The 57,671-nt window shown below is 47.0% G+C and carries 55 protein-coding genes, 1 tRNA gene and 1 pseudogene (1 of these 57 running past the window's edge); 38 read left to right on the top strand and 19 right to left on the bottom strand.

What is annotated here, in order from left to right; genetic code table 11:
* From N2K84_RS12220 to N2K84_RS12160, 13 genes are all read left to right on the top strand, one after another.
* Positions 1 to 1,440 carry the 3' portion of a hypothetical protein gene (locus N2K84_RS12220; protein WP_282592102.1) on the top strand. The gene continues 363 nt to the left of window position 1, outside the view, so only the last 1,440 of its 1,803 coding nucleotides appear in the window; its start codon lies beyond the left edge, outside the window; the stop codon is at positions 1,438 to 1,440.
* Positions 1,441 to 1,754: 314 nt separating this feature from the next.
* Positions 1,755 to 2,336: a BT4734/BF3469 family protein gene (locus N2K84_RS12215; protein ID WP_282592101.1), complete on the top strand. Its 582-nt coding sequence runs from the start codon at positions 1,755 to 1,757 to the stop codon at positions 2,334 to 2,336.
* A complete protein-coding gene (locus N2K84_RS12210) occupies positions 2,326 to 2,730 on the top strand; it encodes a PriCT-2 domain-containing protein (protein ID WP_282592100.1) in 405 nt (134 codons plus the stop codon). Before N2K84_RS12215 ends, N2K84_RS12210 begins: the two co-directional genes overlap by 11 nt.
* Before the next feature lie 27 nt (positions 2,731 to 2,757).
* Complete coding sequence (locus N2K84_RS12205) at positions 2,758 to 3,042, top strand: hypothetical protein (protein WP_282592099.1); 285 nt, start codon at positions 2,758 to 2,760, stop codon at positions 3,040 to 3,042.
* Positions 3,043 to 3,061: 19 nt separating this feature from the next.
* Entirely contained in the window at positions 3,062 to 3,367 is a 306-nt protein-coding gene (locus N2K84_RS12200) for a hypothetical protein (RefSeq protein ID WP_282592098.1), read from the top strand.
* A gap of 12 nt (positions 3,368 to 3,379) precedes the next feature.
* Positions 3,380 to 3,619 (top strand): hypothetical protein, encoded by a 240-nt coding sequence (locus tag N2K84_RS12195; RefSeq protein WP_282592097.1) that lies wholly within the window; start codon positions 3,380 to 3,382, stop codon positions 3,617 to 3,619.
* Between the two features lie 19 nt (positions 3,620 to 3,638).
* Positions 3,639 to 4,043 carry a hypothetical protein gene (locus tag N2K84_RS12190; RefSeq protein WP_282592096.1) on the top strand — a complete coding sequence of 135 codons (405 nt, stop codon included), beginning with the start codon at positions 3,639 to 3,641 and terminating at the stop codon, positions 4,041 to 4,043.
* Positions 4,044 to 4,069: 26 nt separating this feature from the next.
* Positions 4,070 to 4,414 carry a hypothetical protein gene (locus tag N2K84_RS12185; RefSeq protein ID WP_282592095.1) on the top strand — a complete coding sequence of 115 codons (345 nt, stop codon included), beginning with the start codon at positions 4,070 to 4,072 and terminating at the stop codon, positions 4,412 to 4,414.
* 260 nt (positions 4,415 to 4,674) lie between these two features.
* Positions 4,675 to 4,842: a ribbon-helix-helix protein, CopG family gene (locus tag N2K84_RS12180; protein WP_282592094.1), complete on the top strand. Its 168-nt coding sequence runs from the start codon at positions 4,675 to 4,677 to the stop codon at positions 4,840 to 4,842.
* A 188-nt stretch (positions 4,843 to 5,030) separates the two neighbouring features.
* Complete coding sequence (locus N2K84_RS12175) at positions 5,031 to 5,255, top strand: hypothetical protein (protein ID WP_282592093.1); 225 nt, start codon at positions 5,031 to 5,033, stop codon at positions 5,253 to 5,255.
* Between the two features lie 10 nt (positions 5,256 to 5,265).
* Positions 5,266 to 5,724: a hypothetical protein gene (locus N2K84_RS12170; RefSeq protein ID WP_282592092.1), complete on the top strand. Its 459-nt coding sequence runs from the start codon at positions 5,266 to 5,268 to the stop codon at positions 5,722 to 5,724.
* A gap of 1 nt (position 5,725) precedes the next feature.
* Positions 5,726 to 8,164 (top strand): phage tail tape measure protein, encoded by a 2,439-nt coding sequence (locus N2K84_RS12165; protein ID WP_282592091.1) that lies wholly within the window; start codon positions 5,726 to 5,728, stop codon positions 8,162 to 8,164.
* 18 nt (positions 8,165 to 8,182) lie between these two features.
* Positions 8,183 to 8,923, top strand: coding sequence for a hypothetical protein (locus tag N2K84_RS12160; protein WP_282592090.1), 741 nt, complete (start codon positions 8,183 to 8,185; stop codon positions 8,921 to 8,923).
* A gap of 75 nt (positions 8,924 to 8,998) precedes the next feature.
* Here N2K84_RS12160 and N2K84_RS12155 read toward each other — a convergent pair.
* The 3 genes from N2K84_RS12155 to N2K84_RS12145 form a co-directional block, all read right to left on the bottom strand.
* Positions 8,999 to 9,082: transfer RNA gene (locus tag N2K84_RS12155), tRNA-Leu, on the bottom strand.
* Positions 9,083 to 9,194: 112 nt separating this feature from the next.
* Positions 9,195 to 9,665 carry a hypothetical protein gene (locus N2K84_RS12150; protein WP_282592089.1) on the bottom strand — a complete coding sequence of 157 codons (471 nt, stop codon included), beginning with the start codon at positions 9,663 to 9,665 and terminating at the stop codon, positions 9,195 to 9,197.
* A 46-nt stretch (positions 9,666 to 9,711) separates the two neighbouring features.
* Positions 9,712 to 11,082 carry an MFS transporter gene (locus N2K84_RS12145; protein WP_282592088.1) on the bottom strand — a complete coding sequence of 457 codons (1,371 nt, stop codon included), beginning with the start codon at positions 11,080 to 11,082 and terminating at the stop codon, positions 9,712 to 9,714.
* A gap of 151 nt (positions 11,083 to 11,233) precedes the next feature.
* On the opposite strand from N2K84_RS12145, the gene N2K84_RS12140 reads away from it, so the two are divergent.
* The 5 genes from N2K84_RS12140 to N2K84_RS12120 are packed head-to-tail and all read left to right on the top strand — an operon-like array spanning position 11,234 to position 18,599.
* On the top strand, positions 11,234 to 11,854 hold the full coding sequence (locus tag N2K84_RS12140; RefSeq protein WP_282592087.1) for an RNA polymerase sigma-70 factor: 621 nt from the start codon (positions 11,234 to 11,236) through the stop codon (positions 11,852 to 11,854).
* 6 nt (positions 11,855 to 11,860) lie between these two features.
* Entirely contained in the window at positions 11,861 to 12,862 is a 1,002-nt protein-coding gene (locus N2K84_RS12135; RefSeq protein WP_282592086.1) for a FecR family protein, read from the top strand.
* Between the two features lie 23 nt (positions 12,863 to 12,885).
* Positions 12,886 to 14,457, top strand: a complete 1,572-nt coding sequence (locus N2K84_RS12130) for an aspartyl protease family protein (protein ID WP_282592085.1) — start codon at positions 12,886 to 12,888, stop codon at positions 14,455 to 14,457.
* On the top strand, positions 14,457 to 16,019 hold the full coding sequence (locus N2K84_RS12125) for a carboxypeptidase-like regulatory domain-containing protein (RefSeq protein ID WP_282592084.1): 1,563 nt from the start codon (positions 14,457 to 14,459) through the stop codon (positions 16,017 to 16,019). The genes N2K84_RS12130 and N2K84_RS12125 overlap by 1 nt, the downstream gene beginning before the upstream one ends.
* Positions 16,020 to 16,037: 18 nt before the next feature.
* The gene (locus N2K84_RS12120; protein ID WP_282592083.1) at positions 16,038 to 18,599 is read left to right on the top strand and encodes an MG2 domain-containing protein; all 2,562 of its coding nucleotides are present in this window, start codon (positions 16,038 to 16,040) and stop codon (positions 18,597 to 18,599) included.
* Between the two features lie 39 nt (positions 18,600 to 18,638).
* Here N2K84_RS12120 and lplA read toward each other — a convergent pair whose 3' ends face one another.
* Both lplA and N2K84_RS12110 read right to left on the bottom strand, forming a co-directional pair.
* A complete protein-coding gene (gene lplA, locus N2K84_RS12115; protein ID WP_282592082.1) occupies positions 18,639 to 19,622 on the bottom strand; it encodes a lipoate--protein ligase in 984 nt (327 codons plus the stop codon).
* Positions 19,623 to 19,635: 13 nt separating this feature from the next.
* On the bottom strand, positions 19,636 to 22,026 hold the full coding sequence (locus N2K84_RS12110; protein WP_282592081.1) for a TonB-dependent receptor: 2,391 nt from the start codon (positions 22,024 to 22,026) through the stop codon (positions 19,636 to 19,638).
* 170 nt (positions 22,027 to 22,196) lie between these two features.
* Here N2K84_RS12110 and dtd point away from each other — a divergent pair, with 170 nt between their 5' ends.
* The 11 genes from dtd (at position 22,197) to N2K84_RS12055 (ending at position 32,945) form a co-directional block, all read left to right on the top strand.
* The gene (gene dtd / locus N2K84_RS12105; RefSeq protein ID WP_282592080.1) at positions 22,197 to 22,652 is read left to right on the top strand and encodes a D-aminoacyl-tRNA deacylase; all 456 of its coding nucleotides are present in this window, start codon (positions 22,197 to 22,199) and stop codon (positions 22,650 to 22,652) included.
* Between the two features lie 61 nt (positions 22,653 to 22,713).
* Positions 22,714 to 23,064, top strand: a complete 351-nt coding sequence (locus tag N2K84_RS12100; RefSeq protein WP_282592079.1) for a nucleotide pyrophosphohydrolase — start codon at positions 22,714 to 22,716, stop codon at positions 23,062 to 23,064.
* A 6-nt stretch (positions 23,065 to 23,070) separates the two neighbouring features.
* Complete coding sequence (gene deoC / locus N2K84_RS12095) at positions 23,071 to 23,898, top strand: deoxyribose-phosphate aldolase (RefSeq protein ID WP_282592078.1); 828 nt, start codon at positions 23,071 to 23,073, stop codon at positions 23,896 to 23,898.
* Positions 23,899 to 24,026: 128 nt separating this feature from the next.
* The gene (locus N2K84_RS12090; protein ID WP_282592077.1) at positions 24,027 to 24,860 is read left to right on the top strand and encodes a hypothetical protein; all 834 of its coding nucleotides are present in this window, start codon (positions 24,027 to 24,029) and stop codon (positions 24,858 to 24,860) included.
* A 416-nt stretch (positions 24,861 to 25,276) separates the two neighbouring features.
* Positions 25,277 to 25,897, top strand: coding sequence for a hypothetical protein (locus N2K84_RS12085; protein ID WP_282592076.1), 621 nt, complete (start codon positions 25,277 to 25,279; stop codon positions 25,895 to 25,897).
* Positions 25,897 to 26,700 carry a DUF2764 family protein gene (locus tag N2K84_RS12080; RefSeq protein ID WP_282592075.1) on the top strand — a complete coding sequence of 268 codons (804 nt, stop codon included), beginning with the start codon at positions 25,897 to 25,899 and terminating at the stop codon, positions 26,698 to 26,700. Before N2K84_RS12085 ends, N2K84_RS12080 begins: the two co-directional genes overlap by 1 nt.
* A 60-nt stretch (positions 26,701 to 26,760) precedes the next feature.
* Positions 26,761 to 28,536: a V-type ATP synthase subunit A gene (locus tag N2K84_RS12075; protein WP_282592074.1), complete on the top strand. Its 1,776-nt coding sequence runs from the start codon at positions 26,761 to 26,763 to the stop codon at positions 28,534 to 28,536.
* A 148-nt stretch (positions 28,537 to 28,684) separates the two neighbouring features.
* On the top strand, positions 28,685 to 30,016 hold the full coding sequence (locus tag N2K84_RS12070) for a V-type ATP synthase subunit B (protein WP_282592073.1): 1,332 nt from the start codon (positions 28,685 to 28,687) through the stop codon (positions 30,014 to 30,016).
* Between the two features lie 54 nt (positions 30,017 to 30,070).
* The gene (locus N2K84_RS12065) at positions 30,071 to 30,670 is read left to right on the top strand and encodes a V-type ATP synthase subunit D (protein WP_282592072.1); all 600 of its coding nucleotides are present in this window, start codon (positions 30,071 to 30,073) and stop codon (positions 30,668 to 30,670) included.
* A complete protein-coding gene (locus N2K84_RS12060) occupies positions 30,667 to 32,478 on the top strand; it encodes a V-type ATP synthase subunit I (RefSeq protein WP_282592071.1) in 1,812 nt (603 codons plus the stop codon). The genes N2K84_RS12065 and N2K84_RS12060 overlap by 4 nt, the downstream gene beginning before the upstream one ends.
* A gap of 11 nt (positions 32,479 to 32,489) precedes the next feature.
* A complete protein-coding gene (locus N2K84_RS12055; RefSeq protein WP_282592070.1) occupies positions 32,490 to 32,945 on the top strand; it encodes a V-type ATP synthase subunit K in 456 nt (151 codons plus the stop codon).
* Positions 32,946 to 33,105: 160 nt separating this feature from the next.
* On the opposite strand, the gene N2K84_RS12050 is transcribed toward N2K84_RS12055, so the two are convergent.
* Complete coding sequence (locus N2K84_RS12050; protein ID WP_282592069.1) at positions 33,106 to 34,080, bottom strand: polyprenyl synthetase family protein; 975 nt, start codon at positions 34,078 to 34,080, stop codon at positions 33,106 to 33,108.
* A 267-nt stretch (positions 34,081 to 34,347) separates the two neighbouring features.
* Between N2K84_RS12050 and N2K84_RS12045 the strand changes: the two genes are divergently transcribed.
* The 3 genes from N2K84_RS12045 to N2K84_RS12035 all read left to right on the top strand — a co-directional run bounded on the left by N2K84_RS12045 (position 34,348) and on the right by N2K84_RS12035 (position 37,881).
* Positions 34,348 to 34,653, top strand: coding sequence for an ArsR/SmtB family transcription factor (locus N2K84_RS12045; RefSeq protein WP_282592068.1), 306 nt, complete (start codon positions 34,348 to 34,350; stop codon positions 34,651 to 34,653).
* A gap of 154 nt (positions 34,654 to 34,807) precedes the next feature.
* Positions 34,808 to 37,603, top strand: a complete 2,796-nt coding sequence (polA, locus tag N2K84_RS12040; protein WP_282592067.1) for a DNA polymerase I — start codon at positions 34,808 to 34,810, stop codon at positions 37,601 to 37,603.
* Positions 37,604 to 37,626: 23 nt separating this feature from the next.
* Positions 37,627 to 37,881, top strand: a complete 255-nt coding sequence (locus tag N2K84_RS12035) for a hypothetical protein (RefSeq protein WP_282592066.1) — start codon at positions 37,627 to 37,629, stop codon at positions 37,879 to 37,881.
* A gap of 31 nt (positions 37,882 to 37,912) precedes the next feature.
* Here N2K84_RS12035 and N2K84_RS12030 read toward each other — a convergent pair whose 3' ends face one another.
* The 6 genes from N2K84_RS12030 to N2K84_RS12005 form a co-directional block, all read right to left on the bottom strand.
* Entirely contained in the window at positions 37,913 to 38,095 is a 183-nt protein-coding gene (locus N2K84_RS12030) for a YgaP family membrane protein (RefSeq protein WP_282592065.1), read from the bottom strand.
* A 19-nt stretch (positions 38,096 to 38,114) separates the two neighbouring features.
* Positions 38,115 to 38,426 (bottom strand): hypothetical protein, encoded by a 312-nt coding sequence (locus N2K84_RS12025; RefSeq protein WP_282592064.1) that lies wholly within the window; start codon positions 38,424 to 38,426, stop codon positions 38,115 to 38,117.
* Positions 38,423 to 41,638, bottom strand: a complete 3,216-nt coding sequence (locus N2K84_RS12020) for an efflux RND transporter permease subunit (protein WP_282592063.1) — start codon at positions 41,636 to 41,638, stop codon at positions 38,423 to 38,425. Before N2K84_RS12020 ends, N2K84_RS12025 begins: the two co-directional genes overlap by 4 nt.
* A gap of 11 nt (positions 41,639 to 41,649) precedes the next feature.
* Positions 41,650 to 42,741, bottom strand: a complete 1,092-nt coding sequence (locus tag N2K84_RS12015; RefSeq protein WP_282592062.1) for an efflux RND transporter periplasmic adaptor subunit — start codon at positions 42,739 to 42,741, stop codon at positions 41,650 to 41,652.
* A 14-nt stretch (positions 42,742 to 42,755) separates the two neighbouring features.
* Positions 42,756 to 44,087, bottom strand: a complete 1,332-nt coding sequence (locus N2K84_RS12010) for a TolC family protein (protein ID WP_282592061.1) — start codon at positions 44,085 to 44,087, stop codon at positions 42,756 to 42,758.
* A 290-nt stretch (positions 44,088 to 44,377) separates the two neighbouring features.
* Complete coding sequence (locus N2K84_RS12005) at positions 44,378 to 45,280, bottom strand: tRNA-dihydrouridine synthase family protein (protein WP_282592060.1); 903 nt, start codon at positions 45,278 to 45,280, stop codon at positions 44,378 to 44,380.
* A gap of 70 nt (positions 45,281 to 45,350) precedes the next feature.
* Between N2K84_RS12005 and N2K84_RS12000 the strand changes: the two genes are divergently transcribed.
* The 3 genes from N2K84_RS12000 to rnpA all read left to right on the top strand — a co-directional run bounded on the left by N2K84_RS12000 (position 45,351) and on the right by rnpA (position 47,574).
* Complete coding sequence (locus tag N2K84_RS12000; RefSeq protein ID WP_282592059.1) at positions 45,351 to 46,346, top strand: DUF4271 domain-containing protein; 996 nt, start codon at positions 45,351 to 45,353, stop codon at positions 46,344 to 46,346.
* Positions 46,347 to 46,377: 31 nt separating this feature from the next.
* On the top strand, positions 46,378 to 47,127 hold the full coding sequence (locus tag N2K84_RS11995) for a uroporphyrinogen-III synthase (protein WP_282592058.1): 750 nt from the start codon (positions 46,378 to 46,380) through the stop codon (positions 47,125 to 47,127).
* A 66-nt stretch (positions 47,128 to 47,193) separates the two neighbouring features.
* Entirely contained in the window at positions 47,194 to 47,574 is a 381-nt protein-coding gene (gene rnpA, locus N2K84_RS11990; protein ID WP_282592057.1) for a ribonuclease P protein component, read from the top strand.
* Positions 47,575 to 47,622: 48 nt separating this feature from the next.
* Here rnpA and N2K84_RS11985 read toward each other — a convergent pair whose 3' ends face one another.
* Positions 47,623 to 48,714, bottom strand: coding sequence for a chorismate mutase (locus N2K84_RS11985; protein WP_282592056.1), 1,092 nt, complete (start codon positions 48,712 to 48,714; stop codon positions 47,623 to 47,625).
* A gap of 1 nt (position 48,715) precedes the next feature.
* Positions 48,716 to 49,609 carry a prephenate dehydrogenase gene (locus N2K84_RS11980; RefSeq protein WP_282592055.1) on the bottom strand — a complete coding sequence of 298 codons (894 nt, stop codon included), beginning with the start codon at positions 49,607 to 49,609 and terminating at the stop codon, positions 48,716 to 48,718.
* Positions 49,610 to 50,039: 430 nt separating this feature from the next.
* On the opposite strand from N2K84_RS11980, the gene N2K84_RS11975 reads away from it, so the two are divergent.
* The 3 genes from N2K84_RS11975 to N2K84_RS11965 all read left to right on the top strand — a co-directional run bounded on the left by N2K84_RS11975 (position 50,040) and on the right by N2K84_RS11965 (position 54,430).
* A complete protein-coding gene (locus N2K84_RS11975) occupies positions 50,040 to 51,494 on the top strand; it encodes a glycoside hydrolase family 32 protein (protein ID WP_282592054.1) in 1,455 nt (484 codons plus the stop codon).
* Positions 51,495 to 51,596: 102 nt separating this feature from the next.
* Complete coding sequence (gene rnr, locus N2K84_RS11970) at positions 51,597 to 53,741, top strand: ribonuclease R (protein ID WP_282592053.1); 2,145 nt, start codon at positions 51,597 to 51,599, stop codon at positions 53,739 to 53,741.
* Between the two features lie 83 nt (positions 53,742 to 53,824).
* Positions 53,825 to 54,430, top strand: coding sequence for a TetR/AcrR family transcriptional regulator (locus tag N2K84_RS11965; RefSeq protein ID WP_282592052.1), 606 nt, complete (start codon positions 53,825 to 53,827; stop codon positions 54,428 to 54,430).
* 331 nt (positions 54,431 to 54,761) lie between these two features.
* On the opposite strand, the gene N2K84_RS11960 is transcribed toward N2K84_RS11965, so the two are convergent.
* From N2K84_RS11960 to N2K84_RS11940, 5 genes and pseudogenes are all read right to left on the bottom strand, one after another.
* Entirely contained in the window at positions 54,762 to 55,427 is a 666-nt protein-coding gene (locus N2K84_RS11960) for a hypothetical protein (RefSeq protein ID WP_282592051.1), read from the bottom strand.
* 156 nt (positions 55,428 to 55,583) lie between these two features.
* The gene (locus N2K84_RS11955) at positions 55,584 to 55,967 is read right to left on the bottom strand and encodes a DUF2752 domain-containing protein (protein WP_282592050.1); all 384 of its coding nucleotides are present in this window, start codon (positions 55,965 to 55,967) and stop codon (positions 55,584 to 55,586) included.
* Complete coding sequence (locus tag N2K84_RS11950) at positions 55,957 to 56,430, bottom strand: CD225/dispanin family protein (RefSeq protein ID WP_282592049.1); 474 nt, start codon at positions 56,428 to 56,430, stop codon at positions 55,957 to 55,959. Before N2K84_RS11950 ends, N2K84_RS11955 begins: the two co-directional genes overlap by 11 nt.
* A 17-nt stretch (positions 56,431 to 56,447) precedes the next feature.
* Positions 56,448 to 56,957 (bottom strand): DUF4339 domain-containing protein, encoded by a 510-nt coding sequence (locus tag N2K84_RS11945; RefSeq protein WP_282592048.1) that lies wholly within the window; start codon positions 56,955 to 56,957, stop codon positions 56,448 to 56,450.
* Between the two features lie 441 nt (positions 56,958 to 57,398).
* A pseudogene (locus N2K84_RS11940) lies at positions 57,399 to 57,671 on the bottom strand (hypothetical protein); the annotation flags it as partial.

The following is a 57,671-nucleotide window of genomic DNA, read 5'->3' as shown; positions in this document are numbered from 1 at the left end:
GAAGTCCAGGCCCATATCATTGAAACAATGGGATGGAACCCCGAACATCAGGTTTATGCCTTTAGCAACGCTATTTTTACCACGTCGGGAAAGCTTTTAAATGCGGATGAAGTAGGGGTAATTACATGCCCTGATTCTGGTAACCGCTATTATTTACCAGCTTTCGGACAAGCTCACATCAATAATCCCGATTACGAAGGCGAACGTAAATTCGTATTTTTAAATTCCGAAATCGATTTTGAAAATTGGGCTATTCTTTATTATAAAGCGTTCGAGACCAACGGAGGAATCGCGATTCTATTTTTGATCCTTTCATTATTCTGGGAGATTGTTTTTGATAAGGTTGGGTTTTTTCCTTTTCTCTTTCTATTTGGGGCTTATGGCACCGGAAAAACCTCAATGACAGAGTACCTTTTACGTGTTTTTGGTGGCGATTTTATTGGCATCCCTTTGAATAATGCTACCCAGGTAGCTCTTTCCCGAACAATAGCGAGCCGGAATAATACCATATTTTATTTGAAGGAATACACACCTGAAACTGACGAAGCGAACCAGGATCTTATCCTCACGGCTTACGATGGATCGGGCCGGGTAACCGGAGTGAAAAGTAACGATAACCGCACCCGGATTGCATCAGTAAAATCGGCTATCGTTTTTGATGGCAACCACCTGCCAAACCAAAAAACGGCAGTACTAAGCCGAATGATCCTGCTGCATTTTGAGAACAACAAGTTTTCTGCTCAACAGCGGGAAGCCTTCAATGAGTTGCACCGCCTCCAGGAGCAGGGATGGGGGAGAGTGATAACAGATATCCTACGCCACCGGGAGTTTTTTGCCAAAAATTTCAGAAAAACGTTTGATGAAAACATCAGGGAATTGCGGGAAAGCCTGAAAGCCGACTTTGCCGAACGGACATTGAAGCATGTGGCACTGATCCTGACTCCGGCCAGGTTGTTATACAAAAAACTACCTTTCCCCTTTTCCTTCAATGATATCACCAGGGCAGTTGTTGAAAACGCAAAAGAGCAGAATATATTACTTCGGCAAACAGACGAGGTAACCATATTTTGGCAAGCATTTGCCTATAACATACGCAATGGCAACCTGGTCCAGTTCATTCATGATTTACCTGTCAGCGACCCGAAAAAAAGCCACTATCGGCTAAAAAGAGACGAAACCGGAGAATCGGTTCTGCAGATTAAACTTCAATTAGTTTACCCGGAATATGTCCGGTACTGTAAAAACAACAATCAGAAGTTTTTGGATTCAAACAGCCTTAGAATGCTATTGACCTCTAAATCTTATTCCCCATTTATCCCGAACACACAAAAAGGCAGAGGTGGAGCTTACACCGATTCTCATTTTGGATCTTGCTATCAGTTTCGATTGAATTTAACAGAAAACGAATATTCAATCAACGAAATAGAATTGAATCTGTAAATGTGGTAAATACTGTAAATCTAAAAGTGTAAACAAATGAATGACAATAGATTAGATATTTACAATCCATTTACATCATTTACACATGTAGTAATAAACATAAAAAAGCATTGTAAATGTTGTAAATGTGCAAAAAACGACCCTAAAATATTGATTTCATGCTTAATAGGCCGTATTGTCAGTAATAAGGACATTTACAATGGGTGTTTCTGTAAATTACTGATTATCTATACCATGCGTTATTCTATTTACAGCATTTACAACATTTACACCCAAGCATATACACAAATCTCCGCCTTAAAAAAATTAGCACTATGACAGCCCGGAAGACACCCATGTTCAGCTTTTTCAAGGCCCCGATAACCAACAAATCACCCTACCGGCAGATCACCCTGCGGGATGCCTACCTGTATATTTCATCCGACTATGCCAAAGACAGGACACTCCGGCTTCGTCCAATTGAAGACAAAGAAGCAAACCGGAAGTTTAAATCTGCCAGCTTTGATTTTGTAACATTCAGCGGATCATTCACCAGGCGCAACGAGGCCGAACTTATTGAGCACTCCGGTTACCTGGTGCTGGACTTCGATCACCTGGAGGATGTTCAGGCGGTGAAAGCACAATTATTAAAGGACCCGTATTTTGAGACCCAGCTACTTTTTGTTTCGCCCAATGGCAACGGCCTAAAATGGGTTATCGAGATCAATGTTACAGGCCAGTACACGCACGGTGAGTATTTCGATGCGGTTAGCAATTATATACGCAGTACACACGGGATTGGGGTTGACAAGTCAGGCCGTGACGTTTGCCGGGTTTGTTTCCTGGGATGGGACCCGGATGCCTATGTGCATCCCCGGTTTCTTTTCATTAAAAAAAAGCACCAATATGACCTTTGATCCCGAAATATGGCTAATTGTCCGGAAGCCGTTCAACCCGGCTGACTGGTTGCCCGCTGCCAAAAGGAAAAAACAGTCCCGGCCAGTTGAAAGCGGAAAAAGCAAAACCGGGATCGGGCATGATATTGAAGTTATTGTCCGCCGGATTGAAGCTTACCAATTGGATTTGACCTGCAATTACAGCGATTGGCTCACCCTGGGTTTTGCCCTGGCCGATGAGTTTGGCGAAACAGGCCGCGACTGGTTCCACCGGATCAGCCGGTTTCATCCCGATTACGACCCGGAAAAGTGCGACAAACAGTTTGACCATTGCCGGGCAAACCGCCGGTACGGAATAACAATAAAGACTTTTTTCTACCTGGCCCAGTCTGCCGGGATAAATATAAAAGTATAAGATTATTAACAAGTAAAATTTAGAATTATGAAAACACAAGACGTAATCAAAATCGGAGAGAATTTTAAAATTGGCGAAGCAGTGATCACCCCGGCCATTCTTTTAGAATTAGAAACGTTACAAAGCGATGACAATTATATGCTCAAATCTGACCGCGCAGTAATTGCAGACAGCATCGCTAAAATACTAATGGACATGAACGAAAACGGGACACCAGAAACAATAGTTCTCATTAGCGACTTAGCCTCGATCTACAACAAATTGAAATATTTGAAAAGACCAACTGATTTAACAGCAACAGAGGAATTGTAATAACCAAAAAATTAAAATCATGGAAAAGAAAATTACACTTGAAGAAAACCAAACCATTGAGATCAATGGAGCAGTGTTAACGCCCAGGCTGATTGAACAGATCAAGGAGTTACAACGGAACGAAAACGAATCAATTGAATGCTTTCGGGAATATATGGCCGATGCGATATGTTTCATCGCGCGAGAGACTGTTGATTACAGTGGAATCGACAAGAAAGAAAGGACAGAAATTCTCAACACCCTCTCCTGTAACCTATCCTATTGCCGGGACTATCTTATTGAATTGCGGCGCCCGTACAATTTTAATTTATCAACAAAACAATAAAAATCAATTATTATGCAACCATCTGATTTGCTTAAAGACAGAATTCTCAAACAAAGGATTCAAGCCCTGAACGAAGTTAAAAACTACCTGATCCTGAACTCCACGGGCAACGGATCAGGGCACGACCTGGAAGCTCTCGAAAACTTGATCCATCTTGTTGATCTCGAAACCGACCTGAAAGAATTATTGGAAAATCTGCCGTTTATCACGGTTGATCTGGACGGCATATTCAGGACAGGAAAAGACGAATAAACCGGGAGAAATAATCAACATGAGAAAGTATTACGCAAAAGTTAAGCTGAATTATAGCAACCATCAGCAACCAATTAACCAGGCAAAATACACTTGCACCGCTAGTGGCAGGCAGCAAGCGATCCAGCAAATTGAACAACGGCTTAATGAGTTGCCACCTTATGTGAGTTATCAGATTATCACACTGTCTGAGAACCCGTTTGAATTATTCAACTACCGGGCTATGCTTCGTGGTGAATACCACAACGGAAAGATGTCGCCTGTTCCAATAATCGTCAAAGCAGAGAGCGCAACCGAGGCAAGCAATTTAGCCAAAGAGGTAGCCAGCAGGATCAAAGAAATAAAATCTTTCGAGATTGGACCTCCGCATTTAGTGAGTGAAAGCGAACCAGAAAACGCTAGTTTGTTTTCTAAAATGTTCTGAATATAAAAAATCCAAATTTACAAACTATGACTAAGATCGAATACGCACAACAAGCCATTAAACACCTGGCAAACATCATAACAGGATTCGAGTCCACGAAATGGCTTGGAGATATGGACCTGACACTTTTCCCCGAGCTGTCCGATAATGACGCGAATAAAATACTTGAACTAAGGGTCGTAATGGATGATTTAATTGAGTATTATGGAACCCTATCAATGAGCCTCGTTTCCTTTCTGGAGAGTAATGGGGTAGATCCTTACCCTCTTGATTCTGAATGGTGGGAACTGAAAGCAAACCGAGAGTGGGCAAAACGTTGGGGAATAAAGCGAGCTCCCTGGTATATCCGGATATTTGATAAAAGCAAATAAATCCACATCAACTATTTTTTTCACTGGCCAGGCCAGTGAAAGCAAATCCAGCCCTTTCCTGCTCTTTTTGGCTGGTGGAATCCCGGTCTGTCAACTGCCGGGATTTCTTTTTGTTTACATATCGCATAAGCTGTATTACTATGCTATCAATTCTCTTTCAAATTTACCTTTATTCCTAATAACCAGACGTATACAATCTGTCCTTTCATTTGTTACCTCCTCTTTTTACCTTCGGTTTATTATCAAAAAATAAAATGAAAATGGATCACTCATTGTCCTGTCTGGTTTCGGCTCGCCTAACCATAGAAGATTCGCGCTACCTGGAGTATATGTGTGCCAAGCGGCAAATGTCCCGGAGTGAGTTTGTCCGGCAGCTTATAATTCACGAGATAAAAAAAGAAGAAATAAAGGCAGAACATGAGCAGTGACCCGCTGTCATATTTCCTGCGTTTCTGCTCTTTGATCTGCCCAAAAAGACAGGGCGAGCTCGGGGGGGCCTCTAAAACGGATAGGTCTTTGGGCGTTTTAACGCCCCTCTGTGTTTCAATTATATTGCACATTGTCAGCGATATTCAGCGATATATTGATTTCTGAACTAATTTTTAAACTGGATAAAATGATTTTAAACATCGAAACAAAAAAAGAGCAGCCTCACCTCCGATTCGGACTAGGTGATAAAGTTTTTCTAAAGTCGGATGAGAAACGAAAAACTGCAATGACCATTACCCGCTACGCGCTTTTGTGGGATGATGATGAGTCTGACGACTATTTCGTGTCCTGGTTGAACAGCCAGGGGAAACCGGAACAAATGAGCGTTCCTGATGCAGCGTTAACCAAATAAAACAAAGGATATGGACAACAAGGTTATTCAAATACAAAATAAGCTAGTCGAACAGTGGACACCGAAAGTGATCCGTGGACTGAAATCCAATGCAACCTCGATGTTTCCCCGCGGGAAAAGTTTCGTGCTTCGAAATAAAGGCCAAAACACCAACGTAATAAAAGGAGTCGAAGATGCCCGTAAAAAAGGAATAAAAAGCTTTGTTACTCGAACAACCAAGAACGAACCCAACCTGAGTGATTCAGTGCGATCAAAGCTGTTTCGTCATTACGGTGAGGAGATTGACGGTGTTAGCTTCACTTTTGCCCGTCATGGCATTTTCGTATTGAAAGGCAAAGGCCCAGGGACTAGACAGCCAAAGGATTGGGTATTTCCTGTCCTGGACCGACACTTGCCGGAACTGGCCGATAAAATCGGAGAAATTAATGCAGATGCTATTTTAAGATCAACAGTCGAAAAATTGAAATAAGATGTCAACAAAGATTGAAAAACGCGGGGTTTACCTATTTATTGACGGTAAAGAGATCAAAAATGATATTAAATCCATCGAAAAAGAGTTCTTCAAAGCGCGCGGTGAGCTGAAAAAAATGGAAGTTGGATCAGCTGAGTATAACAAGCAGATGCAAAAGGTCGGTCAGCTAAAGTCAATGATGGACGTGCATAATAAAACCATCAGAGACACAGCAAAACAATGGAATAAAAACACGGATGCCGCCGAAAAAAACAACGGCGTTATGTCTAAGCTTTTGACCTCTGCCAAGGGTTTATTGCCTGCCTTTGGCTGGGGTGCGTTAATTGCAGGAGCGGTTAAAGGCGCAAAAGCCCTGTTTAACTTGTATGTCGAGACAGCCAAAGCCCGCCGCGAGGCTGAAAAACTGACCGGACTTTCGGGGCAACCATTGGCCGACTTTACAGCCAGGGTGCAGGCTACTGCCGACACATTCAACCGGGATTTCAATGAAGTGCTGGTTGGCGTTAACAGCTTCGCCCAAACGATGGGCATCTCCTTGGACGAAGCTTTGTCAAAAGTGAATGACGGCTTTTTGACCGGTGCGGATAATTCCGGTGAGTTTCTGGACATTCTAAAAGAGTATGGCCCCCAGCTGAAAGCCGCCGGGCTGTCTGCCGACGAATCTATTGCGCTGATCAGCCAACAGGTTAAGACTGGCATATACAGCGATAAAGGGATTGACACGATCAAAGAAGGCACTTTGCGCCTCCGCGAGATGACAACAGCTACCAGGAACGCACTGGACGGTATTGGCCTCAGTTCGTCAAACATCCAGGAGCAGTTACGGAACGGAACCATCAGCATTTTTGATTCTATTCGGATGGTTAGCAACCGGCTGGCAGAACTACCCCCGCAAAGCGCACAAGTTGGGACTGCCATTGCCGATATCTTTGGCGGCCCCGGTGAGGATGCCGGTCTGCAATTTATTACCATGCTTGGGACTGCTGAGTTGAGCCTGGACAAACTGAAAGCGGGGGCGGGCGAGAATGCCCAAGCACAGGAGAGGCTTCTGGAAGCCAACACCAGGTTGAAGCAAGCCTGGAGCGAACTGATGGGAACCGGGACCGGCACACTGGATGCCATCAAGGCTTTCTCCATCGACTTGCTGGCAACCGGTATTTCGGGACTAGCCCAAGGCATTGCCGGAATTCGGGATTGGTTTATCACGCTGTATAACGAAAGCCTACCGGTCCGTGCTGGCATCCAGTACATGCTGGCCATGTGGGAAAGTGGCTTTACCTTGGTTAAAACAGCTTTGGCCGGATTCTGGGAGCAACTCAAACTTGGAGGAAAGCTGGTAAAGGCCGTCCTTACTTTTGACCTATCCGGCATTAAAGAAGCCTTCCAGGATTACGGTGCCAACATGAAAGAGACGGTTGTAGGGAATGCGAAAAAAATTGCCGAAAGCTGGAAGGATGCCTGGAATGAAACCATGAACGGGCAGATTCAACCGGTGAAACAGTATGTTGAAGTATCAACAATTATCAAAAAGCCCGGCGAAAATACGACACCGGACACATCGACAGGCACACCGACAGGCGGGATCAGTTCTCCGGAAGATGAATTGGAGATTCCTGGTATGATTGAAAACATAGATCCCCGTGTTGAGTTGGAGGATGCTTTTACTGAAGCGGTTCTCGAAAGTAGCAAACTACGTCAACATGCTATGGATGCCGAAGCTGAAGCCGCCAGAATGAGGACTGAGGGCGAGATCCAATTACAGCAAAGAAAAAAGGAAGCATATTTATCCTCACTTGATACGATTATTTCTGTTTTTGGCGAAGAAACCAAGATTGGAAAAGCCGCATTAATTGCTAAACAAGCTTATGCCATTGCCGAGACCGTTATTAATATTGCCAAAGGTACCGGAGAAACCGCCGCTAGCGTACCATTCCCATTTAATATACCGATGATTATTGGTTTTGCTGCCCAGGTTGCAACATTGATTTCAACAATTAAAAGTGCGACTAGTAAGGTTTCTGGATATGCTGTTGGTGGATTTACTAACGGGGATCGTATTTATCGCGCCGGGGAAGCCGGTCAGGAATGGATTGCCCCCAACCGAATGCTGAACAACCCGGTTACTGGTCCGGTAATTCAGTGGCTGGAGGATTTCAGGAAAAAGCCCTACACCATCAATCCGGGTGTAATTGAAGCGGTAAGCCCTTCCAACAGGATGCCTGCTTTCAAACCTGCCGGTTCAGCGATCGCCCAAACCAATAGCCCCCAGGTGATCGTCCAATCAGACCCCAGGCTAACCGCACTCATCGACAAACTGAACAGGAAGTTGGAAGAAGGGATACACGCTAAAGCCACCATCAATAAGTATGGATCGGGCAGCTTGGATGAGGCAATAAAGGAAATCGAAAATTTTAAAAACAAAGTTTACAGAAAATAACCCCAAAATTTTAGAAAGATGGAACAAAAAAAAAATGTACGCAGACCTATTGGTTTGCCCGATGTTAAGAGTCAGGATCAAATCCGGAACATTTACCAAAAAGCCGTTGATGAAATCAATAACATCGAAGTAGAGCTACGGCTACTAGTCACCAACGACCAAGTAACAGCCCTTTATTCTGACCTGTTGTTTGAGTTGCTGAGATCGAAAGAACCGGAGAGCTGGTTGATTTCGAAGTATGTGGAGGCAAAGAACATCAACATCCCACACCTCCGAACAGACAAACTGAAAGAGCTGGGACTGTTCGATCTGCCGGATTACAGTGAGATTCTGGATAGCCATTCTTCCCTGTACCGATTGCTTGAGAAAGCAGCTGAATTACGCTTTATTTATCCTCTTCGTAAATTGATTGTCCAGGAAGATGACGGCGACTTTTTCACCCTGACAGATGATTTTGAAAGGGAGCTGATTGAGGCAACAACCAGGTTTACACAGAATGAAATCCAAAATAAAATACTTGAAGCATTGGAGACATTTGCTAAAAGCCTGAATGAGATGGATACACTGGGGATTTTTAATATCAAAAAAAATGGAATAAACATGATCTCGACCGAGCTTGGGCTTCTCTTCAACACCAACCGAAAAGAGGATATTAACCTGGTTTCGGTAAATCCGCGAGCTTTTCAAAATCGGCTACTGAGACGCTTTCATGAAGGACCGATGTATGAAATATCAAAACCAGGCAGTTTTTGGGATTAAATAAAATTCTCTCTTGAATCCTCTCCGGAAAAACACAAAGCCCGCTATCAATCAAACTGATAGCGGGCTTTTCCGTACCCGGGGCGGGAATCGAACCCGCACGATATTGCTATCACTGGATTTTGAGTCCAGCGCGTCTACCAATTCCGCCACCCGGGCCTGAATTAGCGATGCAAAAATAATGGAAAAATCGTTAGCTCAAAGCAAAACCGCCAAAAAGTTTCTCATTTCCATGCACGCAAATCCTATCCTCCCACGTATCTCATTCGTTCTAAAAGATATACCTCACAGAGATGGCTGCACCATCGCCCCAAAAACCGGTATGCCCGATCACGTTTAGCATGGGCTTCCAATCGAGCCCGATGTTTATGGGTATTTCCGAGAAGTTATACTCAATGCCCAAAATGCCATCAATACCAATCACGGTATAGTTTCCATGGTCATCGAAACGGGAAGAGTAATCGCCGTCCCAAAAACCTATGTGGGCACCAACACCGTAATACCAGTTCAAACCCGGTGTCTGAAAAGCCCGGTTGTGGATTTCATACAAGCCGGCAATTTCGAGCCCGTGCCAGCGCGAAGAAAGCAATCCTTCAACAGCACGGTTGCTATCCAGAAAATGTTTGATGGTAAGTCCGCTAAAAAATCCACCGCGCAAACCGATCCCGGTATTATAGTCCTGCGCTTTCATTTGAAAAGTGACCAATATGGCCAGTAGTAAGGTAAACGTTAATTTCTTCATGACTTTTCCTACTTTTAATTCATTCCTAAAAACGAACGAGCCCCAATTATTGTATGGAAGCATCTGCTTTTTTTACGATTATTCCGTAGATGACCAGTGCCAACGCCGAAACAGCAGCGATACCGATAAAATAATACCAGATGTAATGGGCATTTGCCGAGGCTATTGCCCAAGCTTCGTGGTTCTCGAATAAACGTGGATCTGGACAATACCTTTCGAGCAAGATACCTGATAAACCAAAGCCAACAATCGAAGAAATAAACGAATGTAAATGACTGAACCCTAGATACATTCCCTCTTCACCCTTAGGTGCCTGCAAGGAGAAGAATTCCAGGTACCGGGGAGAAATAAATGTTTCGGCGAACCCTTGAAAAGCAATCCCAACCACCATCATAAAAGCCACCGGGTGCATACCCAGGATTTCTCCGGCTGGCATCAAGTTGCCATAAGCCATAAAAAAGGCGGAGACCGGCATGATAAGCATCCCAAGCGTCATGCTGTACAAGGCCGATTTATGGCGCATTAGCTGGGTAACAAAACCCACGGTCAGGAAAACAACAAGCGGATTGACATTGGCATACCAGGAAGGGGTCGATCCTTCGCCGGCCAAGCGCAGTACATATTTGGGCATTGTTGCGTACATCTGGTGCTGTACCATCCAAAAACCGGTGACAATCAGGATCAGAATAATCAACCGGGCATTACCCAGGATTTTGAACAGCCCCTGCCATAATTCGGCAATGCTTTTGCCTTCGCCCGAATGCTTCTGCGTTTTATACATCAAAAAAACAATAACCAGTGCCACAAACGACATGGCCGATGAAAAATAACTGATCCAGACGAGGCCGCCGTTTCCCATGGCCTCACGCAAAGGCTCAACAATGGTTTTGCCGGAGAAAGCCCCGATATTTACCATCGCGTAAAAAATAGAATAGCCGCGGGCTCGGTTTTCCTCGGTGGTTTCGCGGGCTACCGTACCTGTAATCACCGACTTGATAAATGAACCTCCAAGAATAATCAAAGCCATAAACGGCACAATAAAGTACCTCGCCGATGAAGTATCCAAACCCTTAAAGTGGGTCATCTCTCCATATTCAACCAACCCGCTGCTCTCAAAAAAAGTAGGAATCAAACCCATGCCGCCATACCCCAGGGCAAGCAATAAAAAGGCAATCAACAGTGATTTTCGGAAACCAATTTTGTCGGAATAAGCGCCGGCGAAGGTTGGCAGAAAATACAACAAAGCCTGAAAAATACCCGAAATCAGGGCAGCTTCGATATCGCCAAAACCAATAATACGCGACAAATACAGTGTGATGACGATAAATACGCCGTAATAGGCAGCCCGTTCAAACAACTCAACCGTGTTTGCCACCCAAAAGGCACGCGCAAACTTCCAACCTGTTCTTTCTTTCATTCCCATTTTTTTAATCAATTTCTGCAAAAATAGAATCTTCCGGTATGTTACAAAATTATTCTTTGGTCGTTAGGGGTTTTTTGCCACTTATCCATCCTTTAAATTTAATACCTTAGCAATTGCTCACTTTTTTCAGGCTGAATGACAACCCATGAACAATCAAACCGACAAAGAACTTTTTGCCCAGCTAAAGACTGGCTACGAACCGGCCTTCAAACAGCTGTTTCTGAAATATTATGCTCCCCTTTGTTATTATGCCCGTCAGTACTTTGATGAAGATGAAAAAGCAGAAGAGGTCGTCCAGGATGTCTTCGTCCGGATTTGGGCCATGAGAACCAAACTCGACATCGAAATTTCCGTCAGGCAATACTTTTTCAGGGCGGTTAAAAACCAATGCATCAACCAACTGCAACACCAACACATCGAGCAGAAATACGCGCATACGGTTCAGGAAGATTTTAAAAATGACCGGGACACAAATCCTTATTTTATGGAAGTGGGCTTGCAACAAAAGATTGAAACCTGTATTGAGGCTCTGCCCGAAAAGCGACGGGAAATATTCCGGTTGAGCCGCGAAGAAGGGTTGAAATACAAAGAAATAGCCGATCGGCTCAACATCTCGGTAAAAACGGTGGAAACGCAAATGGGGCTGGCGTTAAAGCAATTGCGCGAACAGCTAAAAGACTATCGGGACTACCTGATTGGCTGGATGCTATTTTTCACAAAAAAAACGAAGACCATTCAGGGTGAACCTTCCGGTAAATTGTCATAGTAACAAATGGAAAAGAAAAAACATATCAGCGATGATGCCTGGGAAGCAATTGCCAAGCAGCTTTACGGGCAAGAGAATGTTGGCGGAGGAAGCCCGGCAACAGGGAGTTGGGATGCAGATCAGTTTGCTGAAATCTCGGAAACAGCGGCACAAATCGACCAATATTTCAACCTGAAAAAATTTGATGCCGAGGTGGCCTATCAACAGGTAAGGCCACGGCTCGAAACTACCCGCCCCATGCGGCAAATCAGTTGGTTCAACCAGCCGGTACTAAAAATTGCCGCCCTGGTCGTTTTCGCCTTGTTGCTTGCTTCGGTTGGCTTCTATATGGGCAACCACTCTTGGGAAAATTTGCGCACGGCCGGTGTAATCGTTGACGACTACGGCATTTCAAGAATTGAACTGGCGGACGGCTCGGTAGTCACCCTGAACCGGGACAGCAAAATCAACTACCCGGAAAAATTCAGCGCCTCAGCCCGTGAAGTTGAAATTGAAGGCGAAGCCTTTTTTGAAGTACAACCCGACCCGACCCGCCCATTCGTCATCCATGCCCGCGAAGCAACCATCAAAGTACTCGGCACCAGTTTCAACGTGAATGCCTACCCGCAAAACAACGAAATTGAAGTGGTTGTAGCTTCCGGGAAAGTGCAGGTTTCGAAAACAAAAGCTGCAACAAATCAACAAAATGATTTGATCCTGGACCCCGGCGACAAAGGCGTATTTGCTACTAAATCAAACGAATTACGAAAAAGCAAAAACGATAATCCCAATTACCTGGCCTGGAAAACAAGGGACCTGATCTTTGATAAAACTTCGCTGAAAGAAGTACTGGAACAATTAAACAAGGTTTATCGGGCACAAGTCAGAACAGCTGACCCGGAGCTGGACCAGCTGTTACTGACGGCCCGTTTCGAAAACCGCCCGCTTGATTTTATCCTCGAGGTGATTGCCCTGACGCACAACCTGGAGATGACCAATGAAAATGGACAGTATGTGTTAAAAAAGTGATGTTAACCAAAACCCATAAAGCCATGAAAACAAAAACAATAAAAAGCCTGGTGGTGCAATGGGTCACCATCGCCTTGCTGATATTCGTATCGGTTATTGCCTCGGCACAGGAACCGGAGCCCGTGCAGAAGAACCCGCTGATGGATCAAAACATCAGTATTTTCGCCGAAAATGAATCGTTGAAAAATGTTATTCAGCGCATTTGCGATTACTTCAACCTGGATTATTCCTACAACTCAAAATTGGTTGAAGGAAAACAAATCAGCCTGAACATTTCCAACAAGCCCATCCGCTATGTGCTCGACAAGCTGATGAAGGACTATTTCCTGATTTTTGACATCGAAGACAACATCCTGGTGGTGAGAGACTACATTCCGCTAAATGAAAGTGTGAAATATGACCAACAGGTAAAATTCACTCCCGGCAAAAACCTGTTTGAGTTTGCCAATCCGCGTCAAAAGTCGGTTACATTTGATTTCAAAACCGCCAGCAACCTGATCATCATCCCGGTACTTATCAACGATTCGGACACGCTGAATTTCATCCTCGACACAGGGGTGCGTTACCCGATCATCACCGAGTTGCCTTTTGTGAACAAGCTTAACCTGAATTTCATGCAACCCATTACGGTCAGCGGCCTTGGCGAAGGCGAATCGCTCACAGCCTACCGGTCGGGCAACAACACCGTGAAAATTGAGGGACTGGTTTCATACAACCAGGAAATCCATATGGTAATCAGCGAAGATTTTCAAATCTCACAGGTTCTCGGACTCCCGGTTCACGGGCTTATTGGCTTCAACCTGTTCAAGGATTTTGTGGTTGAAATTGATTACGAGAACAATAAGCTGACCCTTTCGAAACCGGAATATTACCGCGACAGGGTAAACAACAAGGATATTGTCATGCCGTTGCATTTTGAACACAACAAACCCTATGTGCGCACCACCATCATGACCGATAAAAATGAAGAAGTGTCGGTGAAGCTGCTCGTTGATACCGGCGCCAGCGATGCCATCTGGCTGTCAACCAACTCGGACGATCGTATCGGCCTGCCCGAAAAACACATCGAATCCTTCCTGGGACGCGGACTGAACGGCGACCTGTACGGAAAGAAAGGCCGCATTGGCGGAATCTGGGTCGGCCCGCTCATTCTATACGAACCCATCGTGGCTTTTCCGGAACCGGAACTGGTGGACCAAATCATTTCAGATGACCGGAACGGAACCTTGGGAGCCGAAATCCTACGAAGGTTTTACGTAACATTCGACTATCCGGGCAAGCAGATTAAACTTCGCCCAACCAGCCGGGTCAAAGAAGAATTTAATTACAACATGAGTGGACTCGATATTTCAAACCCGTTCCCCGGAATGCCGGTTTTCACCATCGACAAGGTTCGCGCCAACTCGCCGGCCTACTATGCAGGCCTGATGGAAAACGACCAAATACTGGACGTCAACCGAACCAGTCACCGCTCCTTATCGTTAAACGACATTAATCTGTTGCTGCAAAGCAAGGAAGACCGAAAAATATCAATGACGGTGCTGCGAAACGGCGAAGAAATAAAAACATCATTTACCTTGCAGAGAATCTTTTAATGGGGAAATCGCTTCAAATTGCCGGCTTCATGCTGCTGTGGTGCTTATCGTTTCAGGTGGCGGCACAGGAGGATGAAGCCTTTGTTTTGAAGAAGAAAATCAGTCTCCACCTGCACGACCAACCTGTTGCCCGCGTATTGGAAGAAATTTCGCGACAGGCCGGGATCGATTTATCGTACGACCCGGCCGTCATTCATACCGACCAGGTTATTTCGGTTGATTTTGATGACCAGGAAACCTGCCTGGCATTGGAGGAAGTGCTGGGAACCCGTTATCGGTTCCAGGTATTCGGGCACCAGCTCATTATCACCCTAAAAGACGACGGACCACCGGCAGATGGCTTTCCGGACACTAAGTCACCGGGGGTGCAAAAAATATCGGGCGTGCTCACCGATGCCCGCACCCGCGAAACCATTCCGTTTGCCAGCATTTCGTTCCTGAACAGGCCTTTCGGCACCATCACCAATCGGGATGGCGCCTTCGAGTTAAAAATCCCGGAACATTACCGGCACGACACGCTGGTGTTTTCGTGCCTGGGGTATGCGCGTGTGATGGCCCTGCCAGACACCCTCGCTCCGGAGGCCTTTAACCTGGCCATGCAGCCGGTAGCTATCCGGCTGAGAGAAATCAAAGTGACTGCCATTGACCCGATTGACATCTTGGACAAACTAGCGGACCGCATTCCCGAAAACTATCCGGAAGAAAGCCGGCTGATGACTTCTTTCTACCGGGAAGTTCTTCTGCAAGATAAAAGCTATATCAACGTTTCCGAGGCCATCATACAAATCCTGAAAGCGCCTTACGGCAACCTGTTCCGCGACGACCGAATCCGCTTCCTGAAAGGCCGGAAAAGCGCCAACGTGGAGCCATTTAAATGGGTCGATTTTAAAATGCAGGGCGGACCGTATTACATCACCAAGCTGGACGTGGTCAAAACAGTGGATTCATTCCTGGATCCGAATTACCGGAACTTTTACCGGTTCGAAATGGATTATGCGGTCAACTACGTGGGCAGGCCTACGTATGTGGTTCTTTTCAGGCCGGAAGGGAAAATCGACTTTCCCCGTTACGAAGGAAAACTGTTTATCGACCAGGAAACCTACGCGCTTGTACATGCCGAATTCAGTCTGGGAAAAAGCGGGATGAAGTTTGCACGTGAATCGCTCATCCGCAAAAAACCAAAAGGATTTAACGTTCGCCCGCTCGATCTGGACTACCAGGTTACCTACAAGCTGCATGAGGGGCGCTGGCACCTGAACACTGCCCAAACATCGGTCCGCTTTCGGGTGCGGAGCCGGAAGGACAACATCAACTCGGTTTTCCACAGCATTTCCGATTTGCTGGTAACCAGCCATGAACCCACCAACATCCGACGCTTTTTAAAAGATGAAACCTTTATGCCCAGCGATATTTTCACCGAAATGATCATTGACTACGACCGTGAATTCTGGGGAAATTTCAACACCATTCAGCCCAACGATGATTTAAAAAAAGCCATCAAAACCATGAACCAAGAACTTGAAATTCTACAGGAAGGGGACCTGTCTCCGTCGCAATATTAACCCATCAACCTACATAATATGAAACGTATAATTGCACTTTTTCTTTTCACTGCCATCACACTGGGCAGTATGGCCCAAGACCCGGACCAGATCGGAAAGATACACGAAAAACTGGGTCAATATTTTCAATACAACCCGATTGAAAGCATCTACCTCATCACCGATAAGGAAGTTTACAAACCCGGCGAAACACTCTGGTTTAATGGATTTACAGGCCAACTGGACAAGCAAGGGCTGGCTCAGTCCGGCCAGGACATCAACGTGGCGCTTTACGACACCTCCGGCAAACCAGTAGTAGGCGATGTGTACCGTATTTCGAACGGGTTGGCTTCGGGCGACATCATTTTGCCCATAACCCTCGTGCCAGGGGAATACGCACTCGCAGCCCACACGCCCGCCATGCAGCATGGCGACGAGGCTTTTATCAAGTTGATTTTCATCGACCCGATGGACAAGAACGAAGTAATTGCCCGGGTAGAAAGTGCCCCGAAATTTCTGGTGCCCGGTGCCAACAACCTGGTTGAACTTTCGCTGGCAGAACTCTCGGGAGATGCCTTTTCGTCGAACCGGATCAAATATGAGTTACTGGAACAGGATCAGGTTTTGCTGAAAGGTAAACTGAAAACCGGACCTGGCGGAAAACTGCGCATCAACCTGGAAATTCCGGAAAAAGAATACAGCCAGCCAGTCGTGCTGCATATCACCGATAAGAACCTGAATTTTTCGCGCACGTTTCCTGTGAACACCGAAAAACTGAATGTTCAGTTTTATGCAGAAGGCGGAAACTTTGTGGCTGGGACTCCCTTGAAAGTTGGGTATCAGGTAACCAATGCCTGGGGCCAACCGGTTGACATCACAGCCGAAATCCTGAGTGAGGATGCCGGGACGGTGATGCAAACCAAAACGCTGGTTCCGGGCTTTGGCGTTTTTCCGTTGCAAGCGCAAGCCGGTGTACAATACAAACTACACGTTACCAGCGATCGGGGTTCCGGGCAGAAATTTGAGTTGCCTGCTTTTCAAACCAATGGATTCGTGTGCTCTATCCCAAAAACCGATGACGAATTTATTTACGCCAACCTGGTTTTTACCGACGGACAATCACATACGATCAACTTGCTGGCCACCCGCGGCAACCAACTGTTTTGGGCTTCCGAGATGAAAGTGGACGGAGCCGTTCGCGCCAAAATCCCCAAGGAGAACTTTCCGCAGGGGCTCTGCCTGCTTGCTGCCTTCGACGAGGCCGGGAAACCAATTGGCGAACGCATGCTTTATATCGAGAAGGGCCAGTCACTGAACATGGAGCTGGAAACAAGCACAAACTCAGTTACCACCGGGAAGCCTTTCACCCTGACGATAAAAACAATTCCCCGATCGGGCAACCCGGCGCCGGGGATCGCAAGCGTATCTGTCAGCGCTGGAATGAAAAACCTGGATCCGACCGCTCCGTTCTCTCCATGCTTCGAGGTAAACAACTTCCTGGAAAGTAAGATTCCTGGTCTGGGACAACTGACCGAACGGGGAACATTGCCCGAACATTCGTTAAATTACCTGCTTATCTGCAACCGTTTCCGTAACTTTTCCTGGCCCGACGTGCTGGCATTCGACCCGGAGAACCTGTCGGCCAACCCAACCGGGAACTGGTTGTCGGGCGTTGTACTCGACCGGAACAACCATCCGGTGGGCAATGCAAAAGTAAGCCTGGTGAACGCCGGTAACGCACAAATCATGACCATCACCACCGACGAGAACGGACATTTTATTTTTCAGGGGATCGCTTCGGACGAGCAGGCAAATTATGTGATAAAGGCGATCGATGCCGCAGGAAATGATCAGCTAACTATTTCTTATGAACGGGGTTTTGGAGACAAGCTACAGCGGCAAATCCAACAATTTATGACTCAGCAGTCATTAACCGAACGCCCGCTGCCAGATGCCCGGTTTTTTGCCGATAATACTGGCCTTTTCTCCGAAATTCGAAAAACATCATCGCCTGAACCGAAAAAGAACGAATCGTATAAACAAATGCTTAGCTCGGGATCATCCCTAATGGATGCAATCAAAACAATAAAGCCCTACACGCTTGACGGAGATAAAATCATCTTCCCGGGAGGACAGAATTCGCTGTTGGCACAGGATGGTGCTCTGATTGTGATCGACGGTCAAAAAATGGGAACCAGCTCATCGGTTCTGAACAGCATGTCGCCCAATGATGTGGAATCGATCAACGTATCAACCAGTCCGATGGATATTTTGCGTTACACCGGCCTGAACTCAGTGGGGCTGATCGAGATTAATACCAAGCGAGGGGAAATCGTATCTGAGCCCGTTGCTCCAACCGAAAACCTGTACCGGGACGCCTACCGCATTTCGCGCGATTTTGCCCAAACCATGCTCGAGCCGGGAAATAAAGACCAAACCACCTTGTATTGGAACCCGGCTATAACTTTCGACGAAACGGGCACGGCCACCTTACAAATACCAACCAATAACGTTACCGGTAGTTTTCAAATTGAAGTGATTGGCATTGACGAACAGGGACGAATCGGTAAAGCGTTGCAAAACATTCAGATAGAAAAATAATCCCCGGGAAAGCCCTTTCGACCTCACGGAAGGGCCTTCTCAAACCAATCTCTCCAGCAATCGATCTGCAAAAATATGCTCGGTTTCAAGATCGGTTTTCAATTCGTAAATAACTGGCTGCAACACCTCTTCGGCGTGGTTTATTCCGACAAGTTTTTCAGAAAGCTTCCGGCTCAGATTGGCAGAAATGGCACCTTCCCAATGCGATTCTTTGATTTTGCCTTTTTCAACATGAAGGGAAAAAACCAGGCTCCCGTTTGCCGTCGCCAGCTCATTACGGTATTTGTATTTGGGCGAATAGCCATAAATCCAGTCCCACTGGCTGTATTTTTCGTTTCTCAACTGACGGATGGCCTGCCGGTCGTCGTCCGAAAAATTGAGGAATTGGCGCTTCGGAAAGCTTTGCGCAACTTCCTCAAAAATAAAACGGGCAAACTCATCCACCGACATCGGGTGCGGCAAACAGGCGGCAATGTTGGTCACGTCGCTGCGGTTCGACTGTACAGCTTTATCTTCGAAACGCGACAAATCAACCTTTAGTGCGTTTCTCAGCTTCTCCAACTGACTATTAAACAACAACGTACCGTGATGCAGCACTCGCTTTTTGAAAACATGCTCGGCATTGCCCGAAATTTTTTTGCCGCCAATCAGCAGGTCGTTCCTCCCGGTGGAATAGGCATCCAGTCCCAGCTTTTGAAGCACCTCGACAATGGGTTGGGTAAAAACCTTAAAGTTAACGTCTTCGAGCCGGTCCACATTCTTGATAAATGTAAAATTCAGGTTTCCGGGATCGTGAAAAACAGTGCCGCCGCCCGATAAACGCCGGGCCACTTTGATGTGATGGTCGCGTACATAACGGTGGTTTATTTCGGCCAGCGCATTTTGGTGTTTGCCCACTACGATGGAGCTTTCGCTCCGCCACAACATGAAAATGTCGTCGGTGAAGCGCTTCAACAGGTACTCCTCGGTAGCCAGATTGAAATATGGGTCAAGATCGGTTGGATGTAAACAAAGTACAGTCATGCGGCAAATTTAGCTAAAACTCCAGGATGATTCCGATAGCCGGCAAAACTGTCCCGGAGGTATTTTCAACCTGTTTTAGTACATAGCGACCTCCGTTATCAGTTGTAATAAACTGCCCGTTAACGTCTTCCGCACGTACCAATATATCTCTGTCCTGGTTCTTAAAGTTGTACAGGTTTTGAATGTCGAGGTAAAACTTGGCCGTAATTTTGTTCAGATAATACGCTTTGTCAATCCGCACATCCAGCTGGTGAAACGGGTCGAAACGCCGGCTGTTCCAATTGCCTGTATCCAGAAAAGGACCGTTGTTCAGGTTCCAGGCTTCCACCAGCGACGAACGGTCCAAATCGTAAGGTGTGAACGGCAGCCCACCCACCCAACGCCACCGTGCCCCGACGCTCCAGTCGCGTTTCAACTTTTTGGTAGTGGTCAATACCAGCAAGTGCTTACTGTCCCAGCTCGAAACCGTAAAATTCCCGCTCTTGTCCTCAAACTCACTGCGCACCAAGGTGTACGACAAATTAAAATTAAAACGGTTTGAGTTGGCGATGCGTGTTTGGAATTCCAGTCCATAAGCCCTTCCTTCTGAAACAGAAACCAATTCTTCGCTACCAACCACACCATAATCGGCACCGAGGTTGGCTAAACTAACCGAATCTTTCACCGAAAACGGATACTGACCATAATCCTTCAGAAAGCCCTCCAAGGTAAAAACCACATTGGATTTCGGTTGATACTCGAGGCCGCCAATCAGGTGTTTGGCCCGTATATATTTCAATCCGTTCGTTTTATTAACGTATTCTCCATCATTTTTAAATCCCAACGCCGTATATGGAGGCAATTGATAATAAATACCAGTATTAAAGTTGAAGCTCCAATTAGCAGCAAACCGGTAAGAAGCAGACAATCGAGGGGAGAACTGATTGAAAGGCGAGCGCATAGTTGATGTGTAATCGGCGGCATCAATACGCACTCCAAGTGACAAATCGAGTTGATCATTCAGCAGCCGATGGCTGGCCTGGCCAAATAAACCCCACTTCATCAGATGCAGTTTCGTGTCAAAATTTATATCCAGAATGCCATCCGGATAAAATCGCTTATTACGGGTAACATTCGTATAAGTAACCACGTCCAGGCTACCACCATAGTTTATTTTGGCCTTGCCGAATCGGGAAGTATTCTCATACCGCAATTTATTTTCAATTTCTTCCGATTGATAATACAGTGTTCTATTATCCGGCGAACTTTCATCATTATCCAGAAACTTCACGGCCTTATTACTCAGGTGGCTGCGGCTGAGGACAATCGTTTGGAACCCATTTTCGCGAAAATGCTTGTACACCAAACCGGCCGTATAGCTCCATTGGTCATTTTCGGGCAAAGAAGCCAGGATGAATTTCTGCTGGTCATCGGGCTGATCAATGTCCAGGTTCAAAACAGATTGGTCGATAGCCCCCAGGCCAATGAAAGAAATTTCATTTTTGCGGTCCAGCCGGGTCTTCACTTTCACCTGAAAATCGTTGAAAGTAGGAAGGAAAGGAAGTTCGAGCAAGCTAAACAGCAATTGCAGGTACGAACGGCGCGCCGAAACAATGTACGTTGTATTTTCGCCAACCGGCCCGTCAAAAGTCGCCGTTACTTCCGAAGCGCCCACCGAAGTTTTTGCCCGAAACTTATCGGGATTGCCATCCACCTGGAAAAACTCGAACACCCCACTCATCGCATTGCCCCGATTGGCGGGGAATGCACCGGAAAAATAATTCACCTCGCGCAACAGGTCGGCATTGATAATTCCGACCGGCCCGCCTGAAGCCCCCTGCGTGGCAAAGTGATTGATATTGGGCACCTCCACGCCATCCAGAAAAAACCGGCTTTCCGAGGGACCCCCGCCCCTGATGATTATATCGTTCCTGAATGAAGGCGTGGACTGTACGCCCGGAAACGATTGGATGACTTTGGAAATATCGCGGTTGGCCCCCGGGCTGTTTTCAATCTCCGAAATGCCGATATTTTTGAGTGACAGCGGACTTTCTTCCGTTTTTCTGAACAAAGAGGCAGTCACCGTAATTTCCTGCAACTGGGTATTGCTTTTTTCCAGGGCTACATCCAGGTTGGCCGGTTTCAGGTTACTGATTTCCACCTCCGATGAAATCACATCCCGGTAGCCGATATACGAAACCTGGAGCCTGACAAAGCCGGTTGGAAGTCCGGTAATCCGGTAAGTACCATCTTCATCGGAAACAGTTCCGATGGTTGTTCCGGCAACCACGACATTGACAAATGGCAACCCCTGATTGCTCGAAGCATCAAAAATACGTCCTTGTATGGATGCGTGTTGAGCCGCAACACCAATACTGACACACATCAAGATAAATGCAAAAGTGAGCCTTACCACCTGTTTCATCGTGCATATTTAATTTTCAACCAATTTCCTGCCAAAGCTGAATGATTATCTTTGTCAAGCATTGTAGCCTGAATTATGGAATGGCTGTCTAATTATTGTTTCTGGTAATTAAACAAAGTTAGGCATTCCTTGTTCGGTCGTCTTCATTCAGCAAAATAAACCATAGAATTATGAGAGTTGTTGTGCAACGGGTTTCGCAGGCGTCGGTAACCATCAACCAGGAAGTAAAATCAGCTATCAGCTGCGGATTGTTAATTTTTATGGGCATTGAGGATGCCGATACCGATGAGGATATCGATTGGTTAGTGAAAAAAGTCAGCCAATTACGCATTTTTAACGACGATAATGGGGTGATGAACCGCTCACTGACGGAGATTAACGGCGACGCCCTGGTGATCAGCCAGTTTACACTGCACGCCAGCACCAAAAAGGGAAACCGCCCGTCGTACATCCGGGCATCCAAGGCCGACTTTGCCATACCGATGTATGAAAAGTTTATCCGGGAACTGTCGGCAAAACTGGGGAAACCTGTTGGCAGCGGCGAGTTTGGGGCCGACATGAAAGTGGCTTTGATAAACGACGGACCAGTGACCATCATGCTGGATACGAAGTTTAAAGAGTTTTAAGATTCTGTTTAACTTGAATTACAGAATTTCGTATAAGCAACATGACATAAATTTATTTTGAATGAAACAAACAAATAATCAGGCGGTTTCTTTACCTCAGGCACAACAATTGGTTGACAACTGGATCAAAACGATTGGGGTGCGCTATTTCAGCGAGCTGACCAACCTGGCCATCTTAACCGAGGAAGTTGGGGAATTGGCCCGGTTAATGGCCCGTAAATACGGCGACCAGTCCTACAAAAAATCAGACGAAGGGAAAGACCTGGGCGACGAAATGGCCGATGTGCTTTGGGTACTCATCTGTTTGGCCAATCAAACAGGGGTGGATTTGAACGTAGCCTTCCTGAAAAATATGGAAAAGAAAACAAACCGGGACAAAGACCGGCATCAGAATAATGAAAAACTAAAATAGAAAGCTATGACAATCCAGGCAGAGTTGGCGGCAATAAAAACAAAAGCCGAGATGAACAACACGCGTGAGATGCAACAACTGGCGTTTTCCTGCATCGACCTGACCACCCTGAATGCAACCGATACTATCAGTCATGTGAAAGCATTTACCGACCGGGTAAATGATTTTGCAAACGACTACCCCACCTTGCAAAATGTGGCTGCCATTTGCGTTTACCCCAACATGGTGCGCACGGTAAAAGAAAAACTGAAAGTCGAAGAAGTTGCCATTGCCGCTGTGGCCGGAGGGTTCCCATCATCCATGACGTTTATTGAAACGAAAGTGAAGGAAGCTCAGATGGCCGTTGAACGCGGAGCCGGCGAAATCGACATGGTGCTTCCGCTGTGGGCTTTTCTGGAAGGTGATAAACTGATCTGCCGCGAAGAAGTATCCACCATCAAAAAAGCTATCGACGGTGCCCACCTGAAAGTAATCCTGGAAACCGGAGCCTTGGCCACCCCTGAAAGGATTCATCACGCCTCGATGCTGGCGATGGAATCCGGCGCCGACTTTATCAAAACCTCTACCGGCAAGATGAACCCGGCGGCAACTCCCGAAGCGGCCATCGTCATGTGTCACGCCATCAAGGAGTTTTGGATAAAAACCGGAAAGCAAATCGGATTTAAACCGGCCGGGGGAATTTCCACCACCCCCGAGGCCATGTTGTACCTGTCAATCGTGAAAGAAATCCTGGGAGAAGAATGGCTCACCCCCAAACTTTTCCGTATTGGAGCCAGCCGACTGGCCAATAACCTGTTGGGAAACTTACTGGGCGATGAAATAAAATATTTTTAGCGCGTTAGTCCGGGGTCTGGCCGGATAGCCTAAAAAATAAGAACGTCCAATTCCTATGTTGTAAAAAATCCTCCGTAGGTTATTGCGTGGCGGTTTGCTACCTTTAATAAGGCAGAAAAACTAACCGTATGAAAAGCAACCTCTACACCCACGCAAACCACCAGGATAAGAACCTGCTTATCCTGTGTGAATTTTTGGAAGGCGCCCTGGAATCCGTTCGTTTTTCCATGCGGCACCTGATCGGACAAAGACAAAAGCTGGTATTTGTACAGGCTTTTCAAAAACCCCATTTCGGGCAACCCTTGCTAAACGACTTTACCTGTGTGCTGGAACAGTTTGCAAATAAAGAACTACTACAGTTGAAACAGAAAGCTATCCATACCTTCAATCTGGATGAAGAACAGATTACCCTTTGCCCTTTCGAAGGAAACTGGCGTTCATTCATGCAATACAAGCAGGCAGCTTTCAATCCGGGTCTGGCCATTTTCAGTTTAAAAGATGCATTTCCGGGCGCGGGTTCCAACCTGGCCCGCAAAGCCCGGAAACTGGTTATCAGAGCAAATGTTCCCATGCTTTTTTTACCTGAAAGAATTAAGCAGGGCCCGTTTCAAAAAGTACTTTACCTGGCTGATGCAGAAAACCTCTCGCCCGAGAAAATTCAATTCATTGCGCAATTCCCGATTCTCGACAAAAAAGCTTCAGTTGAACTTCACGTTATCGGGACAATAACAACAGCTGATATCGCGGAACGTGTCCGTGTTTTTTCCAGCGCCTGTCCTTTCCCGGTGCTTTGGTCCGGGAATCGAACAAGTCAAGGAGAGTTAAAATGGCTGGCCTCGCCCGCTGCATCAGACCTCGTTGTGATCGACCAAAAGTTGACAACCTCCTTCATGCTTCGAAAAGAGATTAGTCTGAAGAATTGGTTCGGCAACAAATCCGAACTTCCGGTGTTTATTCTGTGAGAATAAATTACAACAGGCAAAAATATTGCTACAGATGATTCAATTCATCCATGAAACGTGGTTATTGTCACCCAAACACAATCAAAAGCAAATTTTTCGCCCAGTTGCTTTTAATGCCAAATTATCAAAACCTAAAAACAATTGAAAAAATCGATGTTCAAAACAGGTTTGCGAGCTAAAATTATTATTTTTGAGCCTAGCGGTAGTAAACATTACCTGTTAAATACCGGCAACACCTAATGTTCAACAGCATCCAAGGATCTGATTTTGAACCACTTTGTCAACAACGATCGTTCTTATTAGTTCAAAACAAGCATGTGCTGATTACCGAGCAATTTGAACACTTGGTATTTTGTCCCGACACGGGATGATACGTTAATATTGGCAGTTCTGAAAACTAAATAATTCGTACAGATATGAACACAAAGATTAAAGAATTAACAGAGAATATTTACAACGAAGGTGTTGCCAAAGCCCGCGCCGAAGCCGATAAGATACTTGCAGAAGCACGTGCAGAAGCCGAAAAGACCACCACCGAGGCCAACGAAAAAGCGACAGCCATGTTGTCGGAAGCCAAAAGCGAATCAGAAAAAATCTATACTTCACTGAAAGCGGAGTTGCAGGCTATTTCGGACCAGGTTATCGAAATTACCAAACAAAATGTTACCAACTTGGTCACGGCACATTCATCCGCTAAAATTGCCAAAGAAATTACCAGCGATCCGAAATTCATTAAAGACCTGGTTTTGGAAATTGCACGTACCTGGAGCGAAGCCGACGGTCAGGAGCACCACCTGGATATTTTAGTTCCCGAAACCATGTACAGCAAATTGGAGCCACTATTTAAGGCTGCCGCATCAGAAGTAATGGGTGCTAAATTAGTGATCAAGCCGGTTGCCGAGTTAAAACAAGGTTTTCAACTGGTGAAGGACAGCGACAGTTTTAAAATTTCTTTTACCGACGAAGAATTCAAAACCTTCTTCATGTCGCTGATGAAGCCTAAAGTGAAAGACTTCCTGTTTAACACCGAAAAATAATGAACGTTTACTACAGTTTTATTTCCGGACTTCCCGACCTGGAATTCAATCCCGAAGCCAATTTCCTGCTTCCGGACAAATTTCTGGCTACCCTGGACGAAATACTTCCCCCCGACGAGTTGGCCCTGGCCAATGCGTTGAGTTTTCCGAAGTACCACCGGGAAATTACCGCCTTTGTGAGCGGCCAGGCCAAGGAAGGAGAACTGCTGCCGGGGTTTACAGGCGAGGTCTTTCATTCGGCCAGCGAGCGTTTTGCTGAACTGCCAAACTATTTGCAACACTTGGTTACCTGGAAAGAAAACCACCGGGGAGAGGCCCCCGAAGTACTGGTCGCCCATAAACTGCAGCAATACTACTATTCCTATTTACACACTTCGGGCAACCTGTTTTTGCAGGAATGGGCCGAACTGGAATTGAACCGGCTGAACTTCCTGGCCGCCCACCGCAGCGAAAAGCTGACCGATGAAAAAAAGCAACAACTGATAAAAGGAAATAGCTACCACGATTTGCTGGTGGAATACCCGTTGAACCAAAAAATTGTGCGCACCGAATTTTGGGCCGCCGAGAAACTGGAACACATTTTATCCAAAACCAACTACCTCGAACGGGAACAGGACTTCGACCGGCTTCGCTGGAATGCCATTGACGAGATTAACCGTTTCGAGTATTTCACGGTAAACGTCATTCTTGGATATTACCAAAAACTGCTGTTGCTCGAACGTTGGAAACAGGTGCTCAGCCCGGAAAGCCCGGTGGATCCTGTCGCGATGGCAGAAAAAATGATGCAGGAAAAACAACTTTAAAAAATCAGGAAATTGCCGGTAACGCAACCCGTTTTCGGCCTGAAATAATTTCGACAGAATATGGAAAATATTACGATCATCAGTAAAGGAAAAGTAACAGCCATCGTGGGTAACCTGGTTGAGGCTGTTTCCGACGGACCGCTGATCCAGAACGGGATATGCTTCTTTCAGCAAAACGGCAAGGAAATCATGGGTGAAGTCATCAAAACCGAAGGGAGCAAAGCCTTTGCCCAGGTTTTTGAAACGACCCGCGGTTTCAAAACCGGCATGGATGTCAATTTCTCCGGATCCATGCTGGAAGTCCACCTGGGACCAGGCATGCTTACCCGCAATTATGACGGTCTTCAAAACGACCTGGACAAAATGAAGGGTGTTTTCCTGGAACCGGGCGCCCGCACTTATCCGCTCGATGAAGAGTCGGTCTGGCAATTCACCCCCCTGGTAAAAACAGGCGATCCGGTATCTGCCGGCGACTGGTTGGGCGAAGTTCCCGAATATCACATTCACCATAAAATTATGGTGCCTTTCAAGTTTGAAGGCGATTACGACGTGAGCTGGATTGCCAAAAGCGGCGAATACAAATTAACCGATACCATTGCCCGGCTGACCGATAGCGCCGGTCAGGAGAAAGCGGTTAGCATGGTGCAAACCTGGCCGGTAAAAATGCCCATCCCCGGCTACCGCGAAAAACTTCGTCCCGGAAAATTATTCGAAACCGGCGTCCGGGTAATCGATACGATGAACCCCATTCTGGAAGGAGGTACCGGATTTATTCCTGGTCCGTTCGGTAGCGGAAAGACCGTTCTTCAGCACGCCCTGGCCAAACAGGCTGCTGCCGAGGTGGTGATTATTGCCGCCTGTGGGGAGCGCGCCAACGAGGTAGTCGAAATCTTCACCGAGTTCCCGCACCTGGACGACCCGCGTACAGGCCGCAAACTGGTGGAACGAACCGTGATCATTGCCAATACCTCCAACATGCCGGTTGCGGCCCGCGAAGCTTCGGTTTACACGGCCATGACCATTGCCGAATATTACCGTTCGATGGGTTTGCGCACCTTGCTGCTGGCCGACTCAACCTCACGCTGGGCTCAAGCTTTGCGCGAAATGTCGAACCGGATGGAAGAACTTCCCGGGCCGGACGCATTCCCCATGGACCTTTCGGCCATCATCGCCAGCTACTACTCAAGAGCCGGCTACGCCCTGCTGAACAACGGGAAAAGCGGCTCCATCACCTTCATCGGAACAGTATCGCCCGCAGGAGGTAACCTTCTTGAACCGGTTACCGAAGCTACCAAAAAGGTGGCCCGTTGCTTCTTCGCCTTATCGCAAAACCGTGCCGACAGCAAACGCTACCCGGCCATCGACCCGATCGACAGTTATTCGAAATACCTCGAATACGACGAATACATCACCTTCGCCGCCCGCGAAATTGGCGAAAATTGGATCAACAAAATCGACTTTGTCAAAAACTACCTGATCCGCGGACAGGAGGTGAACGAACAGATCAACATCCTGGGTGATGACGGTGTGCCGGTGGCCTACCACGAAGTATTCTGGAAAGCCGAACTGATTGACTTTGCCATTTTGCAGCAGGACGCTTTTGATGCCATTGACAGCAACACACCACTGAAACGACAGAAATACATGCTGGAAAAAGTGATTGAGGTGGTAGAAACCGAGTTTGGTTTTGACGACTTTAACGAAGTACGCGACTATTTCAAGAAAATCATCAACCTGTTTAAACAGATGAACTACAGCGAGTTTAAATCAGACAAGTTTGAAGGGTACGAAAGACAGTTGCAGGAAATGATCCTTGAAAAAACGGCCGTATCCTGAAACAGGTACCGCCGGTTCAAGCAAATTGCGTGACAACATACAGAAGTTCAATTTATTAATTCCGATATTTTTCTCATGTCCCATAACCGGTATTCAAGCCGGATACCAAATCAAACTGAGAAATGATATTTTATAAAATTTTAAACGTATGAAAGCGAGGGCATTCCAAAAAATATATTGCCGATTGACTAACATCACCAAGGCAACCTGTACGCTGGAAGCAACCAATATTGGTTACGAAGAGATGGCCTATGTGCAGGGGCGTGCGGCACAGGTGGTGAAAATCGCCGGAAATAAAGTCACTTTACAGGTATTTGAGGGCACCGAAGGATTGCGCAACGATACCGACATTATCTTCACGGGAAGAGCTCCCTGGCTGCCGTTGAGCGATCACATGACCGGGCGTTTTTTCGATGCTTTCGGCCACCCCATTGATGGGTTGCCGGCGGTGGAAGGACGCGAATTCCCGATTGGCGGGCCCTCCGTCAACCCGGTACGGCGCCGACAACCCAGCGAGCTGATCGCAACAGGTATTGCCGGCATCGACCTGAACAACACGCTGGTGTCGGGTCAGAAAATTCCCTTCTTCACCGACCCCGACCAACCTTACAACCAAGTACTGGCACTGATCGCCCTGCGCGCCAAAGTGGACAAAATCATCCTGGGCGGAATGGGCCTCACCCGCGACGATTATTTGTTTTTCAAGCACACTTTTGAGCAAGGATACGGGCAGTCTAAAATCGTTGGCTTCATCAACACTACCGACAAATCGCCGGTTGAACGTTTGCTGATTCCCGACATGGCACTGGCTACAGCCGAATATTTTGCAGTTGAGAAGAACGAGAAAGTATTGGTGCTGTTGACCGACATGACACAATATGCCAACGCCTTGAGCATCGTGTCCAACCGTATGGACCAAATTCCATCGAAAGACAGCATGCCTGGCTCACTGTACAGCGACCTGGCCAAAATTTACGAAAAAGCGGTGCAGTTCCCGGATGGCGGCAACATCACCATTCTGGCCGTTACCACCCTTTCCGGTGGCGACATCACCCATGCTATTCCCGACAACACCGGTTATATCACGGAAGGGCAGCTTTTCCTGCGCCGTTCGCCGGATGTCAACAAGGTCATCATCGACCCGTTCCGGAGCCTTTCTCGCCTGAAACAGTTGGTAATCGGGAAAGTGACCCGCAAAGACCACCCGCAGGTAATGAACGCCGCGATCCGCTTGTATGCCGATGCCGCCAACTCGAAAACCAAACTCGAAAACGGATTTGAACTGTCGGATTACGACCGCCGCGTATTGCGTTTTGCCGAAGATTACTCACGGAACATCCTGGCCATTGATGTGAACCTGGAAACCCATGAAATGCTCGACGAAACCTGGATGCTTTTCAGCAAATACATGACCAAGGACGAAGTGGGCATCAAGCAGGAATTTGTTGACCTGCACTGGAAAGAACTGCAACCGGCCTAAACGATCCGGTGTCAACAGAACACCTTTGGGTAAGCTGACAGAAAAAAACGAAAAATGAAGTTACAGATAAAATATAACAAAACCGTACTGCGCGAATTCCAGAAAAAACTGGCCATTCGTCAAAAGGCGCTGCCCACCTTGAAAAACAAGGAAGCCGCCTTGCGCGCCATGGTTTTTGAAACCCGCCGGGAACTGGAAGAAGCCACAATGGCTTACCGGAACGTGCTCAAGCAAACGGAACCCTGGAAGGTTTTGTGGAATGAGTTTGATTTTTCGCTGTTGAAAGTCCTTCAAATCAAGGTTAGTAAGAACAAGGTGGCCGGAATTCTGATTCCCCGTTTCGAAGGCGTGGAAACCGAGCGGCAGGAATTTGCCTTAACGGCCGTACCCGACTGGTTTAGCGACGGTTTGCCCGAAATGCAGACCCTGCTGGAAGCAATGGCGCAATGCCGCGTCCAGGAAGAACGGCTGGCACTGCTTGAAGATGCCAGGAAAAAAGCGACACAAAAGGTGAACCTGTACGAAAAAGTGCAGATCCCTTCGCTCGAAGCGGCCATCCGCCAAATTAAACGCTACCTGGAAGATGAAGACAACTTGTCGAAAGCAGCGCAAAAATTATTGAAGACGAAAATGCAAAAAACCGAACAGCCATGATTGTACCCATGATGAAATACGGCTTTGCCGTGCATCATACTGCCTACCGGCAATTTCTTGACGATTTGCAAGAACTGGGAGTGGTGCATGTTGGCAAAGGCAGCGAAAAAAACGCAACCGGCGAAACGGCGGCATTGCAGGGAGAAGCAGCCCGCATCCGGCAAACTACCGAACTGCTGAAACACTACCGGAAGGAAGGTCAGGAGGTGGTGCCTTGTGACCATACAGTTGCAGAAATTATTGAGCAAACCCAACTGGTACTGAAAAGGCTGGAGGGCGCTGAAGCGGAGCTGGAACAACTAAAAAAGAAAGCTGCAGAACGCCAGGTTTGGGGCGACTACTCCAACGATATTTTGGAAAAGCTGAAAGAAGCCGGAATAAAGATCGACTTTTATTCGGTGCCGGTGAAAAAATGGAACCCCGAGTGGTTGGAACAATACCCCATTGAAATTGTCAAACGTTGCGACAAAGAGGTGAAATTTATCACCATTGGCTACGAAGGTGAACCATTTGACGGGATTCGGCTGGAAAAGTTATCGAAGCACACTGCTAAAGAACTGCTCCGTCAGGCTGCTGGCCTGGAACACGAAATCAGCGAAATCCTGAAAAAACTGGACGCCATGGGGACCAATGGCATACCGGTGATGCAGGAACGCCTGGCGGCAATCGAACTCCGGCTGGAATGGCTGGATGTTTGGAACAACCAAACTTCGGAAATTGGCGAAGGCACCCTGCACCTGTTGGAAGGTTGGGTACCCGTTACAGAGCAGGAAAAATTGAAAGCGTATCTGGAAAAGAACCACATTTTCTATCTGGAAGCCACCGCCGAGCCAGGCGAGCAACCGCCCATCCAGCTAACCAACAATAAATTTGGAAGGCTGTTCGAACCCATTTCCAAGCTGTTTTCGCTACCGGCCTATGCCGAGCTGGACCTGACGATTTATTTTGCACCGTTCTTTATGTTGTTTTTTGGTTTTTGTTTGGGCGATGCAGGCTACGGCCTGGTTTTGTTGCTCGGATCAACCATCTATAAACGGTATGCAGGAGCATCGGTAAAACCCTACCTAACCTTGGGACAGCTTTTTGGCGCCTCTACCCTGATCATGGGATTGATTTTCGGCACCTTCTTCGGCATTGAACTGGCCAAGCAAGATGCCCTGGGCGTATTAAAAGAAATGTTCCTGGACAGTTCTCAGGTATTCACGCTGTCGTTGATTGTCGGCGCTGTTCAGATCCTGTTCGGGATTATCATCCGGGTCAAAAACCAGCTTCGGAGGGAATATCCTTTACAGGCGCTCAGCTCGGTAGGCTGGCTGCTGCTGTTCTTCACCATTGGCTTGTTTAGTTTCTTTCTGAAAGATCAGGAACTGTCCTCACTGCTTAATATCGTTAAAAATGTGTTTTATGCGGCTTCCATTCTGATGATCCTGCTGTTCTCGGGCACGGGCCCCATTCATCTCCGTCTGATTGGCGGATTGTGGGAAATGTACAACACCGTTACCGGTATTTTCGGCGACCTGTTGTCGTACATTCGTCTGTTTGCACTCGGAATTGCCAGTTCCATCCTCGGCCTGGTAATCAATCAAATGGCAGCATCATTTGGAAGCGGTAAATATATTGGCCCGGTCATTTTCATCCTGATCATTGTGATTGGGCACACGGCCAACCTGGCCATTTCATCGTTGGGGGCATTTGTGCACCCCATGCGTTTGACCTTTGTGGAATTTTATAAGAATGCCGGGTTTCAGGGTGGTGGTAAACCCTACAAACCCTTTTCGAAACAACAAAATAATTTATCATCAACTTAATAACGGAAATTATGGATTTGGCTTATGTATTAGTTTACGTGGGACTGGCGGTAATGGTCTTGCTTTCTGGAATCGGAAGTGCCATTGGAGTGTCAAAAGGAGGTAACGCCACAATTGGTGCACTTAAAAAACGTGAAGATGCTTTTGGTAGCTACATGTTGCTGAGTGCGCTGCCCGGTACACAAGGGCTGTATGGTTTTGCCGGATTTTTTGTGATGAACCTGAAACTACAAACACTGGAATCGGTGACCATGTTGCATGGGGCTGCCTTCCTGGGAGCCGGTTTGGCCCTTGGAATGGTGGCATTGTATTCGGCCATTCAGCAGGGAAACATCACTGCCAACGGTATTGCCGGGATCAGCTCCGGGTACGATGTGTTCGGTAAAACCATGATTCTTGCAGTATTCCCCGAATTATACGCGATCGTGGCATTTGCCGTAACCTTCCTGATCAGTAACTCCATCTAATCAGGATCGTTTACCTCGCAGGCATCTTCCCTGGTTCCTAAAAACGGAATAACAAAAAGCCTGACCTGATCCCGAAAACGGGTAACATTCAGGTCAGGCTTTTTTTGGCCAGCGCTGTGCTGACTATCAGAAACGCTGAAGGACCAACTATTTCACCGGGTTATTTTCTGCGCGTAGTCACGTAATTGACCAGCTCCACCAAGGCATTCCGGGCATCGTTTTCAGGGAATTCGAGGAGTTTGGAAATCGCCTGATCGCGGTAGTGGTTCATTTGAGCCGTGGCATATTCCAGCCCGCCGCGCTCCACCACCAGGTTTACCAGTTCCTGCACCTTGGCCGTGTTTTTATGCTTCTTCTTCACTTCGTGCAAAATGCGGCGTTTTTCCTTCTCATCGGCCTTGCCAAGCACATAGAGTAGCGGAAGTGTAATTTTCTTCTCTTTGATGTCGTTTCCGGTAGGTTTGCCCAAAATCCCTTTGGCCTGGTAATCAAAAATGTCATCCTTAATCTGGAAAGCAATTCCCGCATAAATGCCGATTTCAAACATGCGCTCAATCACGTCCTGGTCCGTGGTAACCGACGCGGCGCCAATAGCCAGGCTGGTCGCAATCAGCGAGGCCGTTTTCTTGCGGATGATTTCGAAATAGGTATCGTGGTCGATATCCAGCTTCCGGCTCTTGCGCATTTGCAGGATTTCGCCCTCGCTCATATCTTTCACCGAACGGCTGATCAGCTGCAAAAACTGGTAATTTTGGTTGTCAATATTGATAAGCAGCCCTTTTGCCAGGATGTAGTCGCCCACCAGCACCGCCAGTTTGTTCTTCCAAAGCGCGTTGATGGAGAAACTCCCGCGCCGTTCGTACGACTCGTCCACTACATCGTCGTGCACCAGGGTGGCCGTGTGCAATAACTCGATGGAAGAGGCGGCCATATAAGTGGTTTCGTTAAATCCCCCGTTCATTTTGGCCGCAAGGAACACGAACATCGGCCGCATTTGCTTCCCCTTTTTCCGCAAAATATAGTTGATGATGACCGAAAGCAGCGGAATGTCGCTTTGGATGGTCGTTTTGAAATAATCTTCAAACTCGTTTAGTTCCTTCGAAATGGGAGCCTTTATCGTATCTGCTGACGCCATGCGTTATTCTTTCAGTTCCGGAATATCGGGATTAACACACTGTCCCGTTTTTCCTTCGTCCAAAAATAATAAAATATGCGGTTTTTTGAAGGTGGATGTCGCTCGTAGGAATGATTAAGGGGAAAAGATGATTTATTTTGAAGGTCAGCTGTTTTTCGTTCCGGCTACCTTGCTTTAAATTCATTTAAAATAGAGCAGATATCCTGTATTTTGTTTTTAGAAGGAATCAAATATTTATATATTTGCATCTATCTTAGAAGATTAGCTATGATACAAATACAAGAATTAGATGCAGACCGTTTGGATATGGCTGCAAACATGCTGAAAGCCATTGCCCATCCGATGCGAATTGCAATCCTAAAACATCTGGAAGGCGGTAAAAAACTGACCGTCACCGAAATCCACGAGTTGCTGGGCATTGAGCAATCCACTACTTCGCACCATTTGGGTATTTTGAAAGACAAAGGGGTGCTTTGCTCACGTCGCGAAGGGAAAAACACATTCTACTACCTGAAGCACGATGTGTTGAGCCAGATTGTAGATTGTCTGCACCGCTGTACCTGCGGAGAATAAGAACCTGTACTAAAATTACCATACCGAAAGGCCGGCGAAATCGCCGGCTTTTTTCGTTTATTGTGCGGAAGTTTATACTTTCGGGGAACTTCTGTTGACGTACCTTCGTTTACGGAATGTTTTACTTCCTGTAACCGTTAAATAGAACCAGATCATGTCTGCAAACAACAACCAAGATAAACGCCTGTTTCTGCTCGATGCCTACGCGCTGATTTACCGCTCGTACTTCGCCTTCATCAAAAACCCGCGGTACAACTCCAAGGGGTTGAACACCTCGGCCATGTTGGGATTTACCAACACGCTGGAGCAATTGCTGAACAAGGAAAACCCGACTCATCTGGCAGTGGTGTTCGATGTGCACGCGCCAACGTTCAGGCACGAAATGTACGAAGCCTACAAGGCCACCCGCGAAGAGATGCCCGAGGATTTACGCAAAGCCATCCCATGGGTTCGGAAAATCATCGAAGCGTACCATATTCCTATTCTGGAAAAAGAGGGGTTTGAAGCGGATGATGTGATCGGGACCCTGGCCAAGAAAGCCGAAAAGGAAGGTTACCAGACCTACATGATGACCCCGGATAAAGATTACGCGCAACTGGTTTCCGAAAACATTTTCATGTACAAACCCGGACGCGGGGGCAATGAGGTGGAGATTTGGGGAATCCCCGAGGTGCAGGAAAACTTTGAGGTGCAAACGCCCGACCAGGTGATCGACATCCTGGCCCTGATGGGCGACACGGCCGACAACATTCCGGGCTGTCCGGGGGTTGGCCCAAAAACCGCCATGAAACTGATTTCGGCCTACCATTCGGTGGATGGGCTGTACGAGCATATCGACGAGCTGAAAGGCAAGCAAAAGGAAAACCTGGTAGAGCACGAAGCCCAGGTACGCCTTTCGCGCAAGCTGGCCGAGATCATTCAGGATGTACCGGTTGAATTCGACGAAAGCAAGTTGGTGATGGACGAGCCCAACTGGCAAAAGCTTCAGGAAATCTTCAACGAACTGGAATTCCGCAGCCTTTCGCAAAAGCTGGCGCCGCCACAGCCACAGGTGCAACAGCAACTCAGTTTTGAACAAGGAACGTTGTTTGGCGAAGCCCAACCGGCAGCAACCGCCCCAACCCGGCGCGACGACCTGGCCCATATTGAAAACACACCCCACGAATATTACCTGGTAGAAAACGCCATGCAACGCGCCAGCCTGCGCGCGGAACTTTCGGTACAGGAAGAATTTTGTTTTGACACGGAAACCACCGGACTCGACACCCATACGGCCGAGCTGGTATGCCTCTCCTTTTCGTTCCGCAAAGGCGAAGCGTATTGCGTGACCCTCCCCGAAAACCGGGAAGAGGCGCTCCGTGTGGTGCAGGAATTCCGCTTGGTGTTTGGCGACGAAAACATCCGCAAAGTGGGGCAAAACATCAAGTACGACATCCTGATGCTGAAGCAATACGACGTGGAGGTGAATGGCACGCTGTACGACACCATGATTGCCCACTACCTGATTCAGCCCGAATTGCGGCACAACCTGGATTATTTGTGTGAAACTTATTTGGGCTACCAAAAAGTGGAAACCGTGAGCCTGCTCGGCAAAAAAGGCAAAAGCCAGCTCACCATGCGTCAGGTGCCGTTGGAACAAATGAAGGAATATGCCTGCGAAGATGCCGACCTCACCCTGCAACTGAAACAGGTGATCGACCCTGAGCTGGACAAAACCGGGGTGCGCCCGGTATTCGAGGAAATTGAAATGCCCCTAATCCCCGTGCTGGCCGATATGGAAGCTACCGGTGTGAGCCTCAATACACGTGAACTGGACGCCTACGCGAAAGTATTGCGCGAACAAATCGTGACGTTGGAACAGGAAATAAAAGAACTGGCCGGTGAGAAATTCAACCTCTCTTCTCCCAAACAGTTGGGCCCCATTCTTTTCGAAAAACTGAAAATCGACACGAACGCGAAAAAAACCAAGACCAAGCAATATTCCACCTCCGAAGAAGTGCTGGCCAAGTTGGTGGACAAGCACCCGATTGTAGGCAAAATCCTCGAATTCCGCGGACTGAAAAAATTGCTGTCAACATACGTGGAGGCACTGCCCCAGCTCGTTGATGCCAAAACCGGAAAGATACACACCTCCTACAACCAGGCCATTGCAGCCACCGGCCGGCTGAGCTCTACCAATCCGAACCTGCAGAACATCCCGATCCGCGACGAAAACGGGCGCGAAATCCGGAAAGCTTTCACGGCATCCGACGAGAACCACCTGTTCCTGTCGGCTGACTACTCGCAAATTGAACTGCGCATCATGGCGGCCCTGAGCAAGGATCCGCACATGCTCGAAGCTTTCCGCAACAACCAGGATATTCATGCCATCACGGCCTCAAAAATTTACAAAGTACCGTTGGAAGAGGTGACTTCCGACATGCGGCGCAAGGCCAAAACCGCCAACTTCGGTATCATTTACGGCATCTCGGCCTTTGGGCTGTCCGACCGGCTAAATATTTCGCGCAGCGAGGCCAAAGAACTCATCGATGGCTATTTCGAGAACTTCAGCCGGGTGAAACAATACATGGACGAGTGCATCAAAGTGGCCCGCGACCACGGCTATGTAGAAACCATCAAAGGACGCCGCCGCTACCTGAACGACATTAACTCGGCCAATGCGGTGGTGCGCGGCGTGGCCGAGCGGAACGCCATCAACGCGCCCATCCAGGGATCGGCGGCCGATATCATCAAACTGGCCATGATCAACATCTGGAACGAACTGCGCCAGCGGAAACTGCAGGCAAAAATGCTTCTGCAGGTACACGACGAATTGAACTTCGATGTACCGAAAGAAGAGCTGGATGAAGTGAAACAAATCGTGAAAGAACAGATGGAGGGCGCTGTGGATATTGGCCTGCCGCTGACGATTGAAATGAATGCAGCCCCTAACTGGCTGGAGGCGCACTAATCATCAGAAAACCGGAAACAATCTTGCCGGAACAATCTGCTTTAACGCAGAAACAATATTCACTGTGGAATATCTCATCTGCAACAGGGAAGATCTTTCCGGCAACAGGGAATATTTCTTCGGCAAAGGAGCAGATCAAATATTCGGTGGTGCAGATTAAAGGAGCAAGGCCGCAGCTTGTTGCTGCCACGTCGAATATTGAACCGGCAAGCCTGCCGAAAACAAAAGCAACGACGAAGATCTATCCGGCTGATACGAAAAAAGCAGGACCCATATAGTGGACCCTGCTTTTTCAACTAAAAAACTCAACTATTTCACCCCTGATTTCCCCAGAATATATTCCAGCGGGCAGAATTTGGTGAAGGATGACTGGAGTAAATTTAACCCGACAAAGGCGGTAAAAAACAACCAGTTTAGATTCACCCAAACTGCCAGGGCAATGCTGGCCAGCACAAAGGCGCCGGCCACAGCGCGAATAATCCGTTCTCTCATATTATCAGTTACTTTTCGGTTACACATATTTTTCTACGCCTACGATGTAGGCATTCATCGGGCTGATGGCTTCCACACCGTGATTGAACTCGTCAATCCGCTGCAACAATTCGTTGGCCTTATCCTCGGCCAAAAAGGTAAACGAAACCATATAGTTGTAGGGGTTTTTGCGCGACCCGAACCAGTTGGAAAAGTCGGAATCCCCGTCAACATTTTTCATAAAGCCTTCCACGTCCATTTCACTGTAGGTATTGATTTTTATCGATTTAAAAATCTGCTCCAGCTCATGATGGTAGGCTTTCACGCATTGAATAATCACAAACTTCATCATTGTTCGTCGGTTTTAGGTTCTTGATTTGTGTTGTATTTTTTCTTCTCGGTCATGTAATAAATCAGCGGTACAATTACCAGCGTGAGGAAGGTTGAAGCAATGGTCCCGCCCATCAGCGAGATGGCCAGCCCTTGGAAAATGGGGTCGAACAGGATGACTACGGCGCCAATAACCACCGTACCGGCCGTCAGCAAAATAGGTGTGGTACGCACAGCGCCAGCCTCAATCACAGCCTCCTTCAGCGGGATGCCGTCAGCGAGCCGCAGGTTCACAAAGTCGATCAGCAGGATCGAGTTTCGGACCATGATCCCGGCCAGGGCAATCAAACCGATCATAGACGTAGCAGTAAAGAAGGCTCCCATCATCCAGTGCCCCACCAGAATACCCACCAGCGACAACGGAATGGCAATCATCATCACGAAAGGCACCTTGAAGTTCTGGAACCAGCCGATGATGAGCATGTAAATAACCAGCAGCACCACGGCAAACGCGGTTCCCAGATCGCGGAACACCTCGTAGGTAATTTGCCATTCGCCATCCCATTTCAAGCTGTAATTGTCTTGCGAAAATGGTTGTTGCGTGTATTCCTCACTAAGTTGAAAACCTTCGGGAAGCTGAATGTTTTTCAGTTGCTCAGACATATCGAGAATACCGTAAACCGGGCTTTCCAGTTTACCGGCCACATCGGCGGTAACATACACCACGCGTTTCTGGTTTTTCCGGTAGATGCTCTTGTCCTGCATGGTTTCGTCAATTTCCACCACATCGCCCAAGGCAACCGGTTGTCCCATCCGGCTCATGATGCTGATTTTCTTCAGCTCGTTCAAGCCCGAACGGTCTTTCTCGTTGTAGCGCAGCATAATGCCCACCTGTTCGTGTTCGTTTTCCTGGTACAACTTGGCCGGTTCGTAACCGCCCAGCGCCATTTGCACACTTTGCAAAATTTGTTGGGTTGAAAGGCCCAGCAAGGCAGCTTTTTCCTTATCCACGTTGAAGCGGTACTCTGTCTGGTCGTCTTCCATGTGCCAGTCGATGTCCACCACATCGGTGGTTTGGGCAAAAATGCCTTTCACCTGACGGGCAATATCTTTTTGCTGTTCGTAATCGGGTCCATATACCTCGGCCACCAGCGTTGACATTACCGGCGGGCCGGGGGGCACTTCCACCACTTTGACATTGGCGTTGTATTTTTTGCCCAGTTCCTGCAAATGCGGGCGCATGGCTTTGGCCAAGTCGTGGCTTTGCAGCTTGCGGTCGCCTTTGTCGGTAAGGTTCACCTGAATATCAGCCACATTCGATCCCTGGCGCAAGTCGTAATGGCGCACCAAGCCATTAAAGTTCATCGGCGAAGCCGTTCCCACGTAGGTTTGGTAATTCATCACGTTTTCCTGCTGCGCCACAAAAGCGGCCAGCTCTTTGGTTACGGCGGCCGTACGTTCCAAAGTGGTTCCCTCCGGCATGTCGATAATCACCTGGAATTCATTCTTATTATCAAAAGGAAGCATCTTAACGGCCACCTGTTTGAAATACACCAGGGTCATGGAAGCCAGCAACAAGACGGTTACACTGCCAATAAATACCCAGCGTCTCCAGGCCGACTCCAGCATGGGGCTGATGGTTTTCGAATACAGTTTATAAATGATGGAGTCTTCCATGCGGAATTCTTTCTCGTCGCCTTTGTCGTCGTGGCGCAACAAACGGTAAGCCAGGTAGGGAGTGATGGTGAGGGCCACCAGCAGCGAAAAGATCATGGCGATGGAAGCGCCAATGGGCATCGGGCTCATGTAGGGGCCCATCAGCCCGGTAACAAACACCATGGGCAACACTGCCGCAATCACCGTGAAGGTGGCCAGGATGGTTGGGTTACCGACCTCGTCGATCGAACGGATGGCTGCCTGAATGAACGGCAATTTCTTCATTTTAAAGTGCCGGTGCATGTTTTCGGCAATAATGATGGAGTCGTCCACCACGATACCGGTCACAAATACCAGAGCAAACAGGGTAATCCGGTTCAGCGTGTAATCCAGAAAATAGTAGCTGAACATGGTGAGCGCGAAAGTGATCGGTACCGAAAGGAATACTACCAGACCACCGCGCCAGCCCATAGCCAGCATCACCACAAAGGTCACCGAAATGATGGCCATGGCCAGGTGCATCAGCAGTTCCGACACTTTGTGCGAAGCTGTTTCCCCGTAGTTGCGGGTCACTTCAATATGCACATCTTCGGGGATCAGGTCTTTTTCAAGGATGTTGATTTTCCGGAGGATTTCATCCGAAACCTTCATGGCATCGGCCCCGCGGCGTTTGGCCACCGAAATGGTCACAGCCGGACATTCACCGGGAGAATCGGCCCTGCGCTCATCCATTTTGGCAAAACCGAATTCCACGTATTGGGTCGGCTCCTGCGGGCCATCCAGTATTTCGGCCACCTGTTTCAGATACACCGGGCTGCCGTTATGCACACCGATCACCAGGTTGGCCACATCTTCGGCTGTTTTCAGGAAATCTCCGGCTTCAACCAAATATTCCGTATCGTTTTTATTGAAAGCGCCGGTGTTGAATTGTCCGTTGGCCATCTGGATACTTTGGGCAATGCTGAGAGCGTCCACCCGGAACCCGGCCATCTGCTCGTTGTTCAGCACCACGCGTACCTGGCGCGAACGACCGCCGATAATTTTGGTTGCCGAAACATCCGTTACCTGTTCTATTTCGTTGTTTACTTCCTGGGCAATCCGTTTCAGGTCGTAATCGTCGTACGTTTTACTCCAGAAGGTCAACCCCAGCACCGGCACATCGTCAATCGACCGGGTTTTGATCAGGGGCATGCTTGTTCCCTGGGGCATCTCGTCCATGTGCTTCATGATTTCGTTGTACATTTTCACCAACGAACGCTCAATGTCCTCACCCACGTAATATTGGACGATCAGCATAGCCTGGCCGGGCATGGAGGTGGAATATACATATTCGACGCCCGGAATGTTGGAGATCACTTTTTCGAGCGGCTGTACAATGCGCGACTCCACTTCTTTGGGGCTGGCCCCGGGATAACGGAGAAAAATGTCGGCAATGGGAACGTCAATCTGAGGTTCTTCTTCCCTCGGTGTTAGATAAGAGCTGTACATCCCGATGGCCAAAAAGGCGATCATGAGCAGGGGCGTCAGCTTGGAGTTCATAAATTGTTTGGCGATACCGCCGGCAAATCCTGTCTTCATGTTTCCTCTGTTTAGTTTTCAATTAAAGCGCCATCATACAGCTTCCCTTCGGTTGTCTGAATGTATTTTTCGCCGTCAGTCAGGCCCGAGAGCACCTCTACCGAGTCGCCGAAGCTTTTTCCCGGACGGATCCACCGGAGCAGGGCCGTACCGTTTTGACTGACAGTGTAAATACCTGTAAGTTGTCCGCGATGTACCAAAGCAGTTTGCGGAACCAGCATCAACGGGGAGGTCCCTTTTTCGTAAACCACGGTAGCGTACATGCCACTGTAAAGTCGATTTGTATCTTCCCCCCGGGCGTTGATCCCGATTTTGGCTTCAAACTGGTTGCCGGTAGTTCCTGACGAAGGGTTTATTTCGGCAATAGTCCCGTCCAGGATTAACCCCTCCAACGCATTAATATTTACCTTCACCGGGTCGTTCAACTTTAACCGGGCAATGTCGGCTTCGGGAATGCGGGCAATCACCTTCCACTGTGCCGGGCTTTCCATACCCAGCAAAGGCATACCCGGATTGGCCATATCACCTTCCTCAATAAACTTACCGGTAACTACTCCGCTGTAAGGAGCACGAATCGTCGTGTAACGAATCGATTCTTCCACTTCTTTTTCCATTTGGGCAACTGCCTCGAGACGGGCTTTGGCCATTTGGTAGTGGGTGCGGATGTCGTCCATTTCCTTATCCGAAGCACTGTTGGTGGCATACAACGCCTCAAAGCGTTTCAGGTCCTTCTCAGCGCTGGCAAAAGCCGTTGAGGCTTCCACCTTGCTGGCTTCCACCTGTGCTTTTTTGGCCAGGACATCCTGGTTACGGATCTGCAGCAGCAGGTCGCCTTGCTTAACTTGCTGTCCGCGTTTTACGTAAATCCGCTCCACTTGCCCCATCATGCGTGTACTCAGCGTAGCTTGCTTTTCGGCTTCAATTTTCCCTGAAAAACTATATTGCGAAGGATAGTCTTTCAACTCAGCAACAGCAACCGTGGCCGCTACTTTGGGCCCGGTCATCTGGCTTTCGGCTTTTTTGCCTCCGCATGACGAAAAGATGAGTGCCCCTGAAAAAACAGTCAGGGCGATCAGGCTAAATCTGTACAAATTTGCTTTCATTGTTATCATGGCTTTTATTCGTTAATATCTTGTTCGAGAAGCAATTCCATTTCAAATGTGGCTTGCTTGTAATTATAAATCGATTGAATGTATTGCAATTTCTTTTGCGAGGCCAACGCTTCCGAAATCAGCAGGTCGGTGGTTTTTTCCAGACCTTGTTTGTAGCGGTCGGTACGGATGCGGAAGGATTCCTCGGCTTGTTCTTTGGCCAGCTTGCTGGTTTGTATTTGTTGGAAACTCAATTCCAGATTTCGTTTTGAACGGTTGAATTGTATGTGGCTTTGAGACAGATAATCCTGGTAATTGGTGCGGGCTTCATCCAAACGGGCGCTGGCCTGCTGAGCGCTGCCGATATTTTTATATCCGCTGAACAGATTCCAGCTAAGCGTGGCGCCTACCATGTAGTTATTGGCTGCGGTGCCCAGTAACTTGCTGTCGTTCCACTCGTAGCTACCAAAAGCGTTCACACGGGGGATGAACTTCATTTTCTCGGATTTCAGCATGTTCTCGCCGGCTTCAATTTGTTTCTGATAAGCTTTCAGGTCGGAGCGGTTTTCCAGGTTGGCGGACTGATTTTCAACGAAAAATTGTGCTGGCGGCTGAATCAGCGAATCAACCGTTTCGATGGTTGTTCCCAAGTCGAGACCGAGCAAATGGGCCAGAAATTCGTTGGCCGTCTGCAACTGGTTGTTGGCTTCGCGAAGTTGGTTTTGGCGTTCATCCAAACGCACGGCCGCCTCAAGCACATCGGCTTGTTTTACAAACCCTTGCTTTTCGCTTTCGCGGGTTAGTTTCAGCGCCTCCTCGGCCACCTTAACCGACTGTTCCAGCACTTGCACCGATGATCGGGCGAGTTCGAGCATATAGTAGGCCTTTTTCACTTCATACCGGATGTTTTGTTTTACCCGATTGCTTTGTAACGACATGGCCTCGTACTGATTACGGGCAGCCTTGCGGGCATAAATGCCGTCCATGTTCAACAGCGGCTGCTGAACTTCCAATTTGGTGTTGAAATGTTCGATGTCATCCGGATCGTTTAACCGGGCCGGGTCGAAATCGGCCTGGCCAACAATTTCCTGTTTCAGTTTAAATCCGAACGACGACAAAGGATCGTTTGTAGAAATGCCGGTGTGGCTGACTGACACACCGGGTAGAAATACAGAGTTGGTCATCCGGTAAGCACCGCGTGCAGCGGCTTCGCGAGCTTCGGCACTCCGGGTGGTCAGGTTGTTTTCATCGGCAAGCTGCAGGGCCTCATCCAGACTGATCTGCCGGGTTTGGCTACGAGCACCAAAAGGCAGAGCCAGACTGATAAGCAGTACGAAAATGTTTAATCTTTGTATCATATCAATAGTCTTTGTGTTTTATAGTTTCCTGAGGCAAAAATAAGAATTTACATTGATATATGTAGAAATATAGATGTTTGTATGATCAAATTTAACACGTGGGGAATATAACGGCGATAACCATGAAAATGATAAAGACATATCTGTCTTATTAACAATGTGGTATCATAAACGAAATATGATAGACACAGGTTTCTTCGGATGTTAAATTTTTATAAACTGACTCCGGAAATTGTCCGCTTCGTCCTAATCATTCTTAAATACGGAGGGATAAATCTGAAGGAAGGCGGTCAGATTTCTGGCTTTTTTGATGGGTTTAAAAGCTTTGTGCGGGTTGGCAAAACTCTCTGAAAATAGCTCCAGAATGCTTTCATTTTTTCAAATACTTGCCCCTGATCCGGGAAAATTTGGCGATAGGATTCGAGCATCATTTCATGGAACTGCCATTTCATATCCCGCTGGGTTGCCTGATTGGGCAAGTGACCTTTGAGTCTGCTCACCAGAAAAGGATCGGCTAAAATGCCGCGTCCAATCATCCATTCGTTTTGGTTGGGCACCTGCCTTTTAATCTCGTCCAGGTCGGAAACCGATTGAATATCGCCGTTATACACCAGCGGATGTTGGCTCATGGAGGCCAGCCTGGCAAACAGTTCCCGATTGGCCGTTCCTTTGTATAATTGGTTTGCTGTACGCGGATGAAAGATCATCTTCCTGAAAGGGTAGCTTCCCAGCAATTCCAGCCGATCGAAGATGGTATGCTCACAGATTAGCCCGGCCCGGAACTTAACTGAAACCTCGAAATCGAATTCACCAAACAAGATATCAAGCACCTCTTTCAGCTTTTCGGGATTTTCCAGCAAACCAGTGCCCCGGCCCCGGTTGGTGGCCATGGGATACGGGCATCCCAAGTTCAGGTTAACTTTTCGATAGCCAAAATTTCTCAGCTCCCCGGCAAGCTGTTTTGTTTCTTCCCCATTCGCGCACAAAATTTGGGGCACAACGAGAAGCTGTCCGTTATTTTCGGGCAGAATTTCACGGAACTGACTGTTCCTTATTTTACTCCCGCTCCCGGCCGCAATGTAAGGAATATAGTATTCGTCAATATCGCCAAACAGCTGTTGGTAGCAACGGCGGTAAACAAAATCGGTAAATCCCTGCAAAGGTGCCAGGTAAAACAAATCGGGTGACGACATGTGCCGGTTAATAAATATTTAATGGGCAAAGGTAGCAGCTTCTCTTTTTTAACCTCGGAAATAGTTACTTTTGCAACGAAATTTACCAAACGGCAGCATGATACAACCTGCACTTCAGCAAGACACCCTCTTAAAGCAACTTCACCAGGCTGTTGAGTTCAAGTCGTCTCAATCACTCGATATTTCCCGGAAACTAATTGAGCCGATGGATGTGCGTTTTGTTGATTCGGTAAGTCAACGCGATACATTGCAAGATGCAAGGAATAAAGCTGCAGCCGCCTATTTGAATAAAAACCAGCTCAGCCGACGCCAGAATAACGAGATTCTCACACAACCACCCGTGGTGGCCATCCAGCCCGACGAAATTGTTTTATATACCGCCGCTCCGGGAAGAAACGAGCTTGTTTTGCCAGAAAAAAAAATTGACAGGGGTACGCCGGACTGGGTCGTGGGCATCTTTCTGCTGACACTCGTGTTGTTTGCTACCGTCCGGTTGTTTTTCAATAAATACCTTGTTCAGCTAATCGATTCCACGATAAACTATAGCTCGTCCTCCCGCCTGTTCCGCGAACGCTCTTTAAGCCTGACACATGCTTCCTTCCGGTTGGATGTGATTTTCTACCTTGTATTCAGCCTGTTCCTCTTTCAGGCAGTGGAGGTATTCCGGGTGAGTATCGAAATTAACTCAGTTGTCCTGTATTTGCTGATCTTTTCAGGCGTTGTCCTCTATTTTTTACTAAAGCGGCTGGTTTACCTTTTCCAGGGGAACATAAGCGGAGGCCTGCCCGACACACAGGAATTTCTGTTTAACATGAGTGTTTACAACCGGATACTGGGATTGGTGTTACTTCCAATCAGCCTGGTTGTTGCCTTTACCCCCCTGCCCGACCCGCAGTGGGCCATTCTTCCGGGCCTGGTGGCCATCTGTTTTTTTTACATTTTGTTAATATTTCGGGGGATACGAATTTTAATGAGAAAACATTTTTCAATATTTTATTTGATTTTGTACCTTTGTGCCCTTGAAATATTACCATTATTATTTATCTACAAATTGGTGTTGGTATAAGTTGGTCCATAACTTTTAAAAGATAAACATCTTGAAAATCAAGAAAATTTTAGTTTCACAGCCCAAGCCTGAGTCCGCAAAATCCCCTTATTTTGATTTAGCTGAAAAAACATGTGTTCAGGTTGACTTCCGACCTTTCATTCAGGTTGAGGGAGTTTCTGCAAAAGAGTTCAGGCAGACCAGAATCCAGATTTTGGATCATACAGCCGTCATTTTTACCAGTCGTACCGCTATCGACCACTTCTTCCGCATTTGCCAGGAAACCCGCATTACCGTACCTGATACGATGAAATATTTTTGTATTTCCGAGGCCACAGCGTTCTACCTGCAAAAATATATTGTTTATCGGAAACGGAAAATCTTTTACGGAAACGGAAAATTTTCCGACTTGATCGAAGTGATGAAGAAACACAAAGACGATAAGTTTTTGGTTCCGCTGTCGCACATCCACAAACAAGAAATCCCCGAGTTGCTCGATAAGGGCGGCTTTAAATACACCAAGGCAATCCTTTACCGCACAGTAAGCAGCGACTTATCGGACCTGAAAGAAGTTAACTATGATATTCTGGTTTTTTTCAGCCCATCCGGAATCAAGTCGCTAAAACAAAACTTCCCCGACTTTGAGCAAAACGAGACTAAAATTGCCTCATTCGGACCCAGCACGGCTGCTGCAGTAAAAGAAGCAGGCCTGCGCCTCGATATTGAAGCACCAACGGCCCAGGCCCCATCCATGACCATGGCCCTGGAGCAGTTTATCAAAAAGCACAACAAAACAAAATAGTGTACAAATCCACATACAGGAAAAGGGGAATATTTTCCCCTTTTTTTATTGTACTTTAGCCGGAAGATGAGCGAATACAGCTTAAAGAAACAGGAACGGCTGTGCAGCCGGAAAGCTATTGGAAGCTTATTTTCCGATGGGCAGTCCTTCTTTATTTTCCCACTGAAAGTGGTTTATTGCAAAATGTCAGTCCTATCACCCTACCCGGTGCAGGCAGCGTTTTCCGTATCCAAAAAGAATTTCAAACGGGCCGTCAAAAGAAATTACCTGAAGCGACGCATGCGCGAGGCCTATCGCCTGCACAAGGCTATCCTGTACCAAGCTTTGCCCGAGGGTGAACAACTTGCTGTGATGTTCATTTATTCTGCCAAAGAGATCAAAGATTACGAGGTTATTGAAAAGAGCATGAAAAAAGCCCTGACCAAATTGGCCGGACTTATCAACTAAAAAAGGGACCACCTTGCGGCAATCCCTCTGATATTTATCCTTAAAAGCCTATTCCTCGTCCATAATTTCGGTCTGCATACGCACCGAATCTTCGTGAATTAACTGGAACAAGATCTGTACAAATGTTTTGTTCAGGTTGAGTTTTTCCCCCAGGGCAATACGGTTGTTCATCAACTCGGTCCAACGGCTGATCTGAAGCGCCGTCACGTTATTTTCCTTTTTGTACCGCCCAATTTCACGGGCAATTTCCATCCGCGACGACAATACCTCCATCAACTCAGTGTCCAGTGCATCGATCCGGCTGCGAAGCAATTCCAGCTGATTTTCAAACTGTTTGTTTTCGATGGTGGCATTTCGGATGACCAGTTTGTCCAGGATTTTGGCCAATTCGGCCGGGGTAACCTGCTGATCTTTATCACTCAGGGCACACGATGGGTCGCGGTGCGACTCAATCATCAAACCGTCCATCCCCATGTCGAATGCCTTTTGAGAGATTTCGAACAAGTATTCGCGTTTCCCGGCAATGTGGCTCGGATCGCAAATAACCGGCAAGTTGGGCAGCAAGCGCCGCAGCTCAATAAAGGTACTCCAGTTGGGATGGTTCCGGTATTTGGTTTCGCGGAAAGGAGTGAAGCCTCGATGGATACCAACCAGGTTTTTAATGCCGGCCTGGTTCAGGCGTTCCAGGGCGCCAATCCATAACTGCACATCCGGATTTACCGGGTTTTTCACCATTACTACGGCATCCGTTCCCTTCACTACGTCGGCAATTTCCTGCACCACAAACGGGCTGGCTGTTGAGCGTGCGCCAATCCAGATCACATCCAATCCTGCTTTTAACGCCTCCTCGGTATGCTGGGCATTGGCCACTTCAGTTCCTACCGGCAGCCCGGTTTCCTGTTTCACCATCTGCAACCATTTCAGACCGATGGAGCCTACTCCTTCGAAGCTACCCGGACGCGTACGCGGTTTCCAAACACCACCACGGAAAATGAAAACCCGCGGATCTTTTGCCAGCAAACGGGCAGTCTCCAGCGTTTGCTCTTCGGTTTCGAGGCTGCATGGCCCGGAGATCACCAACGGATTGTTGATATTGGGCAGCCATGCTTTAATTGGCCTGATGTCTAATTCTATTCCCATCTTATTTTGTATAAAATTTAACAATCTTCTCTTCGTTCTTGATCAGCGAAGGGTTTTCCCCTCCCAGAATACCCCTGATCTTATTCGCATTCTCCATGAGCGCGTACATGCGTTGCTCATCGTGCTCAATACTTTCTTTAAAGTCAATCAGGTGTTTGATATACACTTCCAGCGATTCAACAACGTATTGCTTGTTTTGTTGAAAGATTGGCCCCCACATAGTGGGCGTACTTTTTGCCAGGCGCACGGTAGAACGAAACCCCCCGCTGGCCAGGTCAAAAATAATGGAGCGGTCTTCTTTGTCCTGCACGGCGTTGGCCAGCGCAAAAGCCGCCGCGTGCGGCAGATGCGAAATGTAGGCCGTGCTGTGGTCCTGCTCATCGGCCGACATGTAGGCAATATTCATTCCCATGGTTTGAAACATTTTTTCGATCAGTGCCAGATGCTGCGGCCCGCTTTTCTCGTGATCGCAAACAATAGCGATCTTCCCGGTAAAAAGCCCTTCCAATGCGGCTGTTGGCCCCGAATATTCGGTTCCCGACATAGGGTGGGCGGCAATGTAGTTCCGTCGTTTCGGATGGTTTTCAATGGCTTGGGCAATTTCCTTTTTGGTCGATCCCATATCCGTGACCGTTGTCCGGTCCGAAACCAAATCGAGTACCACAGGCAACAGCTCCAATATTTTGTCGACCGGAATAGCCAGGACAACCAGGTCGGCTTTTTGTACCGCTGCTTCCAACGGAAGAACTTCATCAACCAACTTGATCTCCAAGGCTTTTTCGGCATTTGAAACATTTGCCTCTACCCCGGTCAGATGAGTCGCAAACCTGGATTTCCGCAAATCTTTGGCGATTGACCCGCCAATTAGCCCCAGTCCGATAATTGTTACATTCATGGTATATGGTATTAAAAAAAAAGTCCCGACTTGCTCGGGACCTTTCTGTATATTCTCTGTCTTTTTAACAATACACTACTGCTCGACCCCGTTTGTTGAACCGAAATAATAAAACCAGTAATAAAATGAGTTGTTAAAAAGCATGTCTTGTCACTTTCAATTTGACGGCAAATATAGCCATTAATTTTGAAATCAAAATTTTTCACCCGATTTGTTTTGCCTTTTGCCAGCCAAAGTTGCAGATTCCTTTCTTTTCAAAACAATTTTCCTTCCGGCAGGTCAATTTCAGAATCTTATTTTTTGACACCCTCAGCCGGGACAACCTGAAATATAAGCAGGCTTCGGAACTTGATTAAGTCTCAAAAACTAATCGAAATAATGGTTAATTTTCGTTTTATTTGCTTATTCGTTTTATCAACACCATTATGCCATGCGAAACACATTAACCCAGGTTTTTGCAATTCTTTCCTTGTTATTGTTTTGTGCAGAAAAAGCTGCCGGACAACCGAATAATGAAAGTTATCGCCCTCAATTCCACTTCACACCCGCACAAAACTGGATGAACGATCCCAATGGGCTGTTATATTTTGATGGCGAATATCACCTGTTCTACCAACATAATCCACTTGGAAACGAGTGGGGTTTTATGAACTGGGGACATGCCGTAAGCACCGACTTACTGCATTGGGAGCACCTGCCCATTGCCATCACCCCCGACGAAGACTCGCGCGACAAGGAACGGTGCACAGCTTGGTCGGGCAGTGCACTGGTGGACGAGCGAAACCTGACCGGATTGCAGCAAGGCGACCAGCCCGCATTGCTGATTTTCTATACCAGCTACCAGTGCGGTCAACGCCTGGCTTACAGTACCGACAAAGGACGCACCTGGCTGAAATACGAAGGAAACCCGCTCATCCCCTTTGATGAAAAGGACGATGCCCGCGACCCCAAGGTGTTTTGGCACGAACCATCGCAAAAATATGTCATGCTGCTGTGGCGCAAACCGGATGGCGACGAACGGTCGCAGGGCATTTCGTTTTACAACTCTTCCGACCTGATCAACTGGCAATTTCAGAGCCATCTGCCCGGATTTTACGAGTGCCCCGATCTGGTGGAACTGCCCGTAAACCGGCGACCCGATGAAAAACGCTGGGTAATTTTCGACGGAGATGGTTCTTACCACATCGGCCAGTTTGATGGTACCCATTTCACCCCGGAAACCATTAAGCTGAAGAGTGATTTTGGAGCCAACTACTACGCCACCCAAACCTGGAACAACCTGCCCGAGGCTGACGGCCGAACCATCCAAATTGCCTGGATGCGTGGTGCAAATTTCCCGGACATGCCTTTTAACGGACAAATGGGGTTTCCCTGCGAACTATCGCTGAAAACTTACCTCGACGGGATGTACCTGCTGCGAAATCCGGTAAAAGAAATTGAGCTGCTCCACGAAAAAGGTTTTGCATTTGAAGATAAAAACCTAATCCCCGGGCTGAACCAAAACCTGGTGAAGAAGGTAAAAGGAGATTGCCTGCACATCATCGGCACCTTCAACCTCAAAACGGTGAGCAGTTTCGGCTTTCTGGTCCGGCATTCCAAGAAAGAAACCGGCACCGAAATCCGTTACGATGCCACCAAAAACACGTTGAGCTGTCTGGGACAAGCAGCTACCTTGGCGCCCGAAGACGGAAAAATAAAACTGGAAATCCTGCTCGACCGTGCTTCCATCGAAATATTCGGTAACGATGGGAAGATGGTTATGACAAACAGTTTTACGCCCGAAGCAGAAGCCACCGAATTGGTCCTTTACAACACGGGAGGGGAACTGCTGGTTGAAAAGCTGGAAATTTACCCGCTGAAATCGATCTACGAACAAGAACCATAAGCGTTTTGTTAAGATATTGAAGGAGGACGGCAAACAATTGCTTTCCTCCTTTTTTATTCAAGGCGAATGCGCTACCTTCAAATCAAAATAAAAAACACCGTCATGGCTAAGAAGAAAAAAAAGAGAAAAGGCCTGAGTTCTACCTTCAATAAGAAAAACCTGAAAAAAGCCATCCTGAACGTATTCTACGAAAACCCGCAAAAAACCTATAATTACAAACAGCTGGCAACAGCCCTGGAGGTGAAAGACCCGGAAATTCGCCGACTCATCAACGTCGTGCTTGACGAGCTGGCCGAAGATGAAAGCCTGGAACAAATCATGCGCGGCAAGTACAAACTGAAGTCGCGCGGGGGCACCGTCTGCGGAAAAGTTGAACTGCAGCCCCAGGGGTTCGGCTATATTATTTCGGAAGAACTGGACCAGCCGGTGCTGGTTTCGCAGCGCAACCTCAACCATGCCATGGAAGGCGATAAGGTGAAAGTTTACCTGTACGCCAGCCGCAAAAAACACCAGCTGGAAGGCGAGGTTTCCGAAATTGTGGAACGCGCCAAGTCCACCTTTGTGGGTGTCATTGAGCGTTCTCGTAACTTTGCGTTCCTGATCCCGGTGGGCAAAGTTGGCTTCGACATGTTTATCCCGCTCGACAAGCTGAACGGCGCCGAAGATGGGCAAAAAGCCGTTGGGCGCATCACCGAATGGCCGTCGAAAGCCAAAAATCCATTTGGCGAAATTATTGAAGTGCTGGGCAATGCCGGGGAAAACGAAACCGAGATGCACGCCATCCTGGCCGAGTACGACCTGCCCCTGCGGTTCCCCGAAAACGTGCTGAAAGCGGCCGAGAAGATCCCCGAAGAAATTCCGGAAGAGGAAATAAAACAACGCCGCGACATGCGCGATGTGACCACCTTCACCATCGACCCGGCCGATGCCAAGGATTTTGACGATGCCCTGTCGGTCCGCCAACTGAAGGACGATTTGTGGGAAGTGGGGGTACACATTGCCGACGTCAGCCACTACGTGAAACCAAATTCGATTTTGGATGACGAGGCTTACAACCGTGCCACCTCGGTTTACCTGGTTGACCGCGTGGTGCCTATGTTGCCCGAAAAATTGTCGAACGGCGTTTGCTCGCTTCGTCCAAACGAAGATAAGCTCTGCTTTTCGGCTGTTTTCCAGCTAAACGAACAGGCCGATATCGTAAAAGAATGGTTTGGAAAAACGGTCATTCACTCCGACCGCCGCTTCGCTTACGAAGAGGCGCAGGAAGTCATCGAAACCGGCGAGGGTGATTTGAAGGAGGAGATCCTCCTGCTCGATCAGCTCGCCAAAAAGTTGCGGCAACGCCGTTTCAAAGAAGGGTCCATCGCTTTTGACCGGATTGAGGTGAAATTTGAAATCGACGAAACCGGCAAACCCCTTTCGGTTTTCTTCAAAGAATCGAAAGACAGCAACAAACTTATCGAAGAATTTATGCTGCTGGCGAATAAAAAAGTGGCCGAATTTGTGGGCAAAGTAAAAGGCAGCAAACCGGCAAAAACATTCGTTTACCGGATCCACGACAAACCTGACCCGGAAAAGCTGGACAACTTCAACCATTTCATCAAGAAATTCGGCTACGGCATCATGACCACCTCGCCGCGGGCCATCTCCAAATCGATGAACGAGCTGATGGAACACGTTCAGGGCCGGACCGAGCAGAACGTCATCGAAACACTGGCCATCCGATCCATGGCTAAAGCAGAGTATTCGACCCGGAATATCGGCCATTACGGACTTGGCTTCGAACATTACAGCCATTTTACCTCCCCCATCCGCCGTTACCCGGATGTGATGGTCCACCGCCTGCTGGAGCGTTACCTGGATGGTGGCCGGTCGGTAAACGCCCAGAAATTCGAGGAGTACTGCAAACATTCCTCCGAAATGGAAAACCGGGCGGCCAATGCCGAGCGTTCGTCCATCAAATACAAACAGGTTGAATTTATGAAAGACCACATCGGCGAGATTTTCCCCGGGGTAATTTCCGGGGTCACCGACTGGGGAATTTATGTTGAACTGGGAAACAAATGCGAAGGAATGGTACCCCTGCGCGAGCTGGACGACGACTTTTATATCTTCGACGAAAAGAATTATTGCCTGGTTGGCAGGCACAGCCGGAAAAGTTACCAATTGGGTGAACAAGTGCGGGTCGAAATCATCCGGGCCAATCTGGAAAAGAAACAGCTTGACTTCAGGCTTGTTAAAGAATAGCTCGCCAATGCGTCATAACTTTGGTTGAACGAAGTCGAAAAATAGAACTATCTTTACACTGCTAAATTTTAAACGGCCTGAATATGGTGATGAACCCTGACAACGGGACAAACAAAAAAGATGCTAACCGCGAATACATCTTAAAGATTGCCCAAGACATTTTCAGCAAATACGGTTACAAAAAAACCACGCTGGACGACATCGCGAATGCTGTCAGAAAAGGTAAAAGTTCCCTGTATTATTATTTCGACAGCAAAGAAGACCTGTTTCAGGCCGTCATTTTAAAAGAAGTAGATGTTCTGAAACGCGAACTCGAGAAAGTGGTCATGCGCAATACCGACCCGGTAGAAAAGCTGCGCGACTACATCCTGACCAAACTCACCACCTTCCGCGGCCTGGCCAATTTTTACCACGCCCTTGAAAATGATGTGACAGCCATTGAGTTTATCGAAAATATCAAGAACAAGTACAACCAGGAAGAAATCCGCATGATCAAGCGCATCCTGATCGAAGGGGTGCGAAAAAACACCTTCGAGGTGTATGATTTCACCCTCGCGGCCATCGGGATTACCACAGCCATTAAAGGATTGGAAATGCCCCTGACGGCAGGCGACTACGGAACCATCAATCTCGAAAAAGGGGTGGACAACATCCTGAAAATCCTCTGCTACGGCATCATGAAACGGTAACTATAAACACTCATCCCCCTCCAACATTCAAAGCTCTTCACCTCCCTTGAACCCGGGAAGGGGGAAGGCATCCTCCTTCGGATCAACTAGCCCGACGGAAACCGCCTCAACACGGGCGGAAATATGATTCTTCCGTTTGAATATTTACCCATCCTTCATACCTGCATCGTCCCGCCCGGAACGATAAAAAAAAAACAATCCGATGAGGAAACCATCGTCACCAAACCGGATTTTCGTACAAATCGCCATCCTCTCTTTGTCGTTAAAAACGATAAGCAGCTTCCCCCTCATCACCGCTCCGCTAAGATGAGGAGTTGGGGCGTTCGTTTTTTTAATATGTCATCGTATACCTTGAATATAATTCATCTAAGTCAATTTTGACGATTAATTCATTCTTGTCAAGCATTGTCTTAATTGTTTGGTAAATATTTTCTACTAGTTCTTCTAAGTCCTTTATGAAAATCGTTGTAGAAGTTCCATCTGATTTGTCTGAATAGTTTCCATCCCAAGGATTAGAAGGTATTTCTACAATTTTTGAATTTCGGTCGATACTTAAAATATATTTATGTTGTAACTTTTTTCTGTCTTTTTTCTTTTCTGTTGCTAGTCCAAATTTGTGGGTTAATGAGTGTCTAAGAGCTACGATGGCACCCACTTTTAATTCGTCTTCTAATTCTGAGAAATCTGTCAGAGCGCAAAAAATTCCATTGCTAGAGCAAATTGTTTCTTGCTTTGGTGAAAAAATACTCCCAAGCTGTTCAAGAAGTATTAGATAATTTATCAATCCAACGTATTGAAATGAATGATAAAGTCCATTAACTATATCTTCTTCGTTGATTTCGTTCATCTCATAAATACCTGTCTCGATGTTTCTTCCAGTCAATTTTCTTGCCGCTTTTAATAAAAGAACAATATTTGAAAAGCGAACAGGATTTTGGGACATTGGTTGTTCTAGTTTTAAAAAATCTTGAATTTGATTCATCGTGATATTGTCCATTATTGTTATTCAAAATGACGCACAACGGAAAATTGCATGAGTAGTGGCAGACTGCGTAGTAATTTCCTGTCAAACCGCTACGCAGTTTGAGCGGGTTACAAACCTTAATATTTAGCACTTTGCCTGCCATTACTTATACAAAATGTTGGCAGTATGTTATTTTATATTTCTCAAAATCCAAAATGCAATAATTATCGTCAGAATTACAAATATTGCTATTCGACCAAATAGTATTTTTCTCCATTTTAAGATGTTTTCATTTGGCTTTTTTAAAGAGTCAAAAACTAAACCTGTCATTATGTAGGGAATTGATAGCACAAGAATTACATTTTCTTTTATAGCATTAAAAATATTAAAGTTTAAAAGGTAGTGTGCAGCTCTTTGTGAACCACAACCAGGACATTTTAACCCTGTTAGTTCTCTAAATGGGCATTTGGGGAAATAAACATTTCCGTTTGGATTATAAGTCCTATACAGTATGGCAAGAATTATTACAAGAATTATTGCAATACCCCATTTGAGAATTTTACTAATATCCACTTGTAGCACCTGCAATAACTACTATTAAATAAATTACACCGACAGCAATTCCAATCCAAAAACTTATTGTAGTCCATTTTTTCGCATCTGCTGATGACCTATTTGCTCCTTCAATATCACCAGCATAGAACCTTGATTCAACTTTTGCTGCATTTACTATCCCTGCAATTCCAAAAGGTAAACAGCAAAATAATGTCACTAAAATAGATTCGACCAACCAAGTTTTTGGTGGTTTTTGATTGTTCAAATTCTCCTTACTATTATAATTTGAATTTGTTTTTGTGATTGGCGGTGGAACTAATTTGAAAATTTCGGTTAACTCAGGAATTTCACCAGCAGCTTTCCATTCGCCTAATTCTTGAAACCAAACTTTTGTATCTCTGTTAATTTTTTTTTCTTGTAATTCTTCTATTGTGAAAGGTCCAAAATTGCTAGTCCCGTCTGTGTAAAAGTATTTTTTCATTTCTAAATTCTTTTGGGTTAACTTAATTCTCGGATTAACCAGTCTATATTCGAATACAAAAAGTAAATAGACAATAAAGCTCCTAAGATGAGCGCAATGATTTTCAATATTTTATTTTTAACTGATAGAGCAAATACAATTGGAACTGCGGCAAAAATTATATTAGTTCCTATTCGGAAATATGTAACTAACTCATTATCCCACCAATCATCTACAACTTTTTCAATAATGAAAGTTATTAAATTTGTTGCAAACCAATAAGCTATGGCTAAAAACAGGAATATATCAATCACACTGTTTGGATTTGTCTGTCCGACTGACTGCTGAATATAATTGCTTTGCTGCTGTATTGGTGGTGGTACCAAAGCAAATAAGTCGTTTAGTTCTTGAATCGAACCTGCTTTTTGCCAGTCACCAAGTTCTTGAAACCAAATCATTGTTTCTCTACCAATTTCTTTTTCTTTAAGTTCTTCAATTGAAAATGGCCCAAAATTATTTGTTCCATCTGAGTAAAAATACTTTTTCATATTCTGTCGATTTTTGTCTTTATAATTACTGCCACGTATGTGTATATAACTGCTGTATTATATTTCGCTTATATCACCAATTACTAAAAGCCTTCTATTCCGGGCATCTCAAGCTGTTTTTCATTGAATTTATGCGCTCAGCATTTGCAAGAAACAGATTTCGCTTCATCGGGTATCGGGGTTCAGATCGTGGTTTTGTTTTCGTTCCTCAATTTAGCATATTCTTATTTAACTGATACCGCTTACTGTAGCGAACTTATTAACAAAGGTTCAACAATTTTTTGTGCAGCCAACTAACCGTCAGGCAATACCCCCGCTGCCTCGCAAATGTACAATGCAGCCCTGTGCTGGCAAACCACGCGAAGGATTCGCCAATTTTTGACACTGACCCGGTGACTGCGAGTCACCTGGTCAGTAAAACCAAGGGGGAACCGCGTCATTTTAGTTATCGACAATCACGCGGGCGGCCAGGTAACCGTTGTAAAAGTTGACGTCCCTTCGCTTAAAAATGCTCATCACTTTGTCGAGTTTTTCCAGTGCCACTTTGGCTTCGGCAAAAAGCAGTTCCAGGTCTTTGGTGGCCTGCACCGAAGCCACGCGGTAAGCCCGGGGCTGGCCGTTCAGGGCCAGAAACCCGTCGAGGTCGGCCTTCAGGTCGTCCACCTGCCCGGCAGTTACGCCGTATTCGGTTGTTAATACCTCCAGGTTTTCTTC

This window comes from Gaoshiqia sediminis (assembly GCF_025907915.1).
Taxonomy (GTDB): domain Bacteria; phylum Bacteroidota; class Bacteroidia; order Bacteroidales; family Prolixibacteraceae; genus Gaoshiqia; species Gaoshiqia sediminis.
The sequence above is the reverse complement of the archived record's forward strand: the minus strand, read 5'-3'. Positions and strand labels throughout refer to the sequence as shown.

Coding starts and splice junctions, on each gene's coding strand:
- N2K84_RS12130 (WP_282592085.1), top strand. CDS start 12,886: ATGAAAACAAAAACAATAAAAAGCCTGGTGGTGCAATGGGTCACCATC.
- N2K84_RS12190 (WP_282592096.1), top strand. CDS start 3,639: ATGAGAAAGTATTACGCAAAAGTTAAGCTGAATTATAGCAACCATCAG.
- N2K84_RS12210 (WP_282592100.1), top strand. CDS start 2,326: ATGACCTTTGATCCCGAAATATGGCTAATTGTCCGGAAGCCGTTCAAC.
- polA (WP_282592067.1), top strand. CDS start 34,808: ATGTCTGCAAACAACAACCAAGATAAACGCCTGTTTCTGCTCGATGCC.
- N2K84_RS12180 (WP_282592094.1), top strand. CDS start 4,675: ATGGATCACTCATTGTCCTGTCTGGTTTCGGCTCGCCTAACCATAGAA.
- N2K84_RS11975 (WP_282592054.1), top strand. CDS start 50,040: ATGCGAAACACATTAACCCAGGTTTTTGCAATTCTTTCCTTGTTATTG.
- N2K84_RS11960 (WP_282592051.1), bottom strand. CDS start 55,427: ATGGACAATATCACGATGAATCAAATTCAAGATTTTTTAAAACTAGAA.
- N2K84_RS12090 (WP_282592077.1), top strand. CDS start 24,027: ATGAAAAGCAACCTCTACACCCACGCAAACCACCAGGATAAGAACCTG.
- N2K84_RS11980 (WP_282592055.1), bottom strand. CDS start 49,609: ATGAATGTAACAATTATCGGACTGGGGCTAATTGGCGGGTCAATCGCC.
- deoC (WP_282592078.1), top strand. CDS start 23,071: ATGACAATCCAGGCAGAGTTGGCGGCAATAAAAACAAAAGCCGAGATG.
- N2K84_RS12120 (WP_282592083.1), top strand. CDS start 16,038: ATGAAACGTATAATTGCACTTTTTCTTTTCACTGCCATCACACTGGGC.
- N2K84_RS12205 (WP_282592099.1), top strand. CDS start 2,758: ATGAAAACACAAGACGTAATCAAAATCGGAGAGAATTTTAAAATTGGC.
- N2K84_RS12185 (WP_282592095.1), top strand. CDS start 4,070: ATGACTAAGATCGAATACGCACAACAAGCCATTAAACACCTGGCAAAC.
- N2K84_RS11945 (WP_282592048.1), bottom strand. CDS start 56,957: ATGAAAAAGTATTTTTACTCAGATGGAACAAATAATTTTGGGCCATTT.
- N2K84_RS12100 (WP_282592079.1), top strand. CDS start 22,714: ATGAAACAAACAAATAATCAGGCGGTTTCTTTACCTCAGGCACAACAA.
- N2K84_RS12020 (WP_282592063.1), bottom strand. CDS start 41,638: ATGAAGACAGGATTTGCCGGCGGTATCGCCAAACAATTTATGAACTCC.
- rnpA (WP_282592057.1), top strand. CDS start 47,194: ATGAGCGAATACAGCTTAAAGAAACAGGAACGGCTGTGCAGCCGGAAA.
- N2K84_RS12085 (WP_282592076.1), top strand. CDS start 25,277: ATGAACACAAAGATTAAAGAATTAACAGAGAATATTTACAACGAAGGT.
- N2K84_RS12165 (WP_282592091.1), top strand. CDS start 5,726: ATGTCAACAAAGATTGAAAAACGCGGGGTTTACCTATTTATTGACGGT.
- N2K84_RS12080 (WP_282592075.1), top strand. CDS start 25,897: ATGAACGTTTACTACAGTTTTATTTCCGGACTTCCCGACCTGGAATTC.
- N2K84_RS12075 (WP_282592074.1), top strand. CDS start 26,761: ATGGAAAATATTACGATCATCAGTAAAGGAAAAGTAACAGCCATCGTG.
- N2K84_RS12135 (WP_282592086.1), top strand. CDS start 11,861: ATGGAAAAGAAAAAACATATCAGCGATGATGCCTGGGAAGCAATTGCC.
- N2K84_RS12140 (WP_282592087.1), top strand. CDS start 11,234: ATGAACAATCAAACCGACAAAGAACTTTTTGCCCAGCTAAAGACTGGC.
- N2K84_RS12150 (WP_282592089.1), bottom strand. CDS start 9,665: ATGAAGAAATTAACGTTTACCTTACTACTGGCCATATTGGTCACTTTT.
- N2K84_RS11985 (WP_282592056.1), bottom strand. CDS start 48,714: ATGGGAATAGAATTAGACATCAGGCCAATTAAAGCATGGCTGCCCAAT.
- N2K84_RS12055 (WP_282592070.1), top strand. CDS start 32,490: ATGGATTTGGCTTATGTATTAGTTTACGTGGGACTGGCGGTAATGGTC.
- N2K84_RS12200 (WP_282592098.1), top strand. CDS start 3,062: ATGGAAAAGAAAATTACACTTGAAGAAAACCAAACCATTGAGATCAAT.
- N2K84_RS12215 (WP_282592101.1), top strand. CDS start 1,755: ATGACAGCCCGGAAGACACCCATGTTCAGCTTTTTCAAGGCCCCGATA.
- N2K84_RS12045 (WP_282592068.1), top strand. CDS start 34,348: ATGATACAAATACAAGAATTAGATGCAGACCGTTTGGATATGGCTGCA.
- N2K84_RS12070 (WP_282592073.1), top strand. CDS start 28,685: ATGAAAGCGAGGGCATTCCAAAAAATATATTGCCGATTGACTAACATC.
- N2K84_RS12005 (WP_282592060.1), bottom strand. CDS start 45,280: ATGTCGTCACCCGATTTGTTTTACCTGGCACCTTTGCAGGGATTTACC.
- dtd (WP_282592080.1), top strand. CDS start 22,197: ATGAGAGTTGTTGTGCAACGGGTTTCGCAGGCGTCGGTAACCATCAAC.
- N2K84_RS12060 (WP_282592071.1), top strand. CDS start 30,667: ATGATTGTACCCATGATGAAATACGGCTTTGCCGTGCATCATACTGCC.
- N2K84_RS12050 (WP_282592069.1), bottom strand. CDS start 34,080: ATGGCGTCAGCAGATACGATAAAGGCTCCCATTTCGAAGGAACTAAAC.
- N2K84_RS12170 (WP_282592092.1), top strand. CDS start 5,266: ATGGACAACAAGGTTATTCAAATACAAAATAAGCTAGTCGAACAGTGG.
- N2K84_RS12015 (WP_282592062.1), bottom strand. CDS start 42,741: ATGAAAGCAAATTTGTACAGATTTAGCCTGATCGCCCTGACTGTTTTT.
- N2K84_RS12160 (WP_282592090.1), top strand. CDS start 8,183: ATGGAACAAAAAAAAAATGTACGCAGACCTATTGGTTTGCCCGATGTT.
- rnr (WP_282592053.1), top strand. CDS start 51,597: ATGGCTAAGAAGAAAAAAAAGAGAAAAGGCCTGAGTTCTACCTTCAAT.
- N2K84_RS12065 (WP_282592072.1), top strand. CDS start 30,071: ATGAAGTTACAGATAAAATATAACAAAACCGTACTGCGCGAATTCCAG.
- N2K84_RS12195 (WP_282592097.1), top strand. CDS start 3,380: ATGCAACCATCTGATTTGCTTAAAGACAGAATTCTCAAACAAAGGATT.
- lplA (WP_282592082.1), bottom strand. CDS start 19,622: ATGACTGTACTTTGTTTACATCCAACCGATCTTGACCCATATTTCAAT.
- N2K84_RS12175 (WP_282592093.1), top strand. CDS start 5,031: ATGATTTTAAACATCGAAACAAAAAAAGAGCAGCCTCACCTCCGATTC.
- N2K84_RS12110 (WP_282592081.1), bottom strand. CDS start 22,026: ATGAAACAGGTGGTAAGGCTCACTTTTGCATTTATCTTGATGTGTGTC.
- N2K84_RS12125 (WP_282592084.1), top strand. CDS start 14,457: ATGGGGAAATCGCTTCAAATTGCCGGCTTCATGCTGCTGTGGTGCTTA.
- N2K84_RS12030 (WP_282592065.1), bottom strand. CDS start 38,095: ATGAGAGAACGGATTATTCGCGCTGTGGCCGGCGCCTTTGTGCTGGCC.
- N2K84_RS12010 (WP_282592061.1), bottom strand. CDS start 44,087: ATGATACAAAGATTAAACATTTTCGTACTGCTTATCAGTCTGGCTCTG.
- N2K84_RS12025 (WP_282592064.1), bottom strand. CDS start 38,426: ATGATGAAGTTTGTGATTATTCAATGCGTGAAAGCCTACCATCATGAG.
- N2K84_RS12145 (WP_282592088.1), bottom strand. CDS start 11,082: ATGAAAGAAAGAACAGGTTGGAAGTTTGCGCGTGCCTTTTGGGTGGCA.
- N2K84_RS11950 (WP_282592049.1), bottom strand. CDS start 56,430: ATGAAAAAATACTTTTACACAGACGGGACTAGCAATTTTGGACCTTTC.
- N2K84_RS11965 (WP_282592052.1), top strand. CDS start 53,825: ATGGTGATGAACCCTGACAACGGGACAAACAAAAAAGATGCTAACCGC.